The sequence below is a fragment of the Burkholderia sp. A9 genome (assembly GCF_000801975.1).
In genome coordinates this window covers 1-57,671 of record NZ_JSZN01000010.1, presented here as the reverse complement: position 1 = coordinate 57,671, position 57,671 = coordinate 1, and the positions used below count along the sequence as shown (strand labels likewise).

Annotated in this window: 37 protein-coding genes and 1 pseudogene (1 of these 38 running past the window's edge); 12 read left to right on the top strand and 26 right to left on the bottom strand. The window is 60.2% G+C overall.

The genetic code is table 11. The annotated features are described in order from the left end of the window. On the top strand, nt 1-759 hold the 3' end of the coding sequence (locus tag PI86_RS05935) for an ATP-dependent helicase (protein ID WP_052319377.1). The gene continues 2,460 nt to the left of window position 1, outside the view; the window shows 759 of its 3,219 coding nt (coding positions 2,461-3,219); its start codon lies off the left edge, out of view; the stop codon is at nt 757-759. 146 nt (nt 760-905) lie between these two features. Here the strand turns inward: PI86_RS05935 and PI86_RS05930 are convergent, their stop codons facing one another. The 9 genes from PI86_RS05930 to PI86_RS05890 all read right to left on the bottom strand — a co-directional run bounded on the left by PI86_RS05930 (nt 906) and on the right by PI86_RS05890 (nt 20,411). Continuing rightward, nucleotides 906-3,131 (bottom strand): hypothetical protein, encoded by a 2,226-nt coding sequence (locus PI86_RS05930; RefSeq protein WP_039319804.1) that lies wholly within the window; start codon nt 3,129-3,131, stop codon nt 906-908. Between the two features lies 1 nt (nt 3,132). Continuing rightward, nucleotides 3,133-7,338 carry a DEAD/DEAH box helicase family protein gene (locus tag PI86_RS05925; RefSeq protein ID WP_039319801.1) on the bottom strand — a complete coding sequence of 1,402 codons (4,206 nt, stop codon included), beginning with the start codon at nt 7,336-7,338 and terminating at the stop codon, nt 3,133-3,135. Next, nucleotides 7,335-10,124 (bottom strand): hypothetical protein, encoded by a 2,790-nt coding sequence (locus PI86_RS05920; RefSeq protein ID WP_152608053.1) that lies wholly within the window; start codon nt 10,122-10,124, stop codon nt 7,335-7,337. The genes PI86_RS05925 and PI86_RS05920 overlap by 4 nt, the downstream gene beginning before the upstream one ends. Before the next feature lie 44 nt (nt 10,125-10,168). Next, nucleotides 10,169-11,905 carry an HsdM family class I SAM-dependent methyltransferase gene (locus PI86_RS05915; protein ID WP_039319796.1) on the bottom strand — a complete coding sequence of 579 codons (1,737 nt, stop codon included), beginning with the start codon at nt 11,903-11,905 and terminating at the stop codon, nt 10,169-10,171. A gap of 673 nt (nt 11,906-12,578) precedes the next feature. Further along, nucleotides 12,579-13,466 carry an isocitrate lyase/PEP mutase family protein gene (locus tag PI86_RS05910; protein WP_039319898.1) on the bottom strand — a complete coding sequence of 296 codons (888 nt, stop codon included), beginning with the start codon at nt 13,464-13,466 and terminating at the stop codon, nt 12,579-12,581. A 578-nt stretch (nt 13,467-14,044) separates the two neighbouring features. Continuing rightward, the gene (locus tag PI86_RS05905) at nt 14,045-15,496 is read right to left on the bottom strand and encodes an IS1182 family transposase (RefSeq protein ID WP_039319794.1); all 1,452 of its coding nucleotides are present in this window, start codon (nt 15,494-15,496) and stop codon (nt 14,045-14,047) included. A 193-nt stretch (nt 15,497-15,689) separates the two neighbouring features. Then, entirely contained in the window at nt 15,690-16,649 is a 960-nt protein-coding gene (locus tag PI86_RS05900) for a dimethyl sulfoxide reductase anchor subunit family protein (RefSeq protein ID WP_039319792.1), read from the bottom strand. 34 nt (nt 16,650-16,683) lie between these two features. Continuing rightward, nucleotides 16,684-17,427: a 4Fe-4S dicluster domain-containing protein gene (locus PI86_RS05895; protein ID WP_039319789.1), complete on the bottom strand. Its 744-nt coding sequence runs from the start codon at nt 17,425-17,427 to the stop codon at nt 16,684-16,686. Nucleotides 17,428-17,456: 29 nt separating this feature from the next. Beyond that, nucleotides 17,457-20,411: a molybdopterin oxidoreductase family protein gene (locus PI86_RS05890; protein WP_039319786.1), complete on the bottom strand. Its 2,955-nt coding sequence runs from the start codon at nt 20,409-20,411 to the stop codon at nt 17,457-17,459. A gap of 1,292 nt (nt 20,412-21,703) precedes the next feature. Here PI86_RS05890 and PI86_RS05885 point away from each other — a divergent pair. Further along, nucleotides 21,704-22,903 (top strand): MFS transporter, encoded by a 1,200-nt coding sequence (locus tag PI86_RS05885; RefSeq protein WP_039319783.1) that lies wholly within the window; start codon nt 21,704-21,706, stop codon nt 22,901-22,903. A gap of 369 nt (nt 22,904-23,272) precedes the next feature. On the opposite strand, the gene PI86_RS05880 is transcribed toward PI86_RS05885, so the two are convergent. From PI86_RS05880 to PI86_RS16150, 3 genes are all read right to left on the bottom strand, one after another. Continuing rightward, nucleotides 23,273-24,556 (bottom strand): dicarboxylate/amino acid:cation symporter, encoded by a 1,284-nt coding sequence (locus tag PI86_RS05880; RefSeq protein ID WP_039319781.1) that lies wholly within the window; start codon nt 24,554-24,556, stop codon nt 23,273-23,275. Between the two features lie 246 nt (nt 24,557-24,802). Next, nucleotides 24,803-24,985 carry an NAD(P)-dependent oxidoreductase gene (locus PI86_RS17930; RefSeq protein ID WP_442854568.1) on the bottom strand — a complete coding sequence of 61 codons (183 nt, stop codon included), beginning with the start codon at nt 24,983-24,985 and terminating at the stop codon, nt 24,803-24,805. Nucleotides 24,986-26,299: 1,314 nt separating this feature from the next. Then, nucleotides 26,300-26,968 (bottom strand): carboxymuconolactone decarboxylase family protein, encoded by a 669-nt coding sequence (locus tag PI86_RS16150; RefSeq protein ID WP_082012151.1) that lies wholly within the window; start codon nt 26,966-26,968, stop codon nt 26,300-26,302. A 517-nt stretch (nt 26,969-27,485) separates the two neighbouring features. Here PI86_RS16150 and PI86_RS05875 point away from each other — a divergent pair. Beyond that, complete coding sequence (locus tag PI86_RS05875) at nt 27,486-27,962, top strand: Lrp/AsnC family transcriptional regulator (protein WP_039319778.1); 477 nt, start codon at nt 27,486-27,488, stop codon at nt 27,960-27,962. A 254-nt stretch (nt 27,963-28,216) separates the two neighbouring features. Here PI86_RS05875 and PI86_RS05870 read toward each other — a convergent pair whose 3' ends face one another. The 13 genes from PI86_RS05870 to PI86_RS05805 form a co-directional block, all read right to left on the bottom strand. Continuing rightward, on the bottom strand, nt 28,217-29,842 hold the full coding sequence (locus tag PI86_RS05870; RefSeq protein WP_082012150.1) for an APC family permease: 1,626 nt from the start codon (nt 29,840-29,842) through the stop codon (nt 28,217-28,219). A gap of 123 nt (nt 29,843-29,965) precedes the next feature. Beyond that, nucleotides 29,966-31,195 carry a diaminopropionate ammonia-lyase gene (locus PI86_RS05865; RefSeq protein ID WP_039319775.1) on the bottom strand — a complete coding sequence of 410 codons (1,230 nt, stop codon included), beginning with the start codon at nt 31,193-31,195 and terminating at the stop codon, nt 29,966-29,968. Between the two features lie 51 nt (nt 31,196-31,246). After that, nucleotides 31,247-32,509, bottom strand: a complete 1,263-nt coding sequence (locus PI86_RS05860) for a Zn-dependent hydrolase (RefSeq protein ID WP_039319772.1) — start codon at nt 32,507-32,509, stop codon at nt 31,247-31,249. 325 nt (nt 32,510-32,834) lie between these two features. Beyond that, nucleotides 32,835-36,353 (bottom strand): pyruvate carboxylase, encoded by a 3,519-nt coding sequence (locus PI86_RS05855; protein WP_039319770.1) that lies wholly within the window; start codon nt 36,351-36,353, stop codon nt 32,835-32,837. Nucleotides 36,354-37,150: 797 nt separating this feature from the next. Beyond that, on the bottom strand, nt 37,151-38,083 hold the full coding sequence (locus PI86_RS16145; RefSeq protein WP_082012149.1) for a proline dehydrogenase family protein: 933 nt from the start codon (nt 38,081-38,083) through the stop codon (nt 37,151-37,153). A gap of 263 nt (nt 38,084-38,346) precedes the next feature. Then, the gene (locus PI86_RS05840; RefSeq protein WP_039319762.1) at nt 38,347-39,444 is read right to left on the bottom strand and encodes a CaiB/BaiF CoA transferase family protein; all 1,098 of its coding nucleotides are present in this window, start codon (nt 39,442-39,444) and stop codon (nt 38,347-38,349) included. Continuing rightward, the gene (locus PI86_RS05835) at nt 39,444-40,475 is read right to left on the bottom strand and encodes a phosphotransferase family protein (RefSeq protein WP_039319758.1); all 1,032 of its coding nucleotides are present in this window, start codon (nt 40,473-40,475) and stop codon (nt 39,444-39,446) included. The genes PI86_RS05840 and PI86_RS05835 overlap by 1 nt, the downstream gene beginning before the upstream one ends. Next, nucleotides 40,472-41,488 carry a branched-chain amino acid ABC transporter permease gene (locus PI86_RS05830; protein WP_039319756.1) on the bottom strand — a complete coding sequence of 339 codons (1,017 nt, stop codon included), beginning with the start codon at nt 41,486-41,488 and terminating at the stop codon, nt 40,472-40,474. Before PI86_RS05830 ends, PI86_RS05835 begins: the two co-directional genes overlap by 4 nt. A 3-nt stretch (nt 41,489-41,491) precedes the next feature. Continuing rightward, complete coding sequence (locus PI86_RS05825; protein ID WP_039319751.1) at nt 41,492-42,364, bottom strand: branched-chain amino acid ABC transporter permease; 873 nt, start codon at nt 42,362-42,364, stop codon at nt 41,492-41,494. 2 nt (nt 42,365-42,366) lie between these two features. Then, a complete protein-coding gene (locus tag PI86_RS05820) occupies nt 42,367-43,083 on the bottom strand; it encodes an ABC transporter ATP-binding protein (protein WP_039319749.1) in 717 nt (238 codons plus the stop codon). After that, nucleotides 43,080-43,883, bottom strand: coding sequence for an ABC transporter ATP-binding protein (locus PI86_RS05815; protein WP_039319746.1), 804 nt, complete (start codon nt 43,881-43,883; stop codon nt 43,080-43,082). The genes PI86_RS05820 and PI86_RS05815 overlap by 4 nt, the downstream gene beginning before the upstream one ends. A 42-nt stretch (nt 43,884-43,925) precedes the next feature. Beyond that, entirely contained in the window at nt 43,926-45,104 is a 1,179-nt protein-coding gene (locus PI86_RS05810) for an acetyl-CoA C-acetyltransferase (protein ID WP_039319743.1), read from the bottom strand. A gap of 32 nt (nt 45,105-45,136) precedes the next feature. Next, a complete protein-coding gene (locus PI86_RS05805; protein ID WP_039319895.1) occupies nt 45,137-45,919 on the bottom strand; it encodes an SDR family NAD(P)-dependent oxidoreductase in 783 nt (260 codons plus the stop codon). A gap of 194 nt (nt 45,920-46,113) precedes the next feature. Between PI86_RS05805 and PI86_RS05800 the strand changes: the two genes are divergently transcribed. The 8 genes from PI86_RS05800 to PI86_RS05765 all read left to right on the top strand — a co-directional run bounded on the left by PI86_RS05800 (nt 46,114) and on the right by PI86_RS05765 (nt 55,055). Next, nucleotides 46,114-48,741: a LuxR C-terminal-related transcriptional regulator gene (locus PI86_RS05800; RefSeq protein ID WP_039319739.1), complete on the top strand. Its 2,628-nt coding sequence runs from the start codon at nt 46,114-46,116 to the stop codon at nt 48,739-48,741. Nucleotides 48,742-48,872: 131 nt separating this feature from the next. Next, nucleotides 48,873-50,096: an ABC transporter substrate-binding protein gene (locus PI86_RS05795; protein ID WP_052319376.1), complete on the top strand. Its 1,224-nt coding sequence runs from the start codon at nt 48,873-48,875 to the stop codon at nt 50,094-50,096. A gap of 56 nt (nt 50,097-50,152) precedes the next feature. After that, the gene (locus PI86_RS17305) at nt 50,153-50,926 is read left to right on the top strand and encodes an enoyl-CoA hydratase-related protein (protein ID WP_039319738.1); all 774 of its coding nucleotides are present in this window, start codon (nt 50,153-50,155) and stop codon (nt 50,924-50,926) included. Between the two features lie 43 nt (nt 50,927-50,969). Then, nucleotides 50,970-51,653 carry a nitroreductase gene (locus PI86_RS05785; RefSeq protein WP_039319736.1) on the top strand — a complete coding sequence of 228 codons (684 nt, stop codon included), beginning with the start codon at nt 50,970-50,972 and terminating at the stop codon, nt 51,651-51,653. Between the two features lie 276 nt (nt 51,654-51,929). Next, complete coding sequence (locus PI86_RS05780) at nt 51,930-52,547, top strand: TetR/AcrR family transcriptional regulator (RefSeq protein ID WP_039319734.1); 618 nt, start codon at nt 51,930-51,932, stop codon at nt 52,545-52,547. A 668-nt stretch (nt 52,548-53,215) separates the two neighbouring features. Then, nucleotides 53,216-53,641, top strand: coding sequence for a COG4315 family predicted lipoprotein (locus tag PI86_RS05775; protein WP_039319733.1), 426 nt, complete (start codon nt 53,216-53,218; stop codon nt 53,639-53,641). Between the two features lie 17 nt (nt 53,642-53,658). After that, nucleotides 53,659-54,189, top strand: a complete 531-nt coding sequence (locus tag PI86_RS16140) for an RNA polymerase sigma factor (RefSeq protein ID WP_082012148.1) — start codon at nt 53,659-53,661, stop codon at nt 54,187-54,189. A gap of 8 nt (nt 54,190-54,197) precedes the next feature. Beyond that, complete coding sequence (locus PI86_RS05765) at nt 54,198-55,055, top strand: anti-sigma factor family protein (RefSeq protein ID WP_039319729.1); 858 nt, start codon at nt 54,198-54,200, stop codon at nt 55,053-55,055. 225 nt (nt 55,056-55,280) lie between these two features. Here PI86_RS05765 and tnpC read toward each other — a convergent pair. Further along, nucleotides 55,281-55,942, bottom strand: a pseudogene (gene tnpC, locus PI86_RS16910) (IS66 family transposase); the annotation flags it as partial. A gap of 452 nt (nt 55,943-56,394) precedes the next feature. On the opposite strand from tnpC, the gene PI86_RS05755 reads away from it, so the two are divergent. Next, nucleotides 56,395-57,671, top strand: a 1,277-nt coding sequence (locus PI86_RS05755; protein WP_039319726.1) for a glycoside hydrolase family 3 protein, incomplete at its 3' end; no start/stop codon positions are given.

Below are 57,671 nucleotides of genomic sequence, written 5' to 3'. Positions count from 1 at the left end.
CTTACAACCGACCCTTCCAAGTATGTGAGTAGGAGCTTCACAAACACGCCCGCGACCAAATCGACGGGCGAATCAACAGGTGCACATACGCCTACCAAGGTTTCGGTCCAGTTCGATGAGTTTGAATCATATATCCGTTGCCCGCTCCAACATCACTACCGCTACCGGCTGGAGCTGCCGCACGAACAGGACATAGACGCGTCGGTACGAGCAAGGTGGGTCGTCATGGAGACGCTCGAAGAGTATGCAAGAAACAGGACGCCGCCCAAGCCAGTCTTCGATGCAGCATGGGAAAAATATCATCTTCCCCCCGCGTCAGACGACCCGCAGCTTACGCGTGATGCCAAAACTGTCTGCAGGCGCGGGTTAGCGGTAATCAAGCAACTCGCTGGTTCGTTTTCGGAAGGGCTTGTGGCCACGCTGAATGATGTCAATGTCGAACTGCCGTGGTTCATTGAGACCGGTAAAGGCGCTTCGACAAAGCTTCACCTTGTACGCTTCTCGCCCATGGGGGCTTCGTCAACCGCCGCGCATTTGCGTCCGCTGTTACGCGGCATTCCGGGGTTGCGCGCTATGCCTGCAGTCATACACACGCTTGTCGTCGAAAAGGAGTTCGATGCCCCAATTAGCAAGCGTCCGGAAACCACCGCTGCTTTCAAGGCTGCTGGAAAGATGTCCTCGGGCTTCGTCGGTGCTACGCCGGGCAGGCCATGTGACCGATGTGGTTATCTGACCATCTGTCCAGCGATGCCCATTTAAGCGACGGTGGGTCTCTCGCGCACCTGCAAGTACGAGCGTCAATATGCAAGCAACTGCAGAGTAATTTTCCGCTGTCCTCATCTGCCCACTTTGCGGCAGCGCTCACTTCACAGTGAGATGCCAGCGCACCGAAGGCGTTCAGCAGTTCAGTCCGAAATCCCTTCGTTGACCACCTCGAGAAAGCCGGGGATTCGCTTGCCCTTGTGTGTGGCGTCCTCGCGCGGCGGCGGGCCGCCTTTGAGAACAGCACGAGACAGCAGCTGATTCTGTGCAAGACACGATGTTTCGGGAATCATGATGCAGTCAGGGCAGGCCCCGCCGGCCGTGTCACAGAGGCGGCCCGAGTTGCAGCGATGCGTGGATGGCTCAAGCAAGCGGGACAGGAACCTGTTGCTCTCGTTACGCCACAGCGACGAAAGATTGCCTAGGTCCATGGTCGTACCGTTTCGGTAGACGACGAACGCCAGGTCCAAAGGAAAGAGGTACTCTCCCATCGAGCCTAGGTCCAGACCAGAGAGCTCGGCCACGCTCTTCATCATGGAGTGAGCGTAGGTATGGAGCAAGGTATAGACGTAGCGATAGGTAGCTGCATCATCCTCCTTGAGCAACGAGAAGTACCGCCCAAAAGGCTGCGCGACCTCCAGAATCTTTCCGCCAAGCTTGACAGTGCCGCTCTCGTCCCAGTCTGGCAGGTCAACGACGCCGACGGCCTGCAGCCACCTGTAAACCGAGCGAGGGTCGAGGCGCACATACAACGCTTCGTTGGCTTGCGTTACGACGTAGATGGGTCGTTTGCCGTTACGCAGCGGGTCGAATAGGCGCAAGCGCACGGGCATCAATTGGTTCCGCTTCTCCAAGGTCGGCGTCGCGCTAACCCGCGTATAGCCGTGCGTGAAGCGACACAGGTCAAACTCTCGAATCAGGCCCAGGTCTGCGATGCCGAGCTTTGTCATTAAATGCTGGGTCTGCGCTTCCTGGGCTGCCTTAACGCTGGCGTCTTTGGGGGCGAGGTCGTTGTCGAGATGGTTAAAGCGCACGAACTTAGCCCGACCGCCGTCGGGCGCAGCGGAGAGCTTGCCCCGGTTGAGTGCCTCATGCTCTACCGTCAGAACGAAGGGGTCGAAGCGGCTTGTGTACTCACTGCGAGCGGCCAGCTGTGCGTTGATTCCTGGCGGCAGGACGACACGCGGTGGTACGAGCGGCGGGTCGCTTGTAGTCCACCGGTCGATGAGCTTCTTGAGTTCCTTTTCAGCTATCTCCTTTGGGCCCTTGTCGCCCATTCCCCGGGCTAGGTCACAGATGCTCGAAAGGCTCTCGTACGTCTCCCACTCGCCGGCTTTCCCACCCGCCAGCAGCGCTGCTTTCATCTCGTCAGGGGTTAGTTCACCGCCCTCAAACCGAAACTGCTTGCCGATAAATGCGGCGAGCTCCGACTGTCGTTGTGGTTCGAGCATCTCCATCAAGTGGTGCTCGGACTCCGAAAACAGGACGAACTGCTCGGATTGAGCGTAGTAGGCGGAAGAGGCTCGGTACGAGATGGGCTCCATACGACGCTCGCCCACGCGCTTGCTGGCCGTGTCCCTGAACACCTCCGTCGTAAACTGGTCGTTCTGTCGCCATTCATCAGACCCTTTATGCCCGCAGGTCGGATTGGCGCAGTAGAAGTGCCACTGACCGATGCGCGGCGAGTCGGTATTCAGCTTGAAATCACTTTTGCCACATACGCTGCACTCTTCGCCGGAAAGCCTCAGGTCGTTCTTGCGGTCATCCCACTCCCATCGACCAGGAGTCGCTGGCATCCACTCGCCCGACCAGTGCACGAAGATGACGTCCAGTTGACGCCACTGGCACAGCCCTTTTCCGTCAGCCGCGGTGCACTGCGTTTTGCGTAGACGGGCGATGTTCTGCGCCAGGTCGTGCGCCGATTCGAAGCGCCTGAAGAGTCGGCACTTGTTGCACACAAAAGTCAGCGGCGCCGGAGCATATCCCATGCGCAGCGGGCTCAGGAACGCTAGCCGGTCTGCGCCCAGAGGCACGACGGTAGCGCCACCGAGAAGCGCCTCATCCAAACACTGGCGGGGGTCGATTTGCCGATTTCCGCTGCCCACCGCGTAAGACCGCGTAAACCAACTCTGCCAGACTTCCTGAAGTCGCAGAATGATTTGTGCCTTCGTGGTCGCGTGAATCGGAGCGTCGTCGACCGTTGCCGAGAAGTCCGGCAAGGAAATGCACGCGCCGAGACCGCCCTCAAAGGTGAAGAAGGCACCGGGCGCGTAAGCAGAGCCGAGTTGCCCCCGGGACCGCGCCATCGTCGGCGCGCTGAGCGTCTTTTCTTCGCCCTCGGTATCCAAGAACCCCTTGCGAATTGCCATCTCAGTCCCCCGTCTGTGCGTTATCGGCACCGTCGTTGTTAGCCACGCCGTGACGGACTAGGTCCATCACCAGCAGAACCTCGCCAGGCGTCTGGGTCTTGCCTTCCGCGTCTCGGGTAGAAGCCTGAATGACACCTCCCTGGTCGACATCGCGCAGCGATGTCATCGGTTTGAGCATTAGGTCTGTCTGAGCCTTAAAGTAGCCGTCCATATTACCGCTGCCCCAAACCGGGCTGCTCCACGCATTGGCAACGAGGTCGCGGGTCTTTTGGTCGATGCGGGCACGGTAATGCTCCTTGCCCTCTGGCGCGAAGGCATCGCGCAGCCCGATGGCCAACTCAACGAACCTGTCGATTTCCTCGATGAAGTCGTCGCCGCGGGAGTTCAACTCCCTACGCACGTTGGGGATGAAGCTGAAGTCCGGCGTCCCGCCCTTCTCGTCCTCCGGTAGGCGAATCAATTCGCGGCTTGGAACGACCCCGAGCAGGTAGGCCTGCAGCAGGCTCGGGAAGACCCGCTCCACGGCACGCTCTGCCCAGCGGTCGATAGCCGCTGGCTGCACCATGCGCTCCAAGAAGCGATGAAAGATGTCGAAGACGTGCACGATGTGACGGTCGCGGCGACGCTGTGGCGTGGGCACAAGGACCACGAAGCCGATGTGCGTACGTCCGACACGTGATGAGGCCTGGATGTACTCCGCGATGTCGGAGGGCATGCCGGCAAAGAACATCGAGTTGAACTCGTCGACGTCCACACCGTGCGAGATAGCTGAGGTGGCGATAACGGAGCGAAGTTGCTCTCGAATCGGCGGCAACGGCTGGCCAGGGGCTACGCGGCGCTGTGCGGTATCGACGACGGCCTGGATTTCGCCTTGTTCGACCGAGCCGGTGATGAGGCGAGTATCAAGGCCTTCCAGCGCGATGCCCTCGTTGAGGTGGCGCTTTCGAGTCTCCTCAGCTTCGGCGGCCATGATTTGGTCGCCGCCCTTCTTGTTCGTGACGTAGGTGAGCGCAATGCGGTGCAGGTCGATAAGCGTGGCCAGCTGCGAGGCGTCCGCTGCGGCCAGTACCTGCTTGTGCAGCTGCTCAAGCGGCCCCGCCGAGACATGGTCGACCAACATTTGCTGCGCCGCCTGGAAGTGCGCGGGTACACCGCTGGTGAGGTTGTCGAAGAGCCGCGTGACGGTCAAGTGAAACCCCGACAGTACCGCCACGCTGGTGGATGTGTGCGGCTTGCCGTTGGTCATAAAGGCGGTGTACACCCGTGCCTGCTGGCTGGCAACTTCGACGTCCAGGTGAGCCTCGCGCAGCACTTCCTTAGCTTGCGCGGGCTTCGCGTAGAAAGACTCATAGAGAGTCGGTCCGGGTTCCGGGAACTGGGTAGCCGGAATCGAGCGCTGATAAAGGTGCTCAAGCTGTCTCTCGGGGTCAGCCACGGTGGCTGACGCCGCGATGACCTTGGCTCGTCGCCGGCGGCCCTGCCCGTCGACCGCTATCAGGCTCGCGAGCGGCTTCGCCAGACACTCGAACACGGCATCGAGCGTGGACTCGAACAGGCCGGCGAACGTGCCGAGGGACTCGTCGAGCAGGTGCGCCTCGTCTTGGATTATGAGGCTCGGAAACGGGTCGTGGAAGACGCGCTTGCCAGTCTGATAGGCGGGGTACACCCCCTCCATGCCTTTTGCGGCAGGACCAGCCGTGAGTTCACGGTTGTCGATGGGAACGTACAGCCGTCCGTTAGACGGGTTGACCCAAGGTGCGGCGCCGAACATGCCGTAGATGCGCCGGATGGTGTGGTTCGAGTGGCCAATGAGCGCCAGCTTATCGACCGTGCCGAGCAAGACCGACGGCGCTAGGTCGTAGATGTCCTCATCGACGATGTAGAAGGGGAGCGGCTTCCACTGGCCCCCGTTGGAGTCACACTGGATATTGGTGCAGACATGGCCCAGCGTCTGGTTCTTGGAGTCGACGAACAACCGCAGTGCGGTTTCGCTGCCGCAAAACGGGCACTTGGGCAGCTTTCGCCACGCGCGCATGGCCAACGTGTACTTGCTGTCGTTCTCCCGAAGGGACTGCTCGTCAGCGAGGACGGGAGGCGCCTCAGACACGGTCGGAATGCTCTTGACACCCTTGGCGCTATGGCGGTTAGGCGAGCCACCGTTTCCCACCCAGAAGCCGATGGACAGCGAGTCTCCGCCGTAGCCATGACGGCGGCGTACACGCTCGCCATGCGCCAGCACGCGCGCGGCCCGTTGCGCCTGCTGAATCGTCAGCAAGCGCAACGGGTAGCGAATCAGGGCCGTCACTCCACGGTGCTTGCCGCGCAGACGGTCGAGCATGAGGTTGAAGACCAGTAGTCCGAAGAATGCCTCGGACTTGCCGCCACCGGTGGCGAAGTACAGCAGCGTCACCGCGTCGTCGCGGCGCTCGTCGTAGAAGTGCGACAACTCCGGAATGCGCGAGGCGAGTGCCGGAATGTTAGCGACGATGAAAGCCAGCTGGAATAGGCGCCATTCGCTGTCGTCGCCCCCGAAGCGCGCCTGCATGAAGTCGGCCATCGTCTCGTTCGTGGCCAGCCACGCTTCGTAGACGACGGCTTTCGCGTCCGTCTGGAGACCCCGGCTGCGCCAGGCGTCGCGTGACTCGCGCAGACAGTTCAGGCCTGCCTCGACCGCCTTCATCTCAGCCTCCCATTTGCGCAAGTCCTGACGGAATGCCTCTTCTTCGCGAGCGATGCCCGCCACGTCGGAGGAGTCGAGACCTTCGGCAGGGTTGACCAGCGTGGGTAGGTTCTTCAGCCACTCCCGCATTGACGGCAAGAGTGGCGACAAGCCATCTAGTCCATCGGGCTGCGCGAGCGAGCGCACTCGCCGCTGGACCCCGTTGGCACTCGTCGGGACAATCCGCGGTTGCGTGTAACGAGGTGTCCACGTCGTCTCAAGCACGCAAACCGCAGGGTCAGACTGTACCTGCACGACACCACAGTTGTGGCCCATTGCCGGATAGGTGAGGTACTTGTTATAGCGATAGGATGGTTCGACGCGCTCAAGCTTTAGCGGGTGATGGAGCGCGGCCGGCAACTCAACCCGAAGCGACACGAGGAAGACGGCCTCTTCCGCCTCGTCGACGTGCTGCTTGGGCATCTTGCTGACGTTCTCAAGCGCAAGAAAGAAGCTGCGCTTTGAGGGGTCCAGCCAGTCAGGGTACAGCTCGAGGTCCCAGCTCAGCTGAATCTGGGGCAACGTGATGCGCAGGTTCGACTTGCGGACCAGGTCAAGGAAGTCGGCCCATTTGGTGTAACGGCTTGCTGGGATGCTCAGGTCGTGCCGGTAACCCCACGCCTTGCCGCCGGTGTCCGGGTCGTCGCTTTGCGCCCACTCTGCTACGCGTTTGGCCACGGCCGCGTTCATGCGCGCGGCGTGGTCGTCAAGGTCGCGCTGCAGTTCTTCGCTGCTCTTGAGGATATCAAGCTCGAGCGGCGGGAGCTGCACCTCAAGTCGCATCCATTTGTGCGGGACAGTCAACGGCTCGAAATGCTCGTCCTTGATGGGCAAAGACTCATCAGCTTTAACTGGCACCCCCTCCTTCGTGCTCTCGCCTGCGCTGTCTGCGTCGCCTAGCGCCTCATCAGCCTCGACGTCGGCTTCGTCTTGCGGGACGTCAGCGGTCAGGAGGTGCCGAGGGACGCCTTTGGCTTTGTAGACCTCATCGACGACCCGGGCCCGAATCACAGGCCAGCCTGGGTGCTTCCACTTGGAGGTGTAAGCCCCCTTGACCTTCTCCCACTCGTCCTCCAGCCGGCGGTCACGCTCGGCTTTGATTTCATCGACCAGCGCTTGTCGCAACATGAAAACCGGCCGGCAGTTCGGTCGCCTTAGGTCTTCCTCGCGGGGCAGCACACGTACATAAACGCTAAACCGAGGCGAGACCGTCATCACTGCCGGCGTCACGGCGTTGAGCTGCATCTGTAGTCCGTGCGACGAGACCCAGATGGGAGAGGTCACCTCGTCGTCGCCCGAGACACTGCGCTGGGGCAGTAGGAAACCGGAGTTGAGCAGTGCTCGCGGACGGGCGCCGAAGATGTATTGTCCGGTTGGTCCTTGACCACTGAGTTGCGCATAAGTCAAGTTGAGTAGACTGTCGACCACCGCCTCCTTCAGCGTGGGGGAGATTTTCGCAGGGTCAGCGCGCAAAACAGACTGGCTCATTCTTTTGACTCCTTCAGGGGGCCAACAATTTCGACGGTAGCGACGTTCTCACGTGCCTTGTCGAATAACTGGTGAAGCGTCTTTCGTCTGATGCTGGAATGAGCCATAACGGACTCGGGCTGCAAGAGCATGTACGCGTAGATGTCGGAAACATGGCGTCCGTCTAGCCGGCGAGAGGTGCGGACGGCCGTGATGACACGCTGCCAATGATAGGCGGCCTCAAGTGAGGAAAAGCCGAGCACCTCCGCGAAGGCTTTGAACACGTCTTCGCGATTTGGCGCTTGCGGCCTTAACTGCTCGAATGGAGTGTCGGGAGAGCGCCCTAGGTCAATCCAATGGCGCATCGCCTGCAAAGTTGGCAACCTGCGTTCCAGGCTAGCATCGAGTTCCAACATCGACTGGCGAACGGCGCGTACCTTGTCTGCCACTGTAGCTTGCCGAAACCGCTGCGCAAGGCGCTTTTGCACCAGCTCGTGGTAACTACGAAGCGCTGACTCGAACGTCTTGTCGGACTGGATTGATACCCCTGCGTCACACAATACCTGCTCGACCATCTCGCGCAGCTCCGCAGACATCACGAAGACCCTGTCCCCGACTTCCAAAGAGCGAACTTGGCACGTCCTGAATCCCGCGTCAGTAGCATGTTGCGAACCCGGCTCGTAGACGTACACGTCCGATGTGCCACGGCGATATTGCGTGAGGCCGTTGTCGAACCGGATGCCCCATGAATCAGGGTCGACCTCCTGCTCGTGCTGCGAAATATCGGACGACAGCTCGACCCGGAAGGTCGGCAACACGTAGTCGCCGGTAGAAAGAACAGACGCGTCTTCAGGCAAGTCCTTGAGTTGCCGCAGAATGGACTCCATCCGCGGCTTGTAGGATTTGAACTCCGGCATGCGCTCCACGATGGGCTTGAGGGTTGCACGCAGGAACTGACTTGCCCGTTGGTTCAGCAAGAGTACCGAGTGCGCGGGGACTCGGTCGTCAGTCAACAGCATGCGCAGACAATCCTCGTTGAGTCCAGCGAATACAAGCGTGGCGCCATGCAGCCCGTCAATGTGCTCCTCCAGTTGCGCAGCAGGCAGTAGGTGCACGCGGCCACCGAAGGCATCGTAAGTCGCACCTGACGGGTACTGGTCATACTCGGCCAGGAAGCGCTCGGCCAGGCGCCGGTAAAGCGCATTGGGGAACACGATGACCACGCTGCGCTTCTTTCCCGTGGCGGCATTCGCGACGAGGGCGGCCAACTTGTGGGCAAAGGGGGTCGCAGCTTGGTAGTTGCCGAAGAGCTTCGAGCTTCGCTCCAAGTAATCAAGTAGGGCCGGCCGGTCGTCTCCGACATCAACGCTGCGGTTGAACTCGAGGGCGGCACCCAAATGAGTGGGCCAGTCGAACTCCCTACGTGTGCGGTCGGTCACGTCCGGGCCGGCCAAGTATTCCGACATGTGGCGTACGCCGCAAGGAAGGGCCGCCAAGCGCGAAAGAAAGGTGGCAGCGTCGACAAGCGGCTTCGCTGCCGCTTGTCCGCCCGGCGCAGCACTGGCGATGCGAACGAGCCTGTTCGCCACCTTGGCCGCGTCGGCATCCACGATGTGGACATCGAATTCGCGCGGAGACGGATGAGCAGCCTCGCGAGTTCCTGCCGCCAGGAGCCCTTCATTGCCCACAGTGCTTGGAATGCCGGCAATCCGGAACTCGTGCTGCATGTGCCAGCGGTGCTGAGGGTCACGCTTCTGGTTTCGCTCCCAGAGCTCGTCCTTGAGTCGGTAGGCAGCATGCGGCTCATCCGTGACGACGACCACTCCCGGCATGGCACTCTGAAAAACGTCTTCGAGCATGAGGCAGAAGCGTGCCAAGTGCCTTTTCCAGCCCGGAGCCTCGAAACGCACCGTGCGTGTTGCTTGCACCAGTACCACTTCTGGCGGGCCGAGCTTCGCCAGCACCTTGCAGGCCTTGCGGAGTTCCTCTTCCGTCATTCGCCCATCAAGCGCGAAAAGCGCGTCCGGCGCGGTACGAGGGTCGCCGATGACTGCGCAATTCATCTGCAATGCCTTCGCATGCGCTCGTCTGGCGAGCTTTGCTCTAACGAGTGCAAGCAGTCGAGCGTTGCAAGCACTCCAACTGTTGGAGTCGGGCGTGGCCAGGAATAGCGGCAGCAACTCGCCAATGGTCGGGTTGAAGGCCTCCCCCGGAACCTGAGGAAGCCCCCCGTTGGCAAGCGAGAATAGGAAAGCATCCTTATCTCGCATCGACCGGGTGACTTTCGGATTTCCGTTGACCTCGGCCAAGTCGCTGGCGATGTGCAACAGAGACCTCCGGTCGAAGTGCAGGTGATTTAGCCGATAGAAAACGTTGGTCTTGGCTGGGAAGAGCATGCCCCGGACACCCTGCTTGTCGCCTTCGTGCCAACGTGCCAGCGTAGCTAGGGCGTGCACGACGGTCAAAGTCTTGAGCGTGGCTGGCCACACCATCGCGATGTGGCGCGAACGGTACTGCGCGGCGTGCAGATATAAGTCAGCAAGCGAAACGAGCGCCGACGAGGGCTCGCTCGGTTGGATGCCGTCGTCTTGGTACAGCGCGATGAGCGCCTCGCGAGTGCGCGGCAACACTGGTGGCGGTTCAGGCGCCCGCGGAGGGGAGACAGGCTCCGACTGTTGGGACGGCTTCGGAGGGTTCGTCACGGCCTTTGGCCGCGCGGCAGGTTTGCGGGCAGCAAGTCTCGCGAGTTCTTCGCGCCTCTTCTTCTGCGCCTCAAGCAGGTCGTTGAGCTGTTTTCTCGATGCCATGAGTCTTATGTTTCTCGCTGTGCCCGGCGCGTAGGCAAGAGGGATTACTGCTCTTGAAGCGCTTTGCGCGCCGCACTCGGCATGTCATATCCCCGCGCGAGGAAACCTCTGAGTCGCCCGGGGTCGGGCAATCGAAGCTGACTGAGCTCGAAGACGGATACGTTTGTCACCCCTGAGATGCAGCGGAAGTAGCGGTCCACCGTGGGCGTGGCGAGTAATTGCGCAAGCTCCTCCGGAGTGAGCGCGGGCTCTAGGCTCACCTGCTCGAGGATGACGGTGTGGTTCTCGCCGACGAAACCGCCGTAGGTTTCGATTAGTGGACGCGGTACGGCTGCGGCTACCAGACGTCGCGGTTGGTCGTTAGAGGTGACGCGCTGTAGCAAGACGCTGGGCCTGCGGACGACCGAGCGGTGGTCTTTCGCCCCGAGGTTCACGAAGCAGTGCTCCCGGTTTGCTTTCGGTGCTCCGGAGAAACGCAGACAACCATCCGGCGAAATATCGCTCGACCACAGCAGCGGGACAGCGGTTCCTCCACGCGCGTGCGCTGCGCTTTTCGCTGACGGGTAGGTTGTGCGCGTGTCTCGGTTCCACACGAAGGCGCCGATACGCGGTGTATAACCGTAGTCGGCAAGGGTTGCGCGCGACTTTGCGGCGCTCTTGAGCAAGACGACGTCGCTTTCCGTGCGCGGAATTGGCCACGCAGTGCCCGAGTTAGGAAGGACACAGCGGCCGACGTTGACGTAGTGGCCGTCGCGGGCGACAACCGACACGTCTGCTTCGGTGACGGGCACATGCCCAGCCTGTTCGCGGCGCGCCAACGTCAGTGCAGTCTCCTGCTCTACGTCGATGAATACGCCGAGCCGGTCGCTGACCATGCCGATACTGAGCACGTTGGCTTGGGTCAGCAGGAATGTGCGCAGCTTCGAGAAGTATTGACCGGACAGGAAGCTGGTGGGGGTTACAAGTGCGCAGGTGCCGCCCGGCGCCAACAGCTTGACGCACAAGGCAACGAAAAGCGCGTACAGGTTCGGCTGCGCTTCGATGATGTCGGCGAAGTTCTCTAGGTAATGCGCGACCTCGGCCGACGGCATCTTCCGGAACGGTGGGTTGCAGACCACGACGTCAAGGGTTCCGAGCAGGCGCTGAGCCCGTAGGAGCGAGTCGCCGTGGTGAACCTGGAACTTCGGTCGCTCACCGGTCGCGACAACCTCGTCATGTAGGACCATCAGCAGAAAGTGCTTCGACATCTCGCACAGGGCGGCATCCTTGTCGAATCCGAGGAGGTGACGCTGCACGTGGTCGAGGATTTGCGCGGCGGATGCTCCTCGCTCGCGCAGCATATCACGCATCCGCATCGCAATCGGCGCCAAAAACGCTGCGCCGCCACAGGCGGGGTCGCAGAACTTTCGGACCGCGAAGTCGACGCCACTTGCCGACAAGTCGTCTAGCAGGCGCCTGGTCAGCGATGGCGGCGTGAAGAACATCGCCAGTTGCTTACGGCGCTCTTCGCCGGCGAGCTGGGCATATGCCGAGGAGAGCCAGTAAGTCGCCTCAAGAAGGTCCTTGCTCTTCACGAAGTCGACGAATGCGGCCACGGCCGGGTCATTCCGCAACTGTGCATTCGCTTGCAGGCCGGAACGCGGCAGCCCCGGGTACGACTCCTTGCACCAGCGAGCCAATGCGCTGCCGACGACAACGTCTGTTCCAAGTTGCGCGTCTTGCATGACAGCACGAAGGGCGCGAATAAGGCGAAGGAAGTGGGACTTGGTGGCTGGTGTCATCGGCAGGTGGCTGTCGGGTCTGCTCGCTGCGTCGGTCTGGTTCTTTAGTGGCTCCCAGAGCGGACTCGGGGCGCCTTGACCACAGGCTCGTCGTGTGTTGCGTGCGCATCAATGTCAATATCACGCTCCCGGCAGAAGCGCAAAACCAGCGCCTCCGCCAGGTTCGTCTTACCGCGGTTTTCCGGTGCGGCAGCTCGCTGTAACAGTCGGGCAAAGTCCGGGGTGACCCGGAAACCGAGCGAGACCGTGCGTTCGGCAGTCGTGGCGGTCCCCGTCTGGCGAGTGGAAGTCTACTATACGTTCCTTCGTGACGATGGGCTGCCCGAGTTAGCAACGCGTTTCAAGGTGTGCCCAAACGCCCGGCTCCGGTTCGGCCGACTCAACTTTTCGTCTACTAGCGGAAAGGGGTTCCCCGAGTTTCGCCGCCACAATGTCGATATCGCGTAGCTTGCGGCGGACGGACAGACCTTCGCCTTCTGCGCGCGTCCAATTGTTCGTTGATCGTCGCCCGGCCCAGCTTCGGACGGGCTCGGACCACGAGCCAAGTTCCACGCATAAATACGCTTCATACAACCTGCGGATAACGACGAGCCACTATCCTTTCCCCGGACCCGTCGTTCTCAGAAATCATGCAGGGCAAACTTTCCCCCTAAGCATTCTCCGCTGTACCCCGTTACCGATCATCTCCGGTGTACTGTTTCTCGAGTAGATCGAAGAATGGTTTGTCGACCAGGCGTTGACGTTCGCTGAACGGAGCAAGGATTTCCGGGTCCTCATCAAGCTTCCCTTCTTGTTGCAAAGTCGTCAGCGCTTTTTTCATACCCGCCACGGCGCTCTGGAGTGCCGCATTCGCGTACAGCACAATACCAAAACCATATTCCGCGAGCATGGGTTGTGGAACGACCGGAGTCTTCCCACCGACAACAAGATTGACCAATTGCGGTGCCTGAACGAGCGATGGCAGACGCTTGATCTGTTCGAACGTCTCGACTGCCTCGACAAAGAGAACATCTGCACCTGCCTCCGCGAAGCGATTGGCGCGTTCAATAGCCTCATCAAAACCATGCACTGCACATGCGTCAGTCCGTGCGACAATCAGAACGTTGAGGTCATCGCGCGCATCTGTCGCAGCATGCAGCTTTCCAACCATCTCAGCGGTGGAAATAACCGCCTTTCCTGAAAAGTGCCCGCATTTCTTAGGGCTAGTCTGATCTTCGAACTGAATCGCATCTGCGCCGACGCGCTCGAGGGTTCTCACGGTATGGCGCACATTCAGCGCATTCCCAAATCCGGTATCCGCATCCACCAGGATCGGCAAATCGACGACTTCTCGTATCCGGGAAGTATGCTCGGCGATATCACTCAAGCCAATGAAGCCAAGGTCCGGCAAACCAAGCGACATGTTGGTGACTCCGGCCCCTGTCACGTAAAGCGCTGTGAAGCCAGTGTCAGCAATCACGCGCGCGCTTAGCGCGTTGAACGCGCCTGGCATAAGTAGGCCACGGCGCTCCATGACCGCGGTCCGAAATTTTGCACGACGTACGCTAGACGAATCAGACATCATTGCTCCTTGTTGAGGTAATTCCGATGCGCGGTGATCGGGAAAAATACGCTGGTATTCCCAGCTGTCGTTACAACGATCTGGCTCCGGACCACTGGTCGATGCCGACCGTCACGTTGCATTCGTGACGGGTCTTGCAGGTGACGCAGCGCCACTCTGGCATCCGCACATACGTCCCGCCCTCGCGATACGTGCGAGGCACATTCGCACCGGGTGCACTGTCAAAGCTCACATGACCGACTAAAGTACGACAGGCATATTCGTCGCGAATCGGCATGACGCGTAACACGAGATGCGGATAGCAAGAACCGAACGAACCCGTCATCGAACCTTGTTTGTCGGGTAATCGACCGCCTCCCCAAGATCGATGTTCCGGCACCCGTCGATCGTTCTATCTCCGACAAAGAATGCGTCGATTCGACTTTGGCTCTCGCAATCTCAGACTGCGATCGGCCGAGACTGTGTAAAAACGTCCGGGTCAGCCAGTAGAGCACCGGTGCGCGCGCGTTTGCGTGGCGCTGAGTTGCGCGCGGCGGACCTGATCGTGCGACGCCAGTTAGGGGCGTCGACGCGTGAGATCACGCGCCCACCAACCTCATCGCATGCATCGCCTTGGCGAATCCCAGAATCCTGACGACGCGCTTGAAGTTGTATGCCAGCACGTGCAAGCTCATTTCGGTCGCAACGCAGCCAAGCCCGCGGGTCTGGAAGTGAGTCGAGCCCATCCAGTGCTTGAGTGTGCCGAACACGTGTTCGACTGTACGACGTCGTATCGTCATAGCGTCGAGCTGGCGGTCCAGCCTTTGCTGCATCGCCTCTAGTACCGCTTCGTGCTCCCACCGCCGAATTCGTCGGTAATCAGCCGGCGTACATTGTCTCTTGATCGGGCACCGCGGACACGCACTACTCCAGTAGGTACGTAGGGTCATCAGGTTGCCGCCCTCAACCGAGCTGTATCGGTAAATCGCCCGTTGACCCGCCGGGCACTGATACTGGTCGTCTTCGGCGATGTAGACGAAGTCAGCCCGGTCGAACCGCCCGTCAGCCTTGGCACCGGATGTCAGCGATTTGGGTACCAATGCGGCAATGCCAGCGTCATCGCACGCCTTGATTTCCGGTGCACTGAAGTACCCACGGTCTGCCAGTGCCTTCATCTTCCTCTTGCCCATGGTGTCGCGCGCGGCCTTGGCCATTGGGCTCAACTGCGCCCGGTCGCTGCCGACATTCGTGACTTCGTGCGTCACGATGAGGTGATGTTTGGTGTCGACGGCTACCTGAACGTTGTAGCCAACCACGCCCGTGCCTTTGGCCTGCGAGATCATCGAGCGTGAGTCGGGATCGGTTAGCGAGATCTGCTTTTCGGGGAGGCCTTTCAGGATCTCTGCTGCACGACCCAGATCTCGCATCTGCTCGCGCAGCATGTCGATCTTCTCTTGTAGCCGCTCGGTCTTCGCTTCTACATCGACCGGTTGAGTGCGATCTGCCGTCTCCAGTGCATCCAGGTAGCGCTGAATGCTTTGCTCGATCTGCTCCAGGCGTTTCTCGATCTTGTTGGGCGTGAAGTTACGGTCGCGGCTGTTGACCGCCTTGAACTTGCTGCTATCGATGGCCACGACCGCTTGCGTGAACAGCTTCAGGTCACGGCACAACATCACGAAGCGTCGGCATACGTTGCGAATGCCTTCTCCATTGCTTCGCCTGAACTCGGCAATGGTCTTGAAGTCCGGCGTGAGCCGGCCAGTCAGCCACATCAGTTCGACATTGCGCTGACACTCTCGCTCCAAACGCCGGCTCGACTGCACGCGATTGAGATAGCCGTAGATATAGATCTTGAGCAGCGCTGCTGGATGGTAAGCGGGCCGGCCCGTGGCCGCTGGCGTAGCGCTCTGGAACCCGAGCGAGACCAGTTCAAGCTCCTCTACAAACGCGTCGATGATCCTGACTGGATTGTCCTCGGCGATGAAGTCATCAAGACATTCGGGAAGCAACGTTACTTGCTTGCGGTCCTCGCCTTCGACAAAACGCCCCATCGTCGCCTCTCATTGGAACGGGTTGATCCAGTCTAGGTGATCGAACGCGTTTTTACACAGTCTCGGCCAATTCCGTACCTTCGAACTCAGGGAGAGGCATATACGCCCGCTCTGCCACGTCACATCGTCAACATGTCTTCGTGAAACTGCATCCAAGTACCCGGCAGAACGGCAACAACGCCCCCTCGTTATTTCACGACGCTTTTCCGTAGTACGAATTCTGCGGGTGCCGTGCTTCAGCGAAGAAGAACCACCGCTCGGCCACCAGTCCCGCATACTGAATTACGAATGCCGCAGTCAGCACGGTGATCGACGACCCTACCGACAAAACCCCTGCCGCGCCCAGAGCCGTCAGTCCGAACGGTACCGCGAATGCGCCCATGAGAAACGCCCATTTGACCGCCTGCAATGTCCGCGGTGTCCGACCATGGAAGAATTCGCGCGTATTGAATGACTGAGCTGTAAACCCGCGTGATTTCTGCACGACATTCTGCCCCTTGATGCCTGTAGCACTCTGCAACGTCGACTTTGGATGCAGTCTCGCGTTTCGCAGCAGCGATGCGACGCGGGTAATGCAGCCCGCGATGGTCAGCATGCATGCGCCTAGCGCCAGCGCACCGACAAGCGCCGGCGCAAGGCAAGCCGCACTGACAGTCGCCAACGTGAACCCGGAGGCGCACCCAAGGAGCACAAAATTGATCAAAGTCAGCGGCGTCGCCCATTCCTGAAGAAAGCGCAGGCACGCATAGATCATTGACGTGCAGACGAAGAGCGCTGCGCCAGCCAGCACACCAGCCATGCCGATCGCCAGCGTAAACGGCGACCCAAGCCAGTGCGCGACACCATATGCGACTGCACAGCTGAGAAACACCGGCAGCACCAGACATTCCCGCGACAACCACGACGTGCGCCACATCGCAATCGCCCGCCAGGCACGCTCCGGATGGCCGAGATGGAAAAACGATGCGAAGAGACCAAGTACGCCAAGCGCCGTGCATAGCACAGCACCCGTTACGTAGAAGCCTTGCCCCACCCGGCTGGCCGACATCCACCCGAGATGCCCGGAGATCTCAATGCCGACAAGCGCGATCAGCAGTCCCTGTGCGGCGCCGCAAAGCGTTGTCAGAAACACGACCGAAAATGCAGGCCTCATGAACTCATCTCCAATAGATAGGAATCGATCGCGCTCATACGCGGGTGGCGGCCGAAGCGAGGTTCAGTTCGCCGCGCTCGAGTTGCGCCGCGATCGAGGAATCAGACCGCCCATCGCCTTCGGACTTGCAACCACATGCGCCGCTGCCACACGAAGTGGACTGGGTCTTCTGGCGCGGCAGATAATGATTCGACGGTTGCGTGCCCCACTCGGGCATCAACTGATAGCCGCCGCGGTCACGAATAGCTTTCGACACCACGGATTCCGGATCGTGGATATCGCCAAAGAGTCGCGCCGAGGTCGGACAAGCCAGCACGCATGCCGGCTTGCGGTCATGCTCTGGCAGCGCTTCGTTGTGAATGCGATCGGCGCACAGCGTGCATTTGGTCATTTCCTTGCGCTGCTCGTCGATCTCGCGCGCGCCGTACGGGCATGCCCATGAGCAATACTTGCAGCCGATGCACTTGTCGTAATCGACGAGCACGATCCCGTCCGACTTGCGCTTGTAGCTCGCGCCGGTCGGACACACTGGCACGCACGGCGGATCCTCGCAATGCAAGCACGACTTCGGGAAGTGGATCGTATCGGTCATCGGAAACACGCCCGCTTCGTACGTCTGCACGCGGTTAAAGAACGTGCCGGAAGGATCGTCGTCGTACGGGCGAAGATCGCTGAGGCTGCCCGCCTCGCCCGACGTATTCCACTCCTTGCAGCTCGTCACGCAGGCATGGCACCCAACGCACACGTTCAAGTCGATCACGAGCGCCATCTGGGTCATCGCTGGCTCCTTTTCCTGTTCCCGCTTTTTCAGCTTTTTCCGTTTGACTTGCCGAGCTTGACCGTCTGCTTCAGGCGCTTCGCGAATTCACCGCGTCCTGCGAAATACGCCTGCACGGTCCGCTGCACGATGTTGGCGCCCGTTACGCCCGGCAGCGGCGTCATCGGCGCGAACTGCGGCAACGTGTGATCTGCATCGGCCTCGGCCGGATAGACGCGTACCCGCACGTCGTACCACGCAGCCTGCCCCGTGATTGGGTCGGAGTTTGACATTCGTGCCCCGGGCTCCGCGTCGACCTCAGCATCGGGCAATTCGTCGGTGATCAGGTGGTTTAGCAGGAAGCCTCGCTGCGATTCGTTTGCGTCCGGGCCCAGGCTCCATGCCCCTGCTGCCTTGCCGATTGCATTCCACGTCCACACGGTGCCCGGCTCCACCGCCTCGCTGTAGCGCGCCATACAGCGCACCCTGCCCCACTGCGATTCGACATAGATCCAACCGCCATCCTCGATCCCGTTGTCACGCGCCATCCGCGGATTCATGAACAGGTAGTTCTCGCCGTGAATCTGCCGCAGCCACGCGTTTTGAGAATCCCACGAGTGATACATTGCCATCGGCCGCTGCGTGATCGCCGCGAGCGGATAGCGTTCGACGTCGGTTGCCGCGTTTTCGAGCGGCGCATACCAGAACGGCAGCGGATCGAAGTAGCGTTCGATCCGTGCGCGCAGATGGTCGGGCGGCTGACGTCCGCTCGTCTTGCCTTGGGCAGCGAGACGAAACTTCTGCAGCACGTCCGAATAGAGCTGAATCAGGATTGGCTCATCGAACTTGCGAAAACCGTTTTCGACCGCGAACTTCAGATACGGCCCGTTGCAGTTGCGCATGTATTGCAGTTCTTCCTGCAGCGTGTAGTGGTACACGCAGTTGTTCTGCGCGTATTGCTCCCACTGCCGTGGATTCGGCTCGCCGACGAGCGCCTTGTCGCCGTCCTTGCCGCGCCAGCCGATCAAAAAGCCAACGCCCGAATCCGGCGCGGTCTGGAAGTTCACGATGAAATCCGGGTAGTCGCGAAACTTGCGCGTGCCTTCGGCTGTGGTGAACGCCGGCAACTTCAGGCGGCTTCCAAGTTCGATCAGCACGTCCTGAAACGGCCTGCATTCGCCCGTCGGCGGCACCACCGGAACCCGTACTGAATCCACCGGACCGTCGTACTCGGAAATCGGCCGGTCAAGCATCGACATCGCGTCGTGCCGCTCCAGATATGTCGTGTCCGGCAGGATCAGGTCCGCGAACGCGGTCATCTCCGACTGGAACGCGTCACACACGACGATGAACGGAATCCGGTACTCACCGTTATCGTGTTTGTCTGTCAACATCTTGCGAACCTCGACGGTATTCATCGACGAGTTCCACGCCATGTTCGCCATGAAGATCAGCAGCGTGTCGATCGGATACGGATCGCCGCGCCACGCGTTCGTGATCACGCTGTGCATCAGGCCGTGCACCGCGAGCGGGTACTCCCACGAGAACGCCTTGTCGATGCGACCGGGCCGGCCGTCGTCGTCTACGAACAGGTCCTCCGGCGCGGCGGGCCAGCCAAGCGGGCCGGTCGCAAGCGGTGTTTTCGGTTGCACCATGTCCGGATGATTCGGCGGTTTCGCTGACGGCGGCACCGCGCGTGGATACGGCGACTTGTGGCGAAAGCCGCCGGGCCGGTCGATCGTGCCGAGGATCGACATCAGGATCGACAGCGCGCGAATCGTCTGGAAGCCGTTCGAATGTGCGGCGAGCCCCCGCATTGCATGAAACGCAATTGGGTTGCCGGTGACCGTTTCGTGGGTTTCGCCCCATGCATCGGTCCAGCGGATCGGCAACGTGATCTTGTGGTCGCGCGCGGTCTCGGCCATCTCGCGGGCGAGACGCCGGATCGTGCCCGCCGCAATGCCGGTGATATCCGCGGCCCATTCCGGCGTGCACGATGCCACCTGCTCGCGCAGCAATGCGAACGACGGGGCAACCGGTGTGCCGTCGACCAGCGTATAGCGGCCATCGAGCGCGGGCGTCACGCCGGGCGCGTGGTGCGCGACTGCGCGTCCGCCCTGCGGATCCCACCACATCCTGTTCTGTGGAAAGAGCGGGTTGCCTTCAGGCGTCTCGGGATCACGCACGAACAGACCGAACGTGTCGCGCGACGAATCCATGTCGAGCAGTTCCGCCGCGTTCGTGTAGCGCGTGACGAACTCATGATCATACGAACCGGTCTCTATCAGCTCGTGGATCAGTGCAAGGAACAACGCGCCATCCGTGCCAGGTCGAATCGGAATCCATTCGTCGGCAATCGCAGCATAGCCGGTTCGTACTGGGTTGATCGCAATGAACCGCCCACCATCGCGCTTGAATTTCGACAGCGCGATCTTCATCGGATTCGAGTGATGGTCCTCGGCCGTGCCAATCATGAAGAAGAGCTTCGCACGGTCAAGATCGGGGCCACCAAATTCCCAGAACGACCCGCCCATCGTGTAGATCATCCCGGCAGCCATGTTGACCGAGCAAAAGCCGCCGTGTGCCGCGTAGTTCGGTGTTCCGAACTGCTTCGCGAACAGCCCCGTGAGCGCCTGCATCTGGTCGCGCCCGGTAAAGAGTGCGAATCGCTTCGGATCGGTCGCACGCAGATGCGCAAGACGCTTCTCGAGTACATCGAGCGCCACCTCCCACGACACCGGCTCGAACTGCGCGGCGCCCCGCTCGGCGCTTGCGACGCGCATCAGCGGCTGGGTCAGGCGTGCGGGCGAGTACTGCTTCATAATGCCGGACGAGCCCTTCGCGCAAATCACACCCTTGTTCAGCGGATGCTCCGGATTGCCGTCGATGTAGCGCACTTCGCCGTCGCGCAAGTGCACACGTATTCCGCATCGGCAAGCGCACATGTAGCACGTCGTGGTCTTGACTTCGAGCTTCTCGTTCTGGGTACGCGCGTGATGTTCCATGGAATGTTCCACAAACGTGGTCGGACGACTAGCACCGGCCAATAGCCATTTCGGGTCATGCTACCGGCGCTTCTCACATAAGAAAAATCGTATCCCGCGAGGGAAGTCATCACGTGGCGCGATGGATTGACCCCTTCCGCCATCGTCAACTGAGCGAACAGCCAGTGCGCAACCTAATGCTATGGAGTCGCGTCGATTGCCTCGCGATCATGTCAAAGGAGACCCGCTGACGACTCTTACCGAACGCGCACGATTCCCCAAACACCCATCCACCGACAATGGCAACCTGCACCGCCAAAACGCCATGCCGCGGCCATTGCCATTCCGATGCACCCACCGGACACCCTATTCCACGTCATATCGGTCCACAGCACCCTGCGGGCGAGCTCGAAGGGAATTCGTAAGCCAGCTAAAGTTCAGATTTGTCTCCTTGTGTGAGCGCCACGTGCGCTTGAACGCATACAAGGCACTGCTTGAGATGTGGCTTTGCGCTTGTCGGGCCCATCGGAATCCCGGACGCTGGCTGTCAACAGGAAAGCCGCTTGACGTAGTGCTTACCCCGAACCGATCGTGAATTTGCATCCAACATATTTGCTCATCGCTTTCACAAGCAAGTGAGATTGAGATCAACCCCAAGGAACCTCTACGCGAAGCCTCAGTGGGTGCCCCCTGACGACGTTCATGTGCCTAGCGCAATGTGTTTCGTACATGAGGGGACTTGCCATAGCACCGATATAACGCTGAGCTCATATCAACAGCTCGCTAGCGCTGACACATCGCCTGATCGAAGCCCTCCAAAGCATCCCCAACACTTGAAATCAGATTCAATTGCCTAAGAAGAGTCGCGAGGCAACAATCTGCATTGCCTTGGAGTTCGTTATCTAGCCGCACTCACCTCGTTCGGTTGTTTGGCAACCGCACGGACACCGAGGGCCGAGCGCGTGACGAACTGAGCAAGCGGCCAAACTGTACGGTCTTGCAGCCGAGCTCCCTGCTCTGCACTAGGGCACCATCCCGCCGTCGGTGCCGTCGGCTGGCGCCTGAACCACTTGACTCATCCCAGTTGTCGATCAGCAAGCACGGTGGCTCTCCCGCTATGTCGTTGGAGCGGCGCATACAACCAGCGTTCGTGTGCAGTTCGGTGCACATCAAACAACGACGATACGTTCTCGCGTGATTGCGAACCAGCCATGCCGGACCAGAAGGCAGCCTAGTGAAGCCTTGGCAGGTCAAATTCCACATGGTGTCGACCACGAACGTCGGATGACGGCAATTCACACAATTCAATCCTGATGTCCACTTCAAAAATCAACGCCGATGTCCTCCGCTTAGCCACGGCGCAAGCCCTGGCCGGGGCCAACTCGACTGTCGTCTACGCCACTGGGGCCATCATCGGCCACATGCTTGCTCCGAGGCCCGCCCTGGCAACGGTACCTGTATCCGTCTTCGTTGTCGGCATGGCCGCCGCAACGCTTCCAGTCGGTGTAATGACCCGGCGCTACGGGCGGAGGGCTGCAGCCCTGTCTGGCAATGCGTGTGGCGTGATCGTCGGACTACTGGCGGCGCTAGCCTTAATCATTCAATCCTTCAGCCTGTTTTGCATTGCCATGCTGTTTGGAGGCGCATATGCGGCCGTGGTGCTGACCTTCCGATTCGCGGCTGCAGAATGCGTACCTGCAGAGAATCGTGCTCGGGCCATGTCGACCGTGCTGGCCGGAGGTGTTGCCGCTGGGGTCCTCGGACCTCAATTGGTGACAGCAACCATGAATCTGTGGTCGCCACACGCGTATGCAGTGACCTATCTGGCCTCCGCCGGAGTGGCGGTGCTCTCGGCCATCGTGCTGATGGGCGTGCGGTTTGAGCACCAGCCTCCGGTCTCGCCCCTTGCACAAGGCCGACCGATCTCTGCCATCTTGCGGCAACCGCAGTTCGCAGTCGCCATGCTGTGCGGCGTCGTCAGCTACATGATGATGAACTTTATGATGACGTCCGCGCCGCTTGCCATGGAATTGTGCGGCATCCCGCGTGTACATGCGAACTACGGCATCGAGATCCACGTCATTGGCATGTATGCGGCGAGTTTCTTCACTGGGAAGCTAATCGCCCGCTATGGCGCGCCGGCGGTCAGCTTTGCCGGACTGGTGTTGATTGCCCTATCCGCCATCACCAGCGTGACTGGCTTGTCGGTGAGTCACTTCTGGGTCGCTCTGATGTTGCTCGGCTTAGGCTGGAATTTCGGTTTCCTGGGCGCCTCAGCCATGGTACTGGGGTGCCACACGCCGGCGGAAGGCCCACGCGTGCAATCCGTATACGACTTTGTGGTGTTTGGCGCCATGGTCGTCGGCTCGTTTGCGTCGGGCAGTCTGCTGACGACATACGGCTGGGCGGTGGTGTGCAGCCTGACGCTGCCGCCGACGTTGATTGCCGCAACCAGCCTTTTCTGGTTGCGGCGCGCACAAGCGTCACCCACCCACCTTGCTCGACGCGGTTGATAGTTTTCATCGCTTGAAACAGACCCAGTCCTGATGGCTGTCTTACCTCGCCATGAGCCCTGACTCTCGCGGGAGCTCCAAGAACCCCGTGAGATAGTCAATGTTTTCCTCGCCTCGACGGATGCCTAGATTGATGCATTCTGTCGATGCCGTACTTTCCTTAGCGAACTGCGCGGATCGGTGGGTCGGGCCTCTTTCCGGTCCAAGCCAATCCGGCAAAATTGAAACACTTCGCTAAATTGGAACGACGCAACGTGCTGGCGTTTCCAGAGCCAGCACGTTGCGACAGCAACTTCTCTCTCCAGCATCAACCCGTCCGTTGCTGGAGCCGTCATTGCTGCCAAAGTCGAGTCAACGCACCAGCCCTTCTCAAGCCTCAACACGCTCCGATACTTCAACCGACTCCCCGAGCGCACTGGCGAGTTTCGCGCGATCGAGTTCCTTCTCCCAGGCGGACACGACGACCGTCGCGACGCCGTTCCCTACAATGTTCGTCAGCGCACGGCATTCGCTCATGAAGCGGTCGATCCCGAGGATGAGTACCATCCCGGACAACGGAATCGTCGGCACGACCGCGAGCGTCGCTGCGAGCGTGATGAAGCCCGCACCAGCCACGCCGCTCGCGCCCTTCGACGTCAGCATCGCGACCGCGAGCAGTGTGAGCTGCTGCATCCACGTGAGTTCGATGTTGGTCGCCTGCGCGATGAACAGCACGGACATCGTCATGTAGATATTCGTACCATCAAGGTTGAACGAGTAACCGGTCGGCACGACGAGGCCGACGACCGAGCGCGAGCAGCCGGCCTTCTCGAGCTTCTCCATCAGATGCGGCAGCGCGGCTTCCGACGAACTCGTGCCGAGCACGATCAGCATCTCTTCCTTGATGTAGCTGACGAAGCGAACGATTGAGAAGCCGGCAAAGCGCGCGATCCCGCCAAGCACGACCAGCACGAACACGACCGACGTCAGGTAGAACGTGCCAATCAGCTTGAGCAGCGGCACCAACGAGCCGACGCCGTACTTGCCGATCGTGAACGCCATTGCGCCAAACGCGCCGATCGGTGCCAGCTTCGTGACGATGTGCACGATCCCGAACAGCACACGCGAGATCCCATCGATGAAATCGGTGACGACCTTGCCGCGCTCCCCCAGATGCACGAGCACACTCCCGAACAACAATGCGATCAGTAGGATCTGCAGGAGTTCGCCTTGTGCAAACGCGCTGACTAACGTGTCCGGAATGATGTGCATGAAGAAGTCGACCATCGACTGCCCGTGCGCCTTCGCAGCATACGATGCGACCTCCTTACCGTTTAATGTTGACAGAGCGACGTTGAAGCCAGCACCCGGGCGCAGCAAATGCGTTGCCAGCAGCCCGAGCAGCAGCGCAAACGTAGACACGATCTCGAAGTATAAGATCGCCTTGCCGCCGACCCGCCCGACTTTCTTCATATCCTCCATGCCGGCAACGCCAGTAACGATTGTGCAGAATATGATCGGCCCGATCACCATTTTGATAATTTTTATGAACGCATCGCCGAGTGGTTTCATTTCGACGGCAAACGAGCTCGCATAGTGTCCGACGATGATGCCAGCAAGAATCGCCGCGAGCACCTGAACATAAAGGATCTTATAAAAAGGTTTCTTCACGATTGTTCCATACCAATAGATGGGAGTCGGGCGGCCGCGGCATTATCGGGGCATACTTTTCTAGCGCGCGATTCGCAGCGGCATTTAAAATACATACCGAACATAAAATTGGCATCGCTCATCTCTTCGTTCGAGCACACCAATCATTCGTCAATTTCATTTGTTCGATTGATTGTCTGGATAATATGGTCTATCACACCGCAACACACATCGAACCTCTTCGGCGGCCTTTTGCAGTACCTCCCTAATCTATTCTTCTGAAAGATCGACGATATGTGGAGTGAGGATCAGATCCCTACTCTTCAGAACTTGCAAGAACATCGGCACTGGCTCGCTCTCGAACACGTCGAGAGCAGCACCGGAGAGGTGACCTTCATCGAGATAGCGTCGTAACGCTATTTCGTCGGCTAAGCCACCTCGCGATGCATTAATCAGTCACGAGCCACGTTTCATCCTCGACAGTACTCCGTCTGAGGTAATGCCGCGCGTCGAGCTATTGAGCGGGATGTGGATGATGACGCCTTCAGAAGGCTTGATAAGCGAACCAAACGCGCCTCAAAGCAAGCAAATACCTGACGCTTAAGGCGCGTTACATCGAAATTTATTTAATTGATCATCGCCACCCTCTAAGGGCAGTATCGAAGTGATGGGTTCGAGAGCACAAATTAGGTCGCTCCACCGACTCGGTGAACATACTCGTCTCCTTTAGGGTCGCATGACGCAACCGTATTTATCTATTTCTTCATTGAGGTTAATTTTGCAGCTTCGCATGTGCAATTGAGAATAAATTCAATTCCCGCCCTGAATACGTGGCAGGGTCGCATTCTCCGCGGTCCGGTTCCGACTCGGCACATCGCCGCATCATTCCCCGCGTGCGGTGGCTCGCGACCAAGGACCGATCTCCGGCTCCATATGCTCCTACTTGCAGAGATAGGTAGAAGATCGTAGGCCGCCTGCCCTCTCAGGCGCCTCTGGCACGCCGTCTTTAGCAATCGCGACGCGATTAAGAGCAATTCACATCGCAAGAATCGGCTGCCGGCGGAACGCCTTCAACCATCCCGTCGAACATCAGGGATTTCCATTAATTGTGCCGAAATGAAGCAGATCCACCACGAATCGGGTGCTCGCTGAGTGATGACGAGTTGCAGCCCGCGTGTGTGCAGACCGGAAGTCTCGGTACTCCAGACCACTGATCCAAAGGAACCAAGCGAATCAAACTACTGCAAATTTGCAGATGTCCACTTGTTAGCGGAGCCGATAAATCCGATGCTAGGCGGCAGCCCAGGTTGAGCGGTTTGGTAAATCACGGAGCGCTAGGCACAGGATAGTGCGTTGTGAGCGGCGCAAATCATAATGACGGCGCATGAAAGACCGGACGACGTCACGGCCCATGTCTCGGAAAAACGCACGCGCGGACGCAGAAGCGGCGGCGTTCAGCAAGCGAAATGGCCAGCATCGGATAAGCGGCGCGGGTTGCAGATGTCGTCGATCCCGCAGCAGCAGAACATTGGCGCTCGGCGCGACGAAGAGTTCATGCACCGCTGCTTTTCGTGGACGGCGATCGCAGGAAGTTTAGGGGCATACGTCCGGCGTCCGAGACGCCTGAGCCCGCCGGGAGGCCTGCGAGCAGGCACGACTGCAGTAAATGGCCTGGGTCGCGCCCGCTACAGACAATGAATTACGTCAGGCTGCGGCCACCATCAAACAGATCGCCAATCTACGACATAGGCTTAGGTCCGCCACCAACTAACTGCAAGAAACCTCTGCCCATTCATGTAGAGTGGCCTCATAGCGTGTGGAAATTGCTACGTGGACGGAATCAGCTATCTGTTGATCGGTAGCACCGAATTCTTTGGCTTTATTGCCGTGAGCCTCCAAGCAATAGACGCACTGCGTGATCGTCGCAATAGCAATAGCGATAAGCTCATAATCAACTCCCGAGATCACATTGTTCTTTTGACGTGTAGTGCTTAGACGAGCCATAGCATCGAACGGGGCCGGGCTAGCTTTGCGAAGCTTGGTCATGAACTCTCGATCCAATGCCAGTTGCGAACGCACACTGCCATTGGGCGTCGCCGAATCGGGGTTTTCCATCAGCTTGAACACCAGACGGCCATAGGCAATTGCAGCACCACTGCGCAAAAGGCACGAGGCATTTACCGCGCCAGCAATATCCGCCTCAGAGGCGTGAGCCTTTGACAATTGGAGGGCGTCTCGCGCGAGGGCCTGACATGGAATAGCAAGCGCCACAGCCAGGCGAACCAGCGAATAAAGCCTTGGAGTAAGAGAACTTTCTGCCGTTTCCCTTACCAGATCCGAATATTTTTTATATGCCAAAAAAATCTCTGGCGCATGATCACTCAAATTCGACACGAGTGACAAATGATGATCAACTCCGATATGTTTATCAACCATCCTGCCTCCATCCAATTTTATAATACTGACGAACGTGCATCGCAGGCCAATTTTTACAAACCGAAAACCAGAATTCCAACAGCGCAGCCGGCCTACGCCGAAATTTTGCCTGCGACGCAAATCACATTCAATTGAATCGATTTTCAACGCTTCATTCCGGAGAGCAACTAATTTTGGCCTTCAATGAGTCTCCGAATGTACGCTCTATCGCCGTAACTCCTGCGCTACCCGCCGTCGCGTCAGCAGGGGCCAGATTGCCGAGGCGCGCGTCAAGACGGACAAGATCGTTGCCAGCTCTGCTGGCGCAGCGGTATACAAGCGGCTTTCTGCCAGAGGTATGAAGGCCGGACGAGAACACGCTGGGTTACATCGACAAATCTAATCGAGTAGACGATGACGAAGCGCCCGTTGACGACCGACTGTTGGCGAGAAATAATGATTCGCACACCGACCGAAACAACATAGGTTTCGATAACTATTTGCAATCAAACTCACTTTATACACAGCTGACACACTTATGGCGACCACACTCGATGACTACGACCTCAAGTTGCTGAGGGAAATACAACGTGACGCTCATACTCCGCAAAGTGAACTGGCTACCCGCGTAAACTTGTCCCCCGCGGCTGTCAATCGTCGATTGCGTCGGCTGGCTGACGATGGTGTGATCGACCGTTACACTGCCATCCTGACTCCAGAAAAAGTTGGCTACCCCCTTACCATCGTGAGCATGATCGAGGTCGAGAGCGAGCAAATCGACCTGCTCGACGCAATGAAGCACACCTTCGAACACTGCCCGCAGATTCAGCAGTGCTATTACGTCGCTGGAGAGTGGGATTTCGTGCTGATTTTCTCGGTTCGGCACATGGAGGAATACAACGATCTGACGAGAAAACTCTTCTTCGCCAACAACAACGTCAAACGCTTCAAGACACTTGTCAGTATGAGTCGTGTCAAGGTTGGTTTGGGCATACCGCTTCAGCCGGCAGTGTGAGATTGTGCAACGCACCGGGTCGACGGCGCAGCCAGAAAGCGTCACACGTTCTGACTGCGCTTTCACCCGATCCAAGCTTCCAGCAGGAGCGGCGACGGCGCCCTACGCTTGGCTAGGGCTGTTGTCCGTCGTTGTATTGGCGCCCCAACGTGGTAAGTGACGCTTCCCAGTGTTTGCGCTGTACTCAGCGAGCGAATCTTGCTCGGTCGCCCATCGCCATAGCAATACAGTTGGCGTGGATCGCCGAGTCCCCGTCATCCGGCCTGCTCAACCTGAAGGGGGACGTACTCATCCTGAGTTCCATCTGTTTGTGCAGATGTATGCTCACGAAGGTATGCCGTACGCTGCCCACTTGCGACGCCCCAATAATAGAACGCAAGCGCAACTACTGCGACCACAATCAGGTCCCATCCGTCAGGAATGGTCCCGTATCCACCGAATTCTCGTCCGCCGCACACCGACAGCAGCGCCATCACCGGCAAGTACGCCACCATCCACCAAGCCGATCGAAGTTCGAGTCGAAATTGATTCCACCCAGCCCTCGACTGGTAGTAGAGATAAATCGGCAGCGCTGCCACGATCAGCAGAATGATTTGTCCAGTCAGTGGCCAACGCGCCCAATAGAGAACCAGTGACGCGCAGATGAATGCGAACGGTGCAATGATCGACATGCCGGGGATACGAAGCGGTCGAGGCAAATCGGCGGCATGTTTGCGCAGCGCCATCAGGCTCACTGGCCCCGTTAGGAACGAGATCACTGTTGCAACTGAAATTACGGCAGCAAGCGTGCCCCATCCGCGAAAGAAGAACATGAAGACGAACGAAACGCCCAGGTTGAACCACATTGCCGCTCGTGGCACGCCATACAGCGGATGAATGGTGCCGAACACGCGAGGCATCGTACCGTTGCGCTCCATCGCGTAGATCATTCGCGCGGTCGTTGCCGTGTAGATCGAACCCGTTCCCGATGGGCTAACGAATGCATCCACGTACAGCAGCATGGCCAGCCAATTCAAATTGACCGCAATCGCAAGTTCGGCGAACGGCGAGGAGAAATTCAGACCATGCCATCCGGCCGCGATGCTGGATGGACTCACCGCCCCGATGAACGCAACTTGCAGCAGAACATAGATCACGAGCGCGAGCAAAATCGACCCGACGAGCGAAAAAGGAATGCTTCGCGACGGATTTCTTGCTTCGCCCGCGAGACTGACCGGACTCTGGAATCCATTGAAGCTGAATACGATGCCACTCGTCGCGACTGCCGTCAGCACCGAGGACCAACCGTAGGGAGCGAAATGGGCGCCTGCGCCCAGCGCGAAATTGTCCTGATGAAAGCCGCTCCAGGTGAGGCCCACGATGGTCGCGCCTGGAACCAGAAACTTGAACACCGTAATTGCCGTATTGGTTTTCACAAACAGCTTCACGCCCCAGTAGTTGAGCATGAAATACACGATGACGAGCAGCGCGCTGACGAACAATCCATGTGTGGTCAAATCTTCGCCGGCCATCAATGCGTGCGCCCATTGATAAGGCCACGACGCCATGTACTGAACCGAGGCTATTGCTTCGATAGGAATGACCGAAACAATCGATATCCAGTTCGCCCATGCTGCAATGAAGCCGACGAGTGCACCGTGCGAATAGCGCGCATAGCGGACCATGCCGCCAGACTCAGGAAACGTTGTACCCAGCTCCGAGTAGGCGAGCGCGATGGCCATTACCACGACAGCGCCAATGATCCAGGCGACGATAGCAGCCGGCCCCGCAATCTTCGACGCATGCCAGGCGCCGAACAGCCAACCGGAACCGATGATTGAGCCGAGCCCGGTAAAGAGCAGAGAAATGGGGCCGATACTTCGGCTGACGGATTCCTTCATGTTTGTCTCCGGGGACGCGCGCGGAGCGTAGTTTTCGCCACCGCAGCGCTTCCGATCTTGTAGGTATAAGGAGTGAGGCGTCGTCATCGCACTCGCGACGGCACGACGCTTTGAGCACGCCTCTTAGGCAATCGTGTTGGCGCGCCAGGCCGTTTGACGCTCGAGTACCGATTCCGCCGTCTCGCCGACCAAATCACGGTAAGTCGCCGGCGCAGTCGCGCCTTCGGTATTGATCACCAACACGTGAGACGTGCTGTCAAGGCCAACCTTCCGCACCAGCGCCGGGTCCTGCAGCAACACGGAAAGGCCGGCAAGACCAGCCACGCCCGATTCGCCGGCAACGATCGGCGTGTCACCCTCGCTTCCCGACGCCAAGATGCGCATTGCGCGGACGGCGTCGTCGTCACTGATCGTCATGAACTCGTCAATGCACGGTTGCAGAAACTTCCACGCGAGGGGGGACGTTTCGCCACATGCCAGACCGGCCATGACGGAATCAACTGAGCCCGTTGCACGCGCGGCACGGCCCTCAAGCGCGCTTTGATAGAGGCAATCCGCCTGCTTCGGCTCCACCACGATAAAGCGAGGGCGATGCACACCGTGGAATTCCCACAGATAGCTTGCCAGCCCCGCGGCAAGCCCACCAACACCACCTTGCAGGAATACATGGGTGAACGCCGGATGGTCCGGCCGGCTATCGCTCTGCTCAACGACTTCCGCGGCAATGGTTCCGTATCCTTGCATAACATCGCGGGGGATATCTTCGTAGCCATCGTAAGACGTGTCCGACACAACATGCCAACCGTTCGCGGTCGCAAGTCGCGCCGCCTCTTCGACCGACTCATCGTAATTGCCGGTGATGCGCACGATTTCGGCGCCGTAGGCTGCAATCGCCGCTTCGCGCTCGACGCTTACATTCGCGTGCAACACGATCACGCAACGACAACCCAGTGCCTGCGCTGCAGCTGCCAGGCCTTTCCCATGGTTTCCATCTGTTGCGCTAACGACTGTGAAGTGCGTCAGCAAATCACGGTAATCGCCCGCGAACAGTGCTCGCGGGTCCAGATTGTGGTCGGGCCACAAGCGCAAAATCAAGCGCACCAGGGCGATCGGTGCGCCCAGCGCCTTGAAGCTGCCCAGAACAGAGCGGGCAGACTCGTCCTTGACTCTGATGCTGCCGATACCCAGCTTTGCCGCCAGACCGGGCAGTCCGTGCAGCGGCGTTGCTTCGGGTGCAATCTTGTCCCAGCCGAAAAGCCATACACGGCTTTCTTCAGCCTTTTCGATGCTCAGGATTGCTTTTAATTCGGCGGGGTAATCGGTGCGCGTGACGCGCGGATTAGCAGTCAACATGGGGCGTGATACTCCAACAAAAATGGAAAGAGATAGGGATGCAGTTAGTGGTCAATTCGCCGAAAGGCGCTTGAGCACGACATCCAGCAAGACGTTTGCACCGTCGACGAGTTGATCATCGTCCGTGTGTTCACGCGGGTTGTGACTGACCCCGCCACGGCTCGGTACGAAGATCATCGCCGCCGGTGCAATACGCGCGATCATCTGTGCATCATGTCCCGCGCCGGACGTCATTCGCCGATGTGTGAAGCCCATCTGCTCGGCGGACGACTCGATCGCATCGGCAAGGCCCGAATCGAACACGACGGGCTCGAATCTGACGAGGCGCTCTGTTGAGATCTTGACGCCTTCCTTTTCCGCAATTTCGACCAGAAATCGCGCAAGACGCTGCTCTGCGTCCTGCAGGCGCAGTTCGTCCGGATCTCTTAGATCCACCGTGAAGACTGCCTTGCGCGGTATCACATTGATAACGTTCGGCTCGATCCGCAGCATGCCGATCGTCGCCAGCGTCGTCCCGGCCGTAACCGCGAGCTCGCGCAGGAACGTTGCGACGGCGGCCGCGACCCACCCCGCATCATGGCGCAAGCGCGTCGGCGTCGTGCCTGCATGATTGGCGTTCCCCTGCACCGTGATTTGCTGCCACGAGATACCTTGCAGATTCTCGACCACACCGATACGAACGTTTTCCGCCTCGAGAATCGGCCCTTGTTCGATATGCAGCTCAAGGTATTCGTGTGGCACGATGGCGCCCGGCTCCAGATCACCTGCATAGCCGATGCGAGCAAGTTCGTCACCGAGACGCGTGCCGTCGATGCCGACCGTATCCAACGCCGTGTCGACGGACAATCCGCCCGCATAGACGAGCGAACCCATCATGTCCGGCTGATAGCGAACGCCTTCTTCATTAGTGAATGCGGCAACGGTGATCGAACGGCTCGGTTTAATGCCCGCGTGACGGAACGCACGCGCAACGGCAAGACCAGCCAGCACGCCGTAACAGCCGTCGAGCGCCCCAGCATTCTTCACGGAGTCGATATGAGAACCGATCATCAGCGGGCGCCGATTGCCCTCATCGGATTCGGAGCGAAGTGTGCCGAAAATGTTGCCGATGCGATCGATTCGAACGTCGAGATCGAGTTCACGCATCCACGTGACGACCAGGTCGCGCCCGGCGCGCTCGTCGTCGGTCAGCGCGATGCGAGTCCGCCCGCCCACGTCCGAGTCGGCCCCCACTTCGCCGAGTTCACGCAACTGCTTAATGAGCAGTGCGCCATCAAGTTGCACATGCGGGGATGACGATGCAGCAATATTCATTGATTGTCTCCATGACGTGGCGTAGCCGGCGACGTTTGCCGGGCCTCATCGAGACAGAATAATATTTCACATCATGGGATATTTTGGTGCAAATTGAATGGGCGTTGCGGAATTTTCTTGCATTGTCAGCATGCATTCTTGAACGGCCTTCTTCAGTGCACCGGCGTCTTTCATCGTACAGGTCGTGCGTACCGGCTTTCTGTTTCACCTACACAATGTAACGGCGGATGACGGCCCGTCTGGCGGGCAGCGTCATCTGCCGTGTAATCACGCGACTCTTAACCGAGCACTACACTAGTGGTGCCACAAGAGAGCCCCACGGGCCTCACTCCGCTCCTTTCAACTCGATCAGCAGATCCTTCGCGGCAACCCGCTCGCCGGGCTTCACATGCACGGCCGCGATCTCGCAGTCACGCTCCGCCGCGATGTGCGTCTCCATCTTCATCGCCTCGAGCGCGAGCAGCGTCGTGCCGGCCGCCACGCGCTGCCCCGGCTGCACGGCCACCGTGACTACCGAGCCCGGCATCGGCGCAGCGATATGCAGCGGATTCGCCGGATCGGCACGCTGCAGACCATGCCGCTCCTTGCCCGCCTGTACGACGCTCTTCTGCTCGACCAGCGCGGAGCGCGACTGGCCGTTCAGTTCGAACAGCACCTTCACGATGCCGTCCTGCGCATCGGCGTGCTGACCCTGCAGCGACACCAGCAGCGTCTTGCCCGGCTCGATGTCGATCGCCACCTCCTCCTGCGGCTGCAGCCCGTACAGGAACGCCGGCGTCGGCACGACCGACGTGTCGCTGTACGCGCGCACGTGTGCGTAGTAGTCGATCGTCTGCTTCGGATACATCAGGTACGACGCCAGTTGCCGGTCGTCGAGCGGCTGCTCGCAAGCGGCCTCGGCCTGCGTGCGCACCGCATCGAGATCGACCGGCGGAATCTGGTCGCCCGGGCGATACGGTGCCGGCGGTTCGCTCTTGAGCACCTTGCGCGACAGGTCCACCGGGAAGCCATCGGGCGGGAAGCCCAGTTCGCCCTTGAACAGCGACACGACCGATTCGGGAAACGCGATGTCCTTGTCCGGATTGCGCACGTCGTCCACGCCGAGATCGTTCGCGACCATCATCAGCGCCATGTCGCCGACCACCTTCGACGTCGGCGTCACCTTCACGATATCGCCGAACAAGCGGTTCACGTCCGCATACGCGCGCGACACCTCGGTCCAGCGATGATCGATGCCGAGCGAGCGCGCCTGCTCGCGCAGGTTCGTGTACTGGCCGCCGGGCATCTCGTGACGGTAGACGTCGGCCGTGCCCGCGCGGATCTCCGATTCGAACGGCGCGTAGTAGCGACGCACGCCTTCCCAGTACATCGACGCTTCGTGCAGGCGATCCTGATCCAGCCCCGGATCGCGCTCGCTGCCGGCCAGCGCGGCCGCGATGCTCGACAGGTTCGGCTGCGACGTGAGGCCGCTCATCGCATCGAGCGCACCGTCCACCGCGTCGCAGCCCGCACCGACCGCCGCGAGCACCGACGCTGCGGCGATGCCGCTCGTGTCGTGCGTATGGAAATGCACCGGCAGCCCGGTTTCTTCCTTGAGCGCCTTCACGAGTGTCGCGACCGCCTGCGGGCGGCAGATGCCGGCCATGTCCTTGATGCCGAGCACGTGCACGCCGGCCTGCTGCAGTTCGCGCGCGATGCCGACGTAGTATTTGAGGTCGTACTTCGAGCGCGACGTGTCGAACAGGTCGCCGGTGTAGCAGATCGCGCCTTCGCACAGCATCCCGCTCTCGCCCACCGCGTCGATCGCCACGCGCATGTTGCGCACCCAGTTCAGCGAGTCGAACACGCGGAACACGTCGACGCCCGCGCGCGCGGCTTGCTGCACGAAGAAGCGCACGACGTTGTCCGCGTAGTTCGTATAGCCGACCGCGTTCGAGCCGCGCAGCAGCATCTGGAACAGGATGTTCGGCACGCGCTCGCGCAGCAGCGCAAGGCGTTCCCACGGGTCTTCCTTCAGGAAGCGCAGCGCGACGTCGAACGTCGCCCCGCCCCAGCATTCGAGCGAGAACAGCTGCGACAGCTCGCGCGCGTAGAAAGGCGCGATCGGCAGCATGTCGGCGGTACGCATGCGCGTCGCGAACAGCGACTGGTGCGCGTCGCGCATCGTCGTGTCGGTCAGCAGCACCTGCTTCTGGTCGAGCATCCAGCGCGCGAATTTCTCCGGCCCGAGTTCACGCAGCCGATCGCGCGTGCCGGCCGGAATCGCCGCGGTCGTATCGATCCTCGGCAGCACCGGCTTCGACAGCGGCAGCGCCGGCAGCGTGCGGCCGTTCATCTCGGCGTTGCCGTTCACGTTCAGTTCGCCGAGATAGCGCAGCAGCTTCGTCGCGCGGTCGCCGCGCTTCGCGAATGCGAGCAGCTCCGGTGTCTTGTCGATGAAGCGCGTCGTCACGTCGCCCGCGATGAACGCAGGATGGTTGATCACGTTTTCGAGGAACTGCAGGTTCGACGTGACGCCGCGAATCCGGAACTCGCGCAGCGCGCGATCCATCCGGTGGATCGATTCGGCGGCCGTCGGCGCCCAGGTCGTCACCTTGACCAGCAGCGAATCGTAGTACGGCGTGATCACCGCGCCGCCATAGGCGGTGCCCGCGTCGAGCCGCACGCCGAAGCCCGCCGCGCTGCGGTACGCGGTGAGCCGCCCGTAGTCGGGCAGGAAGTCGTTCTCCGGGTCCTCGGTCGTGATCCGGCATTGCAGCGCGTTGCCGTTCAGCGGAATCGCGCGCTGTTCCGGCACGCCGGCCGCGCGCGCGACGAGTGCGCCGTCGCCATCCGTCGCATCGTCGGCGAGACCGATCCGGCCGCCTTCGGTGATGCGGATCTGCGCCTTCACGATGTCGATCCCGGTGATCATCTCGGTCACCGTGTGCTCGACCTGGATGCGCGGGTTCACCTCGATGAAGTAGAACTGGCCGGTGTCGGCGTCCATCAGGAATTCGACGGTGCCCGCATGGGTATAGCCGACCGCGCGCATCAGGCGCAGCGCCGATTCGCACAGCGCCTGCCGGCCCGCGTCGTCGAGATACGGCGCCGGCGCACGCTCGACCACCTTCTGGTTGCGCCGCTGCACCGTGCAGTCGCGCTCGTACAAATGCACGACCGTGCCGTGCAGGTCGCCGAGCACCTGCACTTCGACGTGGCGCGCGTTGCGCACGAGTTTCTCGACATACACCTCGTCGTTGCCGAATGCGGCCAGCGCTTCGCGGCGCGCGACCGGCAGCAGGCTCTCGAGATCCTGAGCGCTTTCCAGTACGCGCATCCCGCGCCCGCCGCCGCCCCAACTCGCCTTCAGCATCAGCGGGTAGCCGACTTCCGCGGCCAGCGCCTTGCAAGCATCGAGGTCGTCCGGCAGCGGCGAGGTCGCAGGCATCACCGGCACACCCGCCGCGATCGCCGCATTGCGCGCGGCCACCTTGTTGCCGAGCGTGCGCATCACGTCCGGCGACGGGCCGATCCAGCGAATGCCGGCGTCGATCACGGCCTGCGCGAAATCGGGGTTCTCCGACAGGAAGCCGTAGCCGGGGTGAATCGCGTCGACCTTCGCCTGCCGTGCGACGCGCAGGATGTCGTCGATGTCGAGATACGCGGCGAGCGGCTTCTTGCCTTCGCCGATCAGGTAGCTCTCGTCCGCCTTGAAGCGATGCAGCGCGAGGCGGTCTTCCTTCGAATACACCGCCACCGTACGCATGTTCAGTTCGGCGGCGGCACGCATCACGCGGATCGAGATTTCCGAGCGGTTCGCGATCAGGATGGACTGGATTGGGGTGGGAGTCACAGCAGCCATGAATCGTTAGTGTTGGATGAGGCCTGTCGACGCGATCTATCAGCCGCCAGAGTCGCCTGCTGGCTGATACGCGAAACTCGCGTCGTCGTTCGCGGTTACTTCGTGTCCGTCTCCGGCTATCAGCATTCTCATCATGCCGCTTGGGTATCGCTATCGCCATCACGACGACGAACAATGTTCAACCGACTTACTGATGTCCGAATGTGAAACCGACTGGCCGGTCGCCGATACGGACACGAAGCGCTAGTGCAACGAGACCGTGTTAGTCCCGAATATCGAAAAGTGGAGCGTGATCCATCCAGTCATATGAAACACTCGCGCCCGCCCACGGCCAGTTTGGTCGATTGCGTTGAACCCATTCCGGGGCGTGCCCTGTTGCAGGTCCTGGAGCACTCCGCCCTCCCTCATATGCGCACGCCTCTTTCGGATCCTGCCGAGTCTCATGCCACTTACTGCGTTCGTTCATTGCAACACCTCACATACTTGAAGTCGATATACGCCCCTGCAACGCAATGAACCAACTTGTCCGAGCGTTGGATATCGCGAAAAGGGAGTCACGGATATTTGCGTCCTTTATTGCAAAAAGCGGGCCAGGAGTCCCTGCACATACGAGGCCTTGCCGCACAAAGGACACGCGCTGCCCAAAACTCGACAACATTCCAAAACTGGAACGACAATTTCACAATTGAACTTTTCGAGGGGAATATTTTGAAGCTGCGAACACCGCTCTCGGGTTTGGCAGGGTGGCGCAAGACGTTCGCCCGGACAAACGGCAGCCGGATCGACGCATCGGTAGATCATCGGTTGTATTCGACATGCGCTGGATTGAGGAATAGAGATCCAATCCCGCGCCACATCGCATCAGGGTGCTCGTTGAAGAGTCGGGTACTGTAGCCATACCGATTCTTGCCAAATGGAACGTAGACTCGCACGCGAAATCCCATTTGCCTCAGCCTGTCGCGCAGATCTTCGCGCACGCCGAGCACCACCTGAAACTCGACGCGAGCCCGATTGACCCCGCGTCGCAGAATATGTGCGACAACGTCATCGATCACCTTTTCATCGTGGGTCGCAATCGTGACAAACAGATCCGCTTCGAAGCAACGCTCAACGTGACGCAGAAAATGTGATGCAAGTTCGGCTCGACTGCCAACCGCACCTGCAATAAGGCGGATAGGATTTTCACGGTGCATCACATTGTTTGTTCCTGCGTCCAATCGTTGCCTTGCAAGCGAAGCGAGGACGGAATCCGTGCGAGGAACACCGGCACGCAATGCGAAGCTCACATTTCGTTGCTTACCCTGCCACCGCTCCGTGACATCGCATCCCCTATGAGCGAGACATACGTCTTCGACGTCGATCCGTACGACGACGTTGGCTCGACCTGCCCGTGCGATGATGGATTCAACCAGTTCTGTCGATCTGGTTTCCCCTGCCTTTTCGCTGAGACTTGACGGTTTGAGCGCTGCTTCCGCGTCCAGATTACTTCGCTCGATAGCATCGATCAAATCGAAGTACGGTTCGGCCGTAGTGCGAACCTCATACCCCCTCGCAGATGGATCACCAAGATAGTCGAGAGTCGCGGAAAAACCTTCAGCGTTAAGCAAACGAACACGCCTTACCGCATCCTCCAGCGTGTCACCCGCAAAGAAGCGATGCGAAATTCTGGCCACCACTGAATCGGGCAGAAAAGAGACGATGCATACGGCCATCGTGCTTAAGACATGCATCTAGCTCATCCAATGACTATGGTGTCTGTTGGTACCGGGCCAGCTTCCGTTCAGGCGGCTGCAATGGTTACAACTGCATCACGCCGACGAGTCCAATCGGCCGAAAAATCTGCCTTAACTTCCTAAATCAATCGCACTCCAAATCGTTTTCCGCAAAAAAGCCGCCCGTCAAAGAATGAGAGACGAAAGGCACCACAAGGAATGGAGATTAAGAATCTCGCAATTTCACCATCACTATTTGACGGCTTCAGGCACGGCGCCGCTCACGCTGCACCGGGAAACGCGTTGACACTCCAAGTTGCCAATGCCTCTTGTATCGACACAGACCGAGTTGGCTGCGGTGTCGCGTTGACGGTCCTTGAGAATCGTGGCGCCGGCGCCGGCTGAGCCACACCGTCTACAGTCAGATAGGTCTCGCGGGCAACGTTGTGAGGATGCTCCAGCGCCTCATCCCAATCCAGCACCGGTGCAAAACAGGCGTCAGTGCCTTCAAGCATCTCGCACCACTCTTGTCGAGTCCGTGTACGGAATACGTTTGCCAAGCGCAGCTTTAACAGCGGCCACCGTGCTGCATCCATCTGCTCGTCGAACAACGGGTCATCAATTCCACAAATTGCGAGCAGTTCTGCGTAGAACTGCGGCTCGATCGCACCAACCGCGATGAATTTACCGTCAGCGCAAGCATACGTATCGTAGAAATGGGCGCCACCGTCGAGCAGGTTTTCACCGCGCTGGTTTCCCCATTGCCCCATGGCCCTAAGTCCGTACAGGAAAGCCGATAACAGCGCCGTACCATCCGTCATCGCCGCATCGACGACCTGACCGCGACCCGATCCCTTCGCCTCGAGCAACGCGGCCATCAGGCCGACTGCCAACAGCATGCCGCCCCCACCGAAATCGCCCACGTAATTCAACGGCGGCGGCGGCGCTTCGTCGGGCCGGCCGATCGCGTTGAGCGCGCCGGAGATCGCGATGTAATTGATGTCATGCCCAGCGGCCTGCGACAGCGGCCCATGTTGTCCCCACCCCGTCATCCGGCCATAGACCAGCCTCGGGTTGACCTCGAGGCAGTCCTGCGGCCCCAGGCCCAACCGCTCCATCACGCCGGGCCGGAATCCCTCGATCAGGCAATCGGCCGCACCGATCAACGACATGACCTGTTCCCGCGCGCCAGCTGCACGCAGGTCCAGTTGCACCGTGCGTCGGTTGCGAGTCGTCACGTCACGCGCGTCAGGTGACTGACCGGGCCGCGCGATGCGCACCACGTCGGCACCCAGATCGCCCAATACCATCGCACAGAATGGGCCCGGGCCGATTCCCGCGAATTCCATGACCTTCAATCCTGCCAGCGGTCCGGCCATCATTGTTCTCCGTTGTCGATCGCGATCAAGTCCACCGCATAACGCGCAAAGCGGGACGACAGGCGCCCGACCGCCACGGCGTCGTCGCCGACGGCGTTGCCAGCCTTCGCTCGTGCCGTGATTCCCTCCAGGATCACGGCAAAGCGGAAAAGCGAAAACGCGTGATGGAAGGGCCGAACCGCGTCCCCTCGGCCGCTGGCGGCCAGGTAGGCTGAGAGGTATTCCTGCTGAGCGGGCAGATGCAATGCGTGCAGATCGAGGCCCTTGACGCCCTCGAACACGTCCGGCTCGGTCAGCCACGGCAAGCTGCTGTACGCGGCGTCCGCCAACGGATGGCCCAGTGTCGAGAGTTCCCAGTCCAGCACCGCGATCACGCGCGGCTCGGTCGGGTGAAACATCACGTTGCCGAGGCGGAAGTCACCATGCGCAATTGTCGTTTCATCGCCCGCCGGAATATGGCTCGGCAGCCATTCGATCAGGCGTTCGATATCCGGATTGTCCTGGGTCCTGGACGCCTGCCACTGGCGCGTCCACCGATCGATCTGACGCGCGAAAAAGTTGCCCGGTTTTCCGTAGTCGGCCAAACCGATGCTGGCCCAATCGACGGCGTGCAGTTGAGCCAGCGTCTCGGCCAGCGCGAACAGATAGCTGCGCCGCTGTTCGGGGTCAATCTCGGGCATCGCGTAGTTGCTCATGACCCGACCGTCAAGACGCTCCATCACATAAAACGGCGTCCCGATGATTTCGCGGTCGTCGCAGTACAAGAGTGCATTGGGTACCGGTACGTCTGTCTTGTACAACGCGCGCAGGATACGAAACTCCCGGTCGACGGCGTGCGCCGACTTCAGTAATTCCCCCGGCGGCTGCTTGCGCAGGACCAGGCGCGGCCCCTTTTCGAACGTTACGAAGAACGTCGGATTGGACTGACCGCCTCCGATGCGTTGCAGCGCCATCCGGCCACGCAGCTCCGGCATGCAGGTCCGCAGATAGTCGGCAAGGACAACCGGATCGAACTCGCGTTCGTGGCTCATGCTTGCCCTCCGTCTTGTCGTTGCAGTCGCGAACCTACGCGTGTGATCAGGCCCATTACGCCGCCTGGTAGAACGAAAACGAACAGGATCAATACCAGGCCGTAAATGCCCCAGGCCGCATCCTTGGAAATCGTCTCGGCAACGCTCGGCACGAACATGATGAAGGCGGCACCGAACAGCGCGCCCCAAAGCGTGCCGATGCCACCGACGACCACGCCGACCAGCAGCGAGATCGACAGGAACATCGTGAACGAATCCGGTGAAACGAACTGAACGGCCAGCGCCGACAGCCCCCCGCCGACACCGGTAAATGCAGCGGATACGCCGAACGTCATGGATTTGTAGTGCCGGTTGTCGATGCCCATGGACTCGGCGGCGAGCTCGTGATCGCGGATGGCACGCAGTGCACGGCCCGTGCCGCTGTCGATCATGTTCCGGGCCAGGACGAAGACCATCACCGCCACGACCAGCGCGAAGAGGTACAGATACTGATCGGAATCGAGCGGCAGACCGAACGGCGCATCGGGCTTGGTCAACACGATACCGCCGACGCCGCCGGTCCACGGTTCCAGGTACTTGTACTTCAGCAGCTGCGGCGTCACCACGCCGAGCGCGAAGGTCGCGAGCGCCAGATAGAGGCCCTGCAACTTCAGCGCCGGCCGACCGAACAGGTACCCGACCAGCAGGCACACCAGGCCGGCGGCAGGAATGCACAGCCAGTAAGGAACCGAGGCCTTGTCCATCAGGATGGCAACGGTATAGGCACCGATCGCATAGAAGGCACCATGTCCCAAGGATATCTGGCCGTTGTAACCGGTCAGCATGTTCAGTCCGACCAGTGCGACGGCATAGGAAAGCACCATGGTGATCTGGAACAGGACATACCCATGAGCGATAAACATGGGGACAATCGCGAGAGCCAGCAGAATCAGACTTCGCGGCAAACGGGCACGCTGACTGCGCGCGGGTCCCGAAAAGGGAGCGGGATGAGAGGTCATGGACTTCAGATTCATGGCTTAGACACGTTGTACGATGCGACGACCCATCAGACCCGCGGGCCGTACGATGAGGACGACGACGATAAGAACCAGAGCCACCGAAAGCTTGAGTTCAGTGCCCACAACATAGGTACCGATCAAGTTTTCAAGCACCCCAACCAAGAACCCGCCGATCACGGCACCGACCGGGTTGTCGATACCCCCGATGAGCGCCCCTGCGAACGCATAGATAAGGACGCCGCTCATCATGCCGGGGTCGAGAAAAACCACCGGCGCGACCATCATTCCCGCAACCGCGCCAATGGCACCAGCCAAGCCCCACCCGAGCATGAGCATCCGGCCCACACGAATACCCAACAGACGAGATGACCCTGGGTTTTGTGCAGCGGCGCGCATTGCGAGACCCAGCGTGGTAAAGCGGAAGAAGGTGAACAGTGCTGCAACGATGCACAGCGCAACGAAGATCGTCCCGACCTGATGAGACGACATCAGCGCACTTCCGAACCAGGCATCCTTCGGAAACGGGCTCGGAAACGCCTTGATCTGGCTGCCGAACAGCCAACCGGCCAGGCTATGGAAGATCACCAGGAGACCGATGAAGACCACAACAACGCTCAATTCGGGAGCCTTGTGTAACGGCCGTATCACGACGAACTCCAATGCCGCCCCCATCGCGAAAGACAACGCGATCGTGAGGAAGAACGCCCCCCAGTACGGCACGCCTGCCTGAATCAACGCCCACGCAATGAAGGTCGAGAACATCGCCATCTCGCCTTGCGCAAAGTTCACTTGATGTGTCGCCTGGTAGATCATGACGAGCGCGAGCGCCAGGCAGGCATAGATACCGCCTGTCGACAGGCCGGTTACCAGTTGTTGAATGAAAGACTCCATGCTCACTCTCCGAGGTAGGCGCGACGCACGGCATCGTCGCCGCGCATCGACTCGCTGGTACCGTGCTTGACGATGCGGCCCGACTCGAGCAGATAGGCCGTGTCTGCCAGTTCCAGCGCGATCCGCGCGTTCTGTTCCACCAGCAGGATGGCAACCTGCTGCTCGTCACGGATGCGGCGCATGATGGCGAAAATGTCGCGCACCATCATCGGTGCCAGGCCGAAAGAAGGTTCGTCCAGCAACAGCAACGCGGGGCGCGCCATGAGCGCGCGCGCGATCGCCAGCATTTGCTGCTCCCCACCGGAAAGGGTGCCGGCCTGCTGCGCGCGACGCTCCTTCAGACGGGGAAAGTAGTCGTACATGCGCTCGATGTCCTCCTCGACTGCTCGTCGGTCCTTGCGCGCATGACACCCGAGGTACAGGTTTTCCTTGATCGTCAGCCCCAGGAACGTCCCACGGCCATCAGGCACATGCCCGACGCCGAGCACAGCGATCTGTTCGGTCGAACGGTCTTCGATCTGCTGCCCACGAAACGTGACCTTGCCGCTTGTACGCGCCATGAAGCGGCAGATCGCGCGCAACGTGGTCGTCTTGCCCGCTCCGTTCGCGCCGAGCAGAGCCGTCACTTGACCAGCTTCCACGTTCATGTCGATGCCGTGCAAGACTTCCGACGCGTTATAGCTTGCCCGCAGATCGCGGATTTCCAAGAGCCGAGTCATGCTGCCTCCCCTTCTTCCGGTCCGAGATAGGCCCGAATCACGTCGGGGTGGTTGCGCACATGCTCAGGGCTCCCGTCGGCGATCTTGCGCCCGAAGTTCAACGCAACGATTCGGTCGCACACCCCCATGATCAGACCCATGTGGTGCTCCACCAGCAACACCGTCAGGTTCAGGCGCTTGCGAATGTCCAGAATCAGTTCGCCGAGACCGCTGAGCTCCTCATGGTTCAGGCCGCACGCCGGCTCATCCAGCAATAGCAACGACGGCTCGCTTGCAAGAGCACGCGCCAGTTCGACCCGCTTTTGTGTTCCGAACGGCAGGTCGGCGACGATCCGATGGGAAAACGCCTGCAATCCGACGAGCTCCAGTGCTTCATCCACGCGTGCTTGGGCCGCGCGTTCGGTGCCGACAGCCCCCGGCAGTCGAAGCGCGTCCGCAAGGAAGCCGTTATGGTGATGCGAATGGACGCCGACCAGTACGTTGTCACGCACCGTCATGGTCCGAAACAACGCCAAATTCTGGAAGGTTCTACCCACGCCCAGCTTTGCAATGCGATGTCTCGGCATTCGGGACAACACATGGCCATCGAAGTCGATCGTGCCGCCGTCGCAGCGATAGAGTCGGGACAGGCAGTTGAACAAAGTGCTCTTGCCTGCACCGTTCGGGCCAATCAAGCCACGAACTTCACCCCGACGCACATCGAAACTGACACGGTCCAGTGCCACGATCCCACCGAAGCGCACGGACACACTGTCCACCGTGAGCAAAGGCGCCTCCGCGCGTTCTTGTCTTTGTTGCATCCCAGTCTCCATGGGTGGGCCTGTCCGGCCCTCGGCGCTATATCAGAGGCGCTCGACGATCGTGACGTTCGCCATACCACCGCCTTCGCACATGGTCTGAAGGCCGTAGCGACCACCGCGCTGTTGAAGGACGTTGATCAGCGTGGTCATCAACTTGGTTCCCGACGCGCCCAACGGGTGGCCCAGCGCGATCGCGCCGCCATTGACGTTCAGTCGATGGGGATCCGCACCGATCGCTTGCAGCCAGGCCAAAGGCACCGGAGCAAATGCTTCGTTAACCTCGTAGGCATCGATGTCCTGAATTTTCAGACCGGCCTTGCGCAAGGCAATCTCGGTCGCGGGAATGGGTGCCTCGAGCATGATGACCGGATCGTGGCCCATCACCGACATGTGATGCACGCGTGCGATGGGTTTGAGCCCAAACGTCTTGAGGGCGCGTTCGCTGACGACCAGGACGCCCGCGGCACCATCGCAGATCTGACTGGCATTAGCCGCCGTGATGACGCCGCCTTCCTGCAGCAGCTTCACACCAGCGATGGCTTCGAGGGTTGCATCGAAGCGGATGCCCTCGTCTGCGGCATGCATTTCACCTGTGGCACCGCTTTCCTTGGTACGGGCATCCAGCGCGATGATCTCGCGCTCGAAACGCCCCTCTCGCGTTGCCACGGCAGCACGGCGGTGGCTCTCAAGCGAATACTCGTCCAGTTGCCGCTTGGTCAGTTCGTACTTCCGGGCGATCATCTCGGCGCCGGAGAACTGGCTGAACTCGACGCCGGGGAATTGTTCGTCCATGCGCGGACTGTTGTATACGCCCAGGCCGGCCTTCCGCGGAAGTTCGCTGGGCGTGAACATCGGCACGCGGGTCATGCTCTCGACGCCCGCTGCAATCACACAGTCCATGGTGCCCGACATCACGGCCTGCGCCGCGAAATGCAGAGCCTGCTGCGACGAACCGCACTGCCGGTCGACCGACGTCGCGGGCACCGAATTCGGCAGCGTGGATGCCAGCACGGCGTTGCGGGCAATGTTCATCGACTGCTCGCCGGCCTGACCGACGCAGCCCATGATCACGTCCTCGACTGCAGCCGGATCGATCCCGGTGTCCGCCACCAGGGTGTCCAGGACGACGGACGCCAGGTCGGCAGGATGCCAGCCCGACAGGCGACCATTGCGACGGCCGCCTGCGGTGCGGCGGGCAGCGACGATATATGCTTCAGCCATGAATGCTTCTCCTACGGTAATAAAGGAATTGGTCAGCGGGGCGCCATGCGAATCGCGCCATCGAGGCGGACGCACTCGCCGTTGAGGTATCCATTGGTAATCGTGATTTCGACCATCTGAGCGAACTCGGTCGGCGAACCGAACCGTTTGGGGAACGGAACCGAAGCAGCCAGTGCGTCCTTCACCTTGTCGGGTGCGGCCTGCATCAGCGGCGTGTCGAAGATGCCGGGGAGAATGGTGTTGACACGGATACCGTCGTCCATCAGGTCGCGGGCGATCGGCAGCGTCATGCCTACGATCGCTGCTTTCGACGCAGCGTATGCCACCTGCCCCATCTGGCCATCCTGCGCGGCGACCGACGCCGTGTTGACGATTACGCCGCGCTCTCCGTCCGGGCCCGGGGGCAAACCGAGCATTCCTGCTGCAGACTTTGCTGCACAGCGAAAGGTCCCGAGCAGGTTGATCTGAATGACCCGCTCGAAATCCTTCATTGGAAAGTGTCGCCCGATACCGGTGGTCTTGTCGCGACTCGCCGTCTTCGCGGGGTGGCCAATACCGGCGCAGTTGATCATGATGCGTTCCTGACCGTGTACAGCACGCGCTCTGGCGAAAGCTGAGTCCACCTGCTCATCGGACGTTACGTCCACGGAGCAGTAGATCCCACCGATTTCGTTGGCCAAGGCTTCACCAAGTTGGGCGTTGAGATCGAACACGGCGACTTTGACGCCGCTGGTTGCCAGACGACGAGCCGTTGCCGCCCCGAGTCCGGAAGCGCCACCAGTCACAACGGCAGCAATAGAAGAGTCAAGATGCATAGGTGAGAGCAATGTCTGCTGGACGGCCATCCGTCCACTGCGATTCGTAGTCTAGGGACGCACTTGGTGCGATACCATCGTCGGAAGAGACGAGTGCACGCCGGACCTTCACACGCAACAATTCGACACATCCCAGTATGCGATCCACTTCTGCGCCCCCAGTGTCCGCCTATCCCCCCCACCAGACCACGCCGATGATTTCACTTGCCAAGCTGGCACCATTGGTGCAACGCGCGGCTGAGGTGAAGCGCGCCGGCGTCGCCGGCCGACTCGCTAACGCCGGCGCAGTCAAGTTGATCCTCGTGCGCGCCCCCGCCGGATTCGGCAAAACGATGGCAATGGTCCAGATCCGCGAAGCGCTCGAAGATCGCGGGGTGGCGACGGCCTGGCTGACGCTGGACGCCGCCGACAACGACGTGCCGCGTTTTCTGGCCGGCTTGTCAGCCGCACTCAGCCAAATGGGCCTCGAGCGAGGGGCCTCTGCGCAGGATCCGCTGGCTCAACTGGTTTCGGAACAAACCCCCTATGCGTTGTTCTTGGACGATTTCGAGGTAATCCGGGAAGGAGGCGTGCTCGGCCTGGTGCGAGAGTTGCTGGAGCAGTTGCCGCGCAACGGCCAAGTGATCATCGGCTCGCGCAACCTGCCCAACCTCGGCGTCGGTCGTCTGCGCGCGCGGGGCCTGCTACTGGAACTCGAAACGGATTCGTTGCGTTTCTCGCCTTCGGAGGCAGCTGAATTCTTTAGGCTGCGAGGGGCCGAACTATCACTGGAAACGCTGGACCGCGTCCTTGGAAAGACGGAAGGCTGGGTAGCGGCCCTTTGGCTGCTATCGCTGGCGCTGCAACGTTCAGACCAATCCACGGATGTCGTCGCGCGACTGTCCGCATCGGACCGCGATGTGGCCGACTATCTCACCGAAGAGGTGTTCTCTCAGCAAGAGCCCGTAGTTCGGGAGTTTCTGCTTCGCACCAGCGTGCTGCATCACCTTAGCGCGCCCGTGTGTCAAGCGCTGCTTCCACAGGTCGATTGCGATGCCATGCTGCAGTCGCTGCACCGCGGCAATGTTTTTCTTATCCCGGTGGAGGATGCGCCCGATCTGTTCAGGTACCACAGCTTGTTCGCGGACTTCCTGCGCCGTCAGCTCGAGCGGGAACGCCCCGACGATGCCGCGCGCCTGCACCTGTCCGCCTCCGGCTGGTACGAGTCGCAGCAGCGGCCCGTGCCCGCAATCGACCACGCCATTGCCGGTGGCGACTATCCGCACGCGCTGGAACTGCTCGAGCACCATGCGCACGGACTCCTCGAACAAGGCCGCATGCGCCTGCTCGACCGCTGGTTTACCACGATCACGCCCGAATTGTTGCGCGCTCGACCACGGCTGCAGGTGATCGCGGTATGGGCACGTTGCTTCAGTCAGGGCCCGTGGACCGCGATGAAGTGGCTCGAAGAATCAGGCTGCCAGGAAAGCGACGAACCGCAGGTTCAGGCCCATGTCCGGGCACTCCTTCCGGTGCTGCTGGCAATGATGGATCGCTACGAAGAAGCCAACGAAGCCGGGCATTCCGGCCTGACACGACTGCCGACCGGCAACGCGTTCGTCGACAGTGTGCTGCTCAATGCGATGGCCCATATCCTGTCGGTTATCGGGGAGCGCAAGGAAGCGCACCGCTTCCTCGAGGACGCACGCCATGCCCAGGCAGACGGAGCCTTCAACCGGATGTACACCGAGACCGTTGGGGGAATGCTGGACCTCCGCGAAGGTCACCTGCGCCAGGCTACGGCTCGCTTTCGCATGGCGGTCACCGCTACGTCGAGCACCTCTGCCTACAACTACGCACATGGCAATGCCTGGGCCGGCGTACCCTATGCGGGGGCGCTTTACGAAGCCGACGACCTCGTGGCGGCCGAACGCCTGCTGAACGTCTACCTACCCTTGGCGAGGGATGTCGGGCTGCCCGACCACATGATCTCCAGTCACCGCTTGCGCGCGCGCCTTGCGTTCTTGCGCGGCGAAGTAGACACCGCGTTCCTTACGTTGACAGAGCTCGAATACCTGGGCCATCAGCGCCAGTTGCCACGCGTCACTGCCAGCGCAAAGCTGGAGCGTTCGAGACTTCTGACGTTACAAGGCCATGCTGTTGCAGCGCGCGAGGAACTGGCCCGGGCCCTAGCGCTGGACGCCCTCAATTCCGATACGAAACCCGCACAAGACGTCGATGATTCATTCATCGCACAGATGCGGCTTGATCTCCATGCTGGCGATCCCAATGCCTTGGTGCAGCCCCTAGAATCCCAGTTGCGACTTTCCCAGCAGTCCGGCCGCCAGCATCGCGCCCTCAAGCTCCGCCTGTTTCTGGCTCTGGCCTTCTTTCGCAATGGTGACGTGGGTCGAGCGATGAACTGGGCGAATCCGCTCCTGCAGGAAACCTGTCGCGAGGGATTCGTCCGCTTGCTGCTGGATGAAGGCCCCATCGTGGCGCCGCTCCTGCATCGCATGCAATCGGGTTCGGTGGACTCCGTTCAAGACCCGATCCTGCAGGAGTACATCCAGCGTCTGGCCGACCGCCTGGGTCCGGTCGGCACCGACGACGAAGCCGACACCGGCCACGCTGAATCCGGGCCCACCGAACCGCTTACGCGCAAGGAGATTCGCGTTCTCCAACTGCTCGCTGAGGGCTACTCCAATACTGCGATGGCCGAAAAGCTGTTCATTTCCGACAGTACCGTACGCACCCATCTTCGCAACATCAACACCAAGCTCAACAGCCGCAGCCGCACGCAGGCTGTGGCGATCGCGCGCCGGTTGGGCATCGTCCGCTGAGCAGCTTGTCAGCGGACGTGCAATTCGTCGCTTCCGACGATGGGGTGCCGGCTGCGCCGCACCTAGGATGCCAAGGGACTACTAGCAGAAAAAACCCAGGTGCATCTGCACCCCGCATCCCAGGAGACACCATGACCGTCCGAATCGACCGCAGAACGTTTATCGCATGCCTGGCCGCCGCTTCACTGACGCTGGCCACGACCGAGACCTACGCCCAGAAGAAATATGATCCCGGCGTCACCGATACCGAGATCAAGATCGGCAACATCCTGCCCTACTCGGGCCCGGTGTCGGCCTATGGCACGATCGGCAAATCGGCTGCGGCCTATTTCGCGAAGATCAACGCCGAAGGTGGCGTCAATGGCCGCAAGATCAATTTCATCTCGGTTGACGATGCCTATACGCCGTCCAAGACGGTCGAGCAGGCTCGCAAACTGGTCGAACAGGATCAAGTACTGGCGATCTTCCTGCCGCTCGGAACGGCTAACAACCTCGCGATTCAGAAATACCTGACGATCAAGAAGGTGCCGCAACTCTTCGTCGGCTCGGGTGCCACGCGCTTCGGTGAAGTCAAGCAGAACCCGTGGACCATCGGCTGGCAGCCCACCAACCACGCCGAGGCCGTCGCATACGCACAGCACATCCTGCAAACCAAGCCGAATGCCAAAGTCGCGATCCTGATGCAGAACGACGACTTCGGCAAGGACTATTACCAAGGCATCGTCGACGGCCTGGGAAACAAGGCCAAGTCGATGGTGGTCTCGTACCAGACGTACGAGACGACCGATCCTACGGTCGACAGCCAGATCGTGTCGATGAAGGGTTCGGGCGCCGATACGCTGATTCTGCTGACCACGCCGAAGTTCTCGGCCATGGCGATCAAGAAGGCGGCTGAAATCGGTTGGCAACCGACTCGGTATGTCGTCAGTTCCGCCAGTTCCGTGGGCACGGTTCTCAAGCCGGCTGGCTTTGGCGCGTCCACGGGCGTGATCAGTGCGACCTATCTGAGGGATCCGACGGATCCGGCCACGAAGGCAACGAAGGAGTACCAGGATTTCGCGGCCTTCATGAAGCAGTACTACCCTGCGGGCGATGTGTCGGACACGCTGAACGTGCTCGGCTACTCGATTGCCCAGACGCTGGTGCAAACCTTGAAGCAGGCGGGCGACAACCTCACGCGAGAGAATGTGATGAGGCAGGCGCTGAGCCTGAACGTGACCCTGCCGATGCTTCAACCCGGGATCAACGTGCAGACGTCGCCGACGGACGCCTATCCGATCAAGAAGCTGCAGTTGATGCAATTCAACGGCACGCGCTACGAGCTCATGGCCGGCGTGTTCGGCAGCGGCAAGTAACGTCGCTGGAGTTTCGCGGGCGCCGTCCGGCGGCGCCCGCTCCGCGGAGAGCAACTTTGGATTTCCGATTTGAGCGCATCGAATCCGGTGCCGTCTTCACCATTACCCGTCCCGATCGGTTGAATGCACTCAATCGAGTCGTCTGGGACGGACTGGAGTCTTGTCTAGACGCAGTGGAACTGGATCGCACGCGATTTCTGCTGATTACCGCCGAAGGAGAAAGTGCCTTCAGCGCCGGTAGCGATCTGAAAGACAACGCTATCGAGACGTGGGATCAGCAAGCCAAGAAGAACGACCGTATTCGGAATCTGCTGCTGCGACTTTCACAATTACCATTGTTCACTATCGCTGCGATGAATGGTACGGCGTTCGGCGGAGGACTGGAACTCGCCCTCGCGTGCACCGTTCGGACCGCGGTGAAAAATGCCACGTTCGCGATGCCGGAAATTCGCCTGGGCGTGATGCCGACCTACGGCGGGACTCAATTCCTGCCGGCCGTCGTCGGTCGCGCGCGCGCGGCCGAATTGATGCTGACCGGACGAGTGCTGGATGCTCAGGAAGCCCTGATGTGGGGACTCGTGAGCTACGTAAAAGAAGACCGCACTGCCCTGCTGGACCATGCGATCACGCTAGGGACCGATGTGGCAAAGTTCAGCACCATCGCGTATCAATGCATCCTCGACAGCCTTCCCGCGACCGACGGCTCTGCCGACCAGGCAGGGATGGATAGAGAGGCCACACAGATGCGGCGTGTGCTCGAAACCGACGACGCGAAAGAAGGTATTGCTGCTTTCCTCGAGAAACGCAGACCGGTCTTCAAAGGCCAATAAGATTCCCCGACACGAACACACGCGCGCATGCGCGATAGAGTCCATGACAGACACGCCCCTTTTCGACGCTCTGCAATCCGTTCTCGACGCTCGATTCAGTTGCCGCGGCTATCTCTCCCAGGAGGTGCCCGCCGAAACGATCGCCGCGATTCTCTCGATTGCACAACGCACGCCGTCCTGGTGCAATTCTCAGCCGTGGCACATCATCGTCACTCGGCCCGCCGCCACGAATCGGCTTCGCTCCGCGCTACAGGCAGCATCCGCGTTACCCAACGATCAGTGGGAAATCGCGCCGCCTGCGGAATACCGTGGCGTGTACCGCGATCGCAGGCGCACCTGCGGGTTGCAGTTGTATGAGAGCGTCGGTATCACCGCGGGAGACCGGGAGGCTTCCGCTCGCCAAGCCGAAGAGAATTTCAGGCTGTTTGGCGCGCCACACGTGGCCGTCATCACGACCGAAGCGCTGCTCGGAACCTACGGTGTTCTCGATTGCGGCGCATACGTGAACAACTTCATGCTCGCTGCAGCAAGCCTTGGTGTGTCGGCGATCGCGCAAGCCGCCCTTGCGTCCAAAGCGCACGTCCTGCGCGAGATCCTGTCCATCCCGCCGGAGCGACGCGTCGTCTGCGGCATCTCCTTCGGTTACGCTGATCCCTCGCATCCCGCGAATGCATTTCGAACCGAAAGGGCCCCGCTGGATCAGGTTGCCACATTCGTCACCGAGTAAGCCACCAATTGGTTCGTTATCCGGGTGGCCACCTGGATAACGAGCTCGCACTCGCAACAGCGCCTCACCGAAGCCCATGCCTCGTGATGCCGGGCAGGCAATACCTCGCCCGGGAAGACTCACTGAGTTCAGTACTACCCGAAAGTATAGATTCGACGTCGTGGTAGTATCCGCCATTTGCATACCGCGGCTACCGTCACCGTGTTTCGATCTGCTCTTGCCTTGTGCAAGGCAGACGGTCACGGAGGCGGACACGACGGATCTGAGGGAGTCTTCATGGGCGCTACCGCTTCACCGTGGAAGAAGGCTGAAGCTCGCGAAAGCGAGAGAGAACGCAAACGGCTAGCGGTTCTTCGAACCGCAGCACGTCTTTTCAATGAAAAGGGGTTTCATGCATCGTCTCTGGATGAGGTCGCCGAGCGGCTCCATATAACGAAGCCGACGGTCTATTACTATGCAAAGAACAAGGACGAAATCCTGTTCGAATGCGTACGCATGGGTCTGGACATGATGCAACAGGCGATCCGCAATATCACGGTGACGGGGGGCAGCGCAGTCGAGAAGTTTGAAGCGGCCATGCTCGAATACGCCAAGATCGTCACGATGGATTTCGGCATGTGCGTCATTCGCACCGGAGAGGAATCCTTGACTCCGGAGAACCGGGTCAAGCTTCGCAGGCTCAAAGCAGACATCGATCACGAGTTCCGGACTCTTCTCGAGAAGGCCATTGAGGAGAAAGCCTTCGCCCCTATCGAGCCCAAGCTTGGTGGCTTCGTTGTCGCAGGCGCGCTGAGCTGGATTGGCCGCTGGTATCGTGAAGACGGAGAAATGACCGCAGAAGAAATCGCTCGCCAAGCCACTTCCATCTTGTTGAATGGCCTGCGAGCACGATGAAGTCGTAGCCGCTGAGCAATCTCGGTTACTGGGCCGAACCCCGCCATATCCGCCTCTACATCCAGTGACTGTTGTCAGTTGACCGTGTCGCCGCGGATGCAGAGCGTGTGGGACACGTCGCGTAACGGCTGGAAGGTCGTCTCGGGCGGAACAGTCTATGTCGGCGTGTCGTCGCGCGATATCCGGCTGCAGGGCAGTTGAGTAACCAAGCCCGAGTTTCGTGGTGAACGGAACCTCGCCGCGTCCCGCGTTCATGATGCAATAACTTCGATCAGGACGTCCCGCTTTGAGCGGGGAAAACGGGACCGTTCCCATCGCATTCAATCCGTGCAGTTCGTCTTCTTCCGCATGTCCCGGCGGACTACCTATCGCAATGCGCAGCCTCGCGCTTCCTCTGAGTGCTCGCCCTCAAGGCCCCAGGATGCTCACGTGATCTGGGCATCCTGCACAGCCGATAACGCGTTCGAGACCACACACGACGGGCGGAGGTTGGCTGAAGGGAGCGCCTAATACTGAGAAATGCGCGTCAACTACAGTCAGCGATACAAGCGGCCGACGTAGCATCTCGCCTGGAGGAAAAAAATAGAAGGAGTGGAATAAATGCGCTCCGCCGCGCGTTTACTGCGTGATTCGGCGTGATCGATACGCCCCACTACCAAGGAGAAGAAGTGAGCCAACGCAAGTCCTTTCCCCTCTCGATCGCACGGCAGTTGATTGCCGTCGGCGCAACAGCTGCCGCCCTGACCCTCAGCGGTTGCGCAAGCCACAACGTCGAGATGTCGTCGGCCCCAATGTCGGTCAAAACGACTGATGGTGTCCTGACGGACGCTCGCGGAATGACGCTGTATACCTTCGATCGCGATACGGTCGCTGGCAAGAGTGCATGCAGCGGCAACTGCGCAATCAAGTGGCCTCCGCTGACAGCCGACGAAACCGCCAAGGCTGGGGGTGACTACACCCTAATCGTCCGCGACGATGGTAAGAAGCAATGGGCCTATCACGGTAAGCCACTCTATCTCTGGTCGCTGGATAAGGCGCCTGGTCAGGTCACGGGCGATGGTTTCATGAACGTCTGGCATACCGCAAAGCCGTAAGCACACCTCACCCATCAATGTCAGACCTCGCTGAGCGCTTGATCGCGCTCTCTCCAAGACTTCGGCGGTATGCACGCGGTCTGACGGGCGATGCCGCCCGCGCCGACGACCTCACCCAGGACACGCTGGAACGTGCCTGGCGCTTTCGCTTACGCTTCCAGCTATCGTCGACGCTCGGTGTCCAGAACGATAACGACGGACTGTTCCGGTGGCTATTGACGATCATGCATCGTCTGCATCTGAGCGCAGTGCGTCGTCCAGACCGAGTGGAGACTACAGACATGCCGCCTGAGATCGCTGTGGACGACGACCCAAGCATACGCCGCGATCTCCTGCGCGCACTCGCGTCGCTGCCTGATGATCAACGAAAGGTGCTGCTGCTGGTGGGACTCGAGCAACTTGCTTATCGCGAGGCTGCCGTGATTTTGGGAGTACCGCTAGGTACGGTGATGTCGCGATTGTCACGAGCACGCGAACGCATGAGGGCAGCGCTCGAAGGTACGCCAGTGCCATCAAGCGGTCGCAGCATACTACGTCGCGTAAAATGAGTTCGATCATGCCCGCTACTTCTGTTCACGTCGACGATCTCAACGCATATGCAGACGGTCGCTTGTCGGCCGCGCGCCAGCAAGCGATCGAAGCATATCTTGCGGCGAACCCTGATGCCGCCACCCACGTAGCAGCCTGGCGTCGGAACGATGCACTACTGCGTAGTGAACTCGATTCGCTCCTGAACGAACCCCCGCCACAGCATCTCATACCATCATCAATCCTCGTGGCGGCGCGGAAGGCGCGGTGGTCCAGCAATGCCAACGTTCAAAGCAGGCTGAGGATATTGGCAATGAGTATCGGGTGTCTTGTTGTCGGTATCGGCGCAGGTTGGATGGGGAGAGGCGCCCTAAATGAGTCAGTCCCGATGCAGCGTTTTGCAAATGATGCGCTCGTATCTCACGTTGTATATGCGCCAGAACGCAAACACATGGTGGAAGTTCCAGCCGGCGATGAAGCTCATTTAGTCGCATGGTTGTCGAAGCGACTTGATGCCCACTTGTACATTCCCGATCTGACTCCGCTGGGTTACCGATTAATCGGGGGGCGCCAGACTGTGGCAGCCGATGCCCCGGCGGCCATGCTAATGTATGAAGACAAAACCGGCACACGCATCTCGGTCCAGTTGCGCCGCATGCCGAATGACCAAGACACCGCCTTCCGTGTCGAGATGTTGCCGCCGGACATCGGAGTCCGGGTCGCAGCGTTTTCTGAGATTGATCGGCCACGCCCTATGGCATTCTATTGGGTAGACCAGGGCCTTGGGTTTGCAGTATCCGGGCCACTGGCGCGCCCAAAACTGTTGGCCGTGGCGCAGGCTGTATATCAGCAGTACTCGCTACATCTCACTGCGCGGGAGCGCTGAACATGCGTTCTCGATAGCAGGTTGACCCCGAACGTATCAGGGCATGTCTTCCACCCCATTCAAATAAGAATACAGACGTGCGATGGCCACTTTGTGAATATCCATGGCCTTCTGCGCCGATAGTCAAGAAACAAGTCTCCTCCACTTTCGCAGCGATCCAATTCACCTCGTAAGCACTCGATCAGCACGGCAGCGTAGGTCGTTGACGGTAGGAGAATCGCAATGCTAGCGGATGAGCTCGGCGTGAGCAGTAGACGGCAGTGACGGCGCCGCGTTCCACGGCAACAGCTCGTCGATGCGGTTGATCGAATGGTCGGCGATGCGCTCGAGCACATAGGCGAGATACGCCTCGGGATCGAGGCCGTTCAGCCATGCCGGGCCGATCAAGCTATACATTTCGGCGGCACGTTCGCCAGCGGAGTCGGCGTCGGCGAAGAAGTAATTCCGTCTGCCGAGGGCGACGCCGCGCAGTGCTCGCTCGGCGATCAGGTTGTCGATCTCCGCACGCCCGTCGCTGCAGTAGTAGATGAACGACGGGCAACGTTTCAGCTGCGTACCGAATCGCCTTGGTCGTGTCGGATTTCGCAGAGAGCGTGGCAAGCATCGCTTCACACCACCGCTTCATGTCGTCAAGCAGCGGCACCGCTCGCGCCTGGCGCACGCTACGTCCTTCATCAGGTGGCTTGCCGCGGATCTGCTCTTCGAGCTTGTAGAGCCGCGCAGATCCGGCGCAGCGCCTCTTCCGTCACGTCGTTGGGACGCACGGCATGCAGATCGCGGCTCTTACGGCGCGCGTGCGCCATGCAGGCAGTTTCCTGGACGCAGTCGTGGCGGTACAACTCAGCGTAGCCAGCGAACGCGTCCGCCTGCAGCACGCCGGCGTCGTCATCGAACGTTCCTAGACGGGACTGGTCTCGCGCTTACAGTAAGTTAGCGATGTGCACCGGCATACTTCCTAAGAGCGTCCCGCACGGGTACTTCTTACTCTTCCACGCGACGTAATCGGCAACGACGACCGTCATTTTTTCGCCGGTCCACCACGAAAAATAAAAAACCTACTCGTCAGTAGAAATACCATTGCCGTAGCGAGACTACACACCTACCATTGGCCACTGCAGAGAATCGCTACATCCGATTCGGCAACGCCGGGCGGCCCGTACGTAGGCACCCGCGTCAACCGTTCGGACTTAACCGGCCGTAGCGGCTCCTCGCCTGATCTGGCATGCCGACGCCACATCACCCCGCATTGTCAGCCGAATGCGTTCGATGCGAATCCATCGGACGCGTGCAACTCCAGAACCTCATTCGAACAACGAGCAACATCAACACGGAGAGAAATATGCGGAACAAACTCTGGCCGGCCGCCGTGCTGGCAGCGATCCTCTGCACCAACGCCTACGCGGCCAACGCTGACTTCAACTCACAGGGCGATGTCACCGACGCGTTCGCGTCGTCCGCGGCGCAGCAACGCGCCGACCTGCTCGTGCGAAACATGACATTGGACGAGAAACTTCAGTTCATACATTCGCAATACGGAATGTTTCAGGTTCCCGGAGGTGGTGCAGGCTACATCCAGGGCGTGCCGCGGCTCGGCATTCCCGATCTCGACATGGTCGATTCGGCAACCGGTTCCGGTAGCGGCTGGCAAACCAGCTCGACGTTCCCAGCGACGATCGCCGTCGCCGCGAGCTGGGATCGCCGATTGTCGTACGACTACGGAAAGCAGGTCGCGATCCAGTTGCGCGCGCAAGGTTTCGGCATGGGGCTCGGCGGCGGCACCAACCTCGCGCGCGAGCCGCGCGGTGGTCGGCTGTTCGAATATCTCGGCGAGGATCCACTGCTTGCCGGGGACTTGCTCTCGGAGCGGATCCGGTCCACTCAGCGACAAAAAGTCATCGCAACCATCAAGCACTATGCCGGCAACGAACAGGAACATAACCGTTACGGCGGCAATAGCCAGATCGACGAACGTACGCTGCGCGAGCTATACCTCCTGCCGTTCGAGATCGCCGCGAAGCGCGGGCAGCCCGGCAGCGTGATGTGCAGCTACAACCGCCTGAACGGCACGTACGCGTGCGAGAGCAATCACCTGCTGAACGACGTGCTGAAGAACGAATGGGGCTTCCAGGGCCAGGTGCAATCCGACTGGGGTGCGACGCACAGCACCGCTGCCGCGATCAACGCCGGGCTCGACGAGGAAGAAGACGTCGCACCAAGCACGTACTTCACGCCAGCCGCCGTGAAGCAGGCGATCGCGAACGGCTCGGTGTCAACCGCGCGGCTCGACGACATGGTGCGCCGCAAGCTCTCAGTGATGATCCGTGTCGGCGTGATGGACGATCCGGCCAAGGGCGGCGGCACGATCGATTTCGCAGCCGCGAACCGGTTCGCGCAGGGCGTCGCCGAGCAGTCGATCGTACTTCTGAAGAACGACGGAAACCAGTTGCCGCTGGCGGCGTCGGCGCTGTCGCACATCGCCGTGATCGGCGGCCACGCCGATGCGGCCGTGCTGTCCGGCGGCGGCTCCGGTAATACGCGCGTTCCAGAATCAGGTTCGTTCGCGGGCTGTGGCGGCCTGACATTCGGTTCGTCAACGGGCTGCAGCTGGTGGCGCAA

What these genes read in the sequence shown, in the direction of transcription:
- PI86_RS05930 (WP_039319804.1), bottom strand. Translation starts at nt 3,131, where the DNA reads ATGGCAATTCGCAAGGGGTTCTTGGATACCGAGGGCGAAGAAAAGACG.
- PI86_RS05925 (WP_039319801.1), bottom strand. Translation starts at nt 7,338, where the DNA reads ATGAGCCAGTCTGTTTTGCGCGCTGACCCTGCGAAAATCTCCCCCACG.
- PI86_RS05920 (WP_152608053.1), bottom strand. Translation starts at nt 10,124, where the DNA reads ATGGCATCGAGAAAACAGCTCAACGACCTGCTTGAGGCGCAGAAGAAG.
- PI86_RS05915 (WP_039319796.1), bottom strand. Translation starts at nt 11,905, where the DNA reads ATGACACCAGCCACCAAGTCCCACTTCCTTCGCCTTATTCGCGCCCTT.
- PI86_RS05910 (WP_039319898.1), bottom strand. Translation starts at nt 13,466, where the DNA reads ATGTCTGATTCGTCTAGCGTACGTCGTGCAAAATTTCGGACCGCGGTC.
- PI86_RS05905 (WP_039319794.1), bottom strand. Translation starts at nt 15,496, where the DNA reads ATGGGGCGTTTTGTCGAAGGCGAGGACCGCAAGCAAGTAACGTTGCTT.
- PI86_RS05900 (WP_039319792.1), bottom strand. Translation starts at nt 16,649, where the DNA reads ATGAGGCCTGCATTTTCGGTCGTGTTTCTGACAACGCTTTGCGGCGCC.
- PI86_RS05895 (WP_039319789.1), bottom strand. Translation starts at nt 17,427, where the DNA reads ATGACCCAGATGGCGCTCGTGATCGACTTGAACGTGTGCGTTGGGTGC.
- PI86_RS05890 (WP_039319786.1), bottom strand. Translation starts at nt 20,411, where the DNA reads ATGGAACATCACGCGCGTACCCAGAACGAGAAGCTCGAAGTCAAGACC.
- PI86_RS05885 (WP_039319783.1), top strand. Translation starts at nt 21,704, where the DNA reads ATGTCCACTTCAAAAATCAACGCCGATGTCCTCCGCTTAGCCACGGCG.
- PI86_RS16150 (WP_082012151.1), bottom strand. Translation starts at nt 26,968, where the DNA reads ATGGTTGATAAACATATCGGAGTTGATCATCATTTGTCACTCGTGTCG.
- PI86_RS05875 (WP_039319778.1), top strand. Translation starts at nt 27,486, where the DNA reads ATGGCGACCACACTCGATGACTACGACCTCAAGTTGCTGAGGGAAATA.
- PI86_RS05870 (WP_082012150.1), bottom strand. Translation starts at nt 29,842, where the DNA reads ATGAAGGAATCCGTCAGCCGAAGTATCGGCCCCATTTCTCTGCTCTTT.
- PI86_RS05865 (WP_039319775.1), bottom strand. Translation starts at nt 31,195, where the DNA reads ATGTTGACTGCTAATCCGCGCGTCACGCGCACCGATTACCCCGCCGAA.
- PI86_RS05860 (WP_039319772.1), bottom strand. Translation starts at nt 32,509, where the DNA reads ATGAATATTGCTGCATCGTCATCCCCGCATGTGCAACTTGATGGCGCA.
- PI86_RS05855 (WP_039319770.1), bottom strand. Translation starts at nt 36,353, where the DNA reads ATGGCTGCTGTGACTCCCACCCCAATCCAGTCCATCCTGATCGCGAAC.
- PI86_RS16145 (WP_082012149.1), bottom strand. Translation starts at nt 38,083, where the DNA reads ATGCATGTCTTAAGCACGATGGCCGTATGCATCGTCTCTTTTCTGCCC.
- PI86_RS05840 (WP_039319762.1), bottom strand. Translation starts at nt 39,444, where the DNA reads ATGGCCGGACCGCTGGCAGGATTGAAGGTCATGGAATTCGCGGGAATC.
- PI86_RS05835 (WP_039319758.1), bottom strand. Translation starts at nt 40,475, where the DNA reads ATGAGCCACGAACGCGAGTTCGATCCGGTTGTCCTTGCCGACTATCTG.
- PI86_RS05830 (WP_039319756.1), bottom strand. Translation starts at nt 41,488, where the DNA reads ATGAATCTGAAGTCCATGACCTCTCATCCCGCTCCCTTTTCGGGACCC.
- PI86_RS05825 (WP_039319751.1), bottom strand. Translation starts at nt 42,364, where the DNA reads ATGGAGTCTTTCATTCAACAACTGGTAACCGGCCTGTCGACAGGCGGT.
- PI86_RS05820 (WP_039319749.1), bottom strand. Translation starts at nt 43,083, where the DNA reads ATGACTCGGCTCTTGGAAATCCGCGATCTGCGGGCAAGCTATAACGCG.
- PI86_RS05815 (WP_039319746.1), bottom strand. Translation starts at nt 43,883, where the DNA reads ATGCAACAAAGACAAGAACGCGCGGAGGCGCCTTTGCTCACGGTGGAC.
- PI86_RS05810 (WP_039319743.1), bottom strand. Translation starts at nt 45,104, where the DNA reads ATGGCTGAAGCATATATCGTCGCTGCCCGCCGCACCGCAGGCGGCCGT.
- PI86_RS05805 (WP_039319895.1), bottom strand. Translation starts at nt 45,919, where the DNA reads ATGCATCTTGACTCTTCTATTGCTGCCGTTGTGACTGGTGGCGCTTCC.
- PI86_RS05800 (WP_039319739.1), top strand. Translation starts at nt 46,114, where the DNA reads ATGATTTCACTTGCCAAGCTGGCACCATTGGTGCAACGCGCGGCTGAG.
- PI86_RS05795 (WP_052319376.1), top strand. Translation starts at nt 48,873, where the DNA reads ATGACCGTCCGAATCGACCGCAGAACGTTTATCGCATGCCTGGCCGCC.
- PI86_RS05785 (WP_039319736.1), top strand. Translation starts at nt 50,970, where the DNA reads ATGACAGACACGCCCCTTTTCGACGCTCTGCAATCCGTTCTCGACGCT.
- PI86_RS05780 (WP_039319734.1), top strand. Translation starts at nt 51,930, where the DNA reads ATGGGCGCTACCGCTTCACCGTGGAAGAAGGCTGAAGCTCGCGAAAGC.
- PI86_RS16140 (WP_082012148.1), top strand. Translation starts at nt 53,659, where the DNA reads ATGTCAGACCTCGCTGAGCGCTTGATCGCGCTCTCTCCAAGACTTCGG.
- PI86_RS05765 (WP_039319729.1), top strand. Translation starts at nt 54,198, where the DNA reads ATGCCCGCTACTTCTGTTCACGTCGACGATCTCAACGCATATGCAGAC.